This window comes from Neorhizobium sp. LMR1-1-1.1 (assembly GCF_040675795.1).
Lineage (GTDB): Bacteria > Pseudomonadota > Alphaproteobacteria > Rhizobiales > Rhizobiaceae > Neorhizobium > Neorhizobium cellulosilyticum.
The window spans coordinates 679,552-734,549 of record NZ_JBEGHE010000025.1; the positions used below are offsets into that span (position 1 = coordinate 679,552).

General features: G+C 59.7%; 54 protein-coding genes (1 of these 54 running past the window's edge). 36 read left to right on the top strand and 18 right to left on the bottom strand.

What is annotated here, in order from left to right:
• Positions 1–960, bottom strand: partial view of a monovalent cation:proton antiporter-2 (CPA2) family protein gene (locus tag MRBLMR1_RS16380; protein WP_148142908.1) — the 5' portion only. 858 nt of this gene lie to the left of the window's left edge; 960 of the gene's 1,818 nt are visible here — the first part of the coding sequence; its start codon is at positions 958–960; its stop codon lies beyond the left edge, outside the window.
• Positions 961–1,096: 136 nt separating this feature from the next.
• Here MRBLMR1_RS16380 and MRBLMR1_RS16385 point away from each other — a divergent pair, with 136 nt between their 5' ends.
• From MRBLMR1_RS16385 to lpxK, 6 genes are all read left to right on the top strand, one after another.
• Positions 1,097–2,443, top strand: a complete 1,347-nt coding sequence (locus MRBLMR1_RS16385) for a TldD/PmbA family protein (protein ID WP_148142907.1) — start codon at positions 1,097–1,099, stop codon at positions 2,441–2,443.
• Between the two features lie 4 nt (positions 2,444–2,447).
• On the top strand, positions 2,448–3,248 hold the full coding sequence (locus MRBLMR1_RS16390; RefSeq protein WP_148142906.1) for a 3'(2'),5'-bisphosphate nucleotidase CysQ: 801 nt from the start codon (positions 2,448–2,450) through the stop codon (positions 3,246–3,248).
• A 162-nt stretch (positions 3,249–3,410) separates the two neighbouring features.
• Positions 3,411–3,647 carry a DUF4170 domain-containing protein gene (locus tag MRBLMR1_RS16395; RefSeq protein WP_148142905.1) on the top strand — a complete coding sequence of 79 codons (237 nt, stop codon included), beginning with the start codon at positions 3,411–3,413 and terminating at the stop codon, positions 3,645–3,647.
• A gap of 162 nt (positions 3,648–3,809) precedes the next feature.
• Positions 3,810–5,138 carry a lipid IV(A) 3-deoxy-D-manno-octulosonic acid transferase gene (waaA, locus tag MRBLMR1_RS16400; RefSeq protein ID WP_148142904.1) on the top strand — a complete coding sequence of 443 codons (1,329 nt, stop codon included), beginning with the start codon at positions 3,810–3,812 and terminating at the stop codon, positions 5,136–5,138.
• Positions 5,135–5,878: an HAD family hydrolase gene (locus MRBLMR1_RS16405; protein WP_148142903.1), complete on the top strand. Its 744-nt coding sequence runs from the start codon at positions 5,135–5,137 to the stop codon at positions 5,876–5,878. Before waaA ends, MRBLMR1_RS16405 begins: the two co-directional genes overlap by 4 nt.
• Before the next feature lie 5 nt (positions 5,879–5,883).
• On the top strand, positions 5,884–6,927 hold the full coding sequence (gene lpxK, locus MRBLMR1_RS16410; protein ID WP_148142902.1) for a tetraacyldisaccharide 4'-kinase: 1,044 nt from the start codon (positions 5,884–5,886) through the stop codon (positions 6,925–6,927).
• Between the two features lie 4 nt (positions 6,928–6,931).
• Here lpxK and MRBLMR1_RS16415 read toward each other — a convergent pair whose 3' ends face one another.
• Both MRBLMR1_RS16415 and mutL read right to left on the bottom strand, forming a co-directional pair.
• Positions 6,932–7,165 (bottom strand): DUF2093 domain-containing protein, encoded by a 234-nt coding sequence (locus MRBLMR1_RS16415; protein ID WP_183684976.1) that lies wholly within the window; start codon positions 7,163–7,165, stop codon positions 6,932–6,934.
• Positions 7,166–7,233: 68 nt separating this feature from the next.
• Positions 7,234–9,111 (bottom strand): DNA mismatch repair endonuclease MutL, encoded by a 1,878-nt coding sequence (mutL, locus tag MRBLMR1_RS16420; protein ID WP_148142931.1) that lies wholly within the window; start codon positions 9,109–9,111, stop codon positions 7,234–7,236.
• A gap of 337 nt (positions 9,112–9,448) precedes the next feature.
• On the opposite strand from mutL, the gene MRBLMR1_RS16425 reads away from it, so the two are divergent.
• Complete coding sequence (locus MRBLMR1_RS16425; protein ID WP_148142900.1) at positions 9,449–11,128, top strand: response regulator; 1,680 nt, start codon at positions 9,449–9,451, stop codon at positions 11,126–11,128.
• 85 nt (positions 11,129–11,213) lie between these two features.
• Entirely contained in the window at positions 11,214–12,569 is a 1,356-nt protein-coding gene (locus MRBLMR1_RS16430; RefSeq protein WP_500065292.1) for a putative bifunctional diguanylate cyclase/phosphodiesterase, read from the top strand.
• Between the two features lie 62 nt (positions 12,570–12,631).
• Here the strand turns inward: MRBLMR1_RS16430 and MRBLMR1_RS16435 are convergent, their stop codons facing one another.
• A complete protein-coding gene (locus MRBLMR1_RS16435; protein WP_148142898.1) occupies positions 12,632–13,084 on the bottom strand; it encodes a protein kinase family protein in 453 nt (150 codons plus the stop codon).
• Between the two features lie 156 nt (positions 13,085–13,240).
• Between MRBLMR1_RS16435 and MRBLMR1_RS16440 the strand changes: the two genes are divergently transcribed.
• Positions 13,241–15,277 carry an oxidoreductase gene (locus MRBLMR1_RS16440; protein WP_500065294.1) on the top strand — a complete coding sequence of 679 codons (2,037 nt, stop codon included), beginning with the start codon at positions 13,241–13,243 and terminating at the stop codon, positions 15,275–15,277.
• A gap of 87 nt (positions 15,278–15,364) precedes the next feature.
• Here the strand turns inward: MRBLMR1_RS16440 and MRBLMR1_RS16445 are convergent, their stop codons facing one another.
• Positions 15,365–15,961 (bottom strand): PRC-barrel domain-containing protein, encoded by a 597-nt coding sequence (locus MRBLMR1_RS16445; protein WP_148142896.1) that lies wholly within the window; start codon positions 15,959–15,961, stop codon positions 15,365–15,367.
• A gap of 165 nt (positions 15,962–16,126) precedes the next feature.
• Positions 16,127–17,008, bottom strand: a complete 882-nt coding sequence (locus MRBLMR1_RS16450) for an SMP-30/gluconolactonase/LRE family protein (RefSeq protein ID WP_500065296.1) — start codon at positions 17,006–17,008, stop codon at positions 16,127–16,129.
• Between the two features lie 370 nt (positions 17,009–17,378).
• On the opposite strand from MRBLMR1_RS16450, the gene MRBLMR1_RS16455 reads away from it, so the two are divergent.
• The 9 genes from MRBLMR1_RS16455 to MRBLMR1_RS16495 all read left to right on the top strand — a co-directional run bounded on the left by MRBLMR1_RS16455 (position 17,379) and on the right by MRBLMR1_RS16495 (position 26,154).
• Complete coding sequence (locus MRBLMR1_RS16455; protein WP_148142894.1) at positions 17,379–18,101, top strand: helix-turn-helix transcriptional regulator; 723 nt, start codon at positions 17,379–17,381, stop codon at positions 18,099–18,101.
• Between the two features lie 350 nt (positions 18,102–18,451).
• Positions 18,452–19,606: an Mrp/NBP35 family ATP-binding protein gene (locus MRBLMR1_RS16460; protein ID WP_148142930.1), complete on the top strand. Its 1,155-nt coding sequence runs from the start codon at positions 18,452–18,454 to the stop codon at positions 19,604–19,606.
• Between the two features lie 378 nt (positions 19,607–19,984).
• Positions 19,985–21,886 (top strand): potassium transporter Kup, encoded by a 1,902-nt coding sequence (locus tag MRBLMR1_RS16465; RefSeq protein WP_148142893.1) that lies wholly within the window; start codon positions 19,985–19,987, stop codon positions 21,884–21,886.
• 204 nt (positions 21,887–22,090) lie between these two features.
• Positions 22,091–23,269 carry a cell wall hydrolase gene (locus tag MRBLMR1_RS16470; RefSeq protein WP_148142892.1) on the top strand — a complete coding sequence of 393 codons (1,179 nt, stop codon included), beginning with the start codon at positions 22,091–22,093 and terminating at the stop codon, positions 23,267–23,269.
• A 228-nt stretch (positions 23,270–23,497) separates the two neighbouring features.
• A complete protein-coding gene (locus MRBLMR1_RS16475) occupies positions 23,498–23,857 on the top strand; it encodes an AtpZ/AtpI family protein (RefSeq protein WP_500065299.1) in 360 nt (119 codons plus the stop codon).
• Between the two features lie 61 nt (positions 23,858–23,918).
• Positions 23,919–24,671 carry a F0F1 ATP synthase subunit A gene (locus MRBLMR1_RS16480; RefSeq protein ID WP_148142891.1) on the top strand — a complete coding sequence of 251 codons (753 nt, stop codon included), beginning with the start codon at positions 23,919–23,921 and terminating at the stop codon, positions 24,669–24,671.
• Positions 24,672–24,739: 68 nt separating this feature from the next.
• Entirely contained in the window at positions 24,740–24,967 is a 228-nt protein-coding gene (locus MRBLMR1_RS16485; protein ID WP_112455014.1) for a F0F1 ATP synthase subunit C, read from the top strand.
• Between the two features lie 92 nt (positions 24,968–25,059).
• Positions 25,060–25,671: a F0F1 ATP synthase subunit B gene (locus MRBLMR1_RS16490; protein WP_148142890.1), complete on the top strand. Its 612-nt coding sequence runs from the start codon at positions 25,060–25,062 to the stop codon at positions 25,669–25,671.
• A gap of 3 nt (positions 25,672–25,674) precedes the next feature.
• The gene (locus MRBLMR1_RS16495; RefSeq protein ID WP_148142889.1) at positions 25,675–26,154 is read left to right on the top strand and encodes a F0F1 ATP synthase subunit B; all 480 of its coding nucleotides are present in this window, start codon (positions 25,675–25,677) and stop codon (positions 26,152–26,154) included.
• A 122-nt stretch (positions 26,155–26,276) separates the two neighbouring features.
• Here the strand turns inward: MRBLMR1_RS16495 and MRBLMR1_RS16500 are convergent, their stop codons facing one another.
• The 3 genes from MRBLMR1_RS16500 to MRBLMR1_RS16510 all read right to left on the bottom strand — a co-directional run bounded on the left by MRBLMR1_RS16500 (position 26,277) and on the right by MRBLMR1_RS16510 (position 29,130).
• Positions 26,277–26,813 (bottom strand): DUF6984 family protein, encoded by a 537-nt coding sequence (locus MRBLMR1_RS16500; protein ID WP_500065302.1) that lies wholly within the window; start codon positions 26,811–26,813, stop codon positions 26,277–26,279.
• A gap of 214 nt (positions 26,814–27,027) precedes the next feature.
• Entirely contained in the window at positions 27,028–27,690 is a 663-nt protein-coding gene (gene rnhB / locus MRBLMR1_RS16505; protein WP_148142888.1) for a ribonuclease HII, read from the bottom strand.
• A 282-nt stretch (positions 27,691–27,972) separates the two neighbouring features.
• Positions 27,973–29,130 (bottom strand): PA0069 family radical SAM protein, encoded by a 1,158-nt coding sequence (locus MRBLMR1_RS16510; protein ID WP_148142887.1) that lies wholly within the window; start codon positions 29,128–29,130, stop codon positions 27,973–27,975.
• Positions 29,131–29,257: 127 nt separating this feature from the next.
• Between MRBLMR1_RS16510 and MRBLMR1_RS16515 the strand changes: the two genes are divergently transcribed.
• A complete protein-coding gene (locus MRBLMR1_RS16515) occupies positions 29,258–29,773 on the top strand; it encodes a glycosyl transferase (RefSeq protein ID WP_148142886.1) in 516 nt (171 codons plus the stop codon).
• 2 nt (positions 29,774–29,775) lie between these two features.
• Here the strand turns inward: MRBLMR1_RS16515 and moaB are convergent, their stop codons facing one another.
• The 4 genes from moaB to MRBLMR1_RS16535 all read right to left on the bottom strand — a co-directional run bounded on the left by moaB (position 29,776) and on the right by MRBLMR1_RS16535 (position 34,315).
• Positions 29,776–30,324: a molybdenum cofactor biosynthesis protein B gene (gene moaB / locus MRBLMR1_RS16520; RefSeq protein ID WP_183684977.1), complete on the bottom strand. Its 549-nt coding sequence runs from the start codon at positions 30,322–30,324 to the stop codon at positions 29,776–29,778.
• Complete coding sequence (locus tag MRBLMR1_RS16525) at positions 30,324–31,301, bottom strand: 4-(cytidine 5'-diphospho)-2-C-methyl-D-erythritol kinase (protein WP_148142927.1); 978 nt, start codon at positions 31,299–31,301, stop codon at positions 30,324–30,326. Before MRBLMR1_RS16525 ends, moaB begins: the two co-directional genes overlap by 1 nt.
• Positions 31,302–31,309: 8 nt before the next feature.
• Positions 31,310–33,145: a tetratricopeptide repeat protein gene (locus tag MRBLMR1_RS16530; RefSeq protein WP_148142884.1), complete on the bottom strand. Its 1,836-nt coding sequence runs from the start codon at positions 33,143–33,145 to the stop codon at positions 31,310–31,312.
• 153 nt (positions 33,146–33,298) lie between these two features.
• Positions 33,299–34,315, bottom strand: a complete 1,017-nt coding sequence (locus MRBLMR1_RS16535; RefSeq protein WP_148142883.1) for a polyprenyl synthetase family protein — start codon at positions 34,313–34,315, stop codon at positions 33,299–33,301.
• A 97-nt stretch (positions 34,316–34,412) separates the two neighbouring features.
• Between MRBLMR1_RS16535 and MRBLMR1_RS16540 the strand changes: the two genes are divergently transcribed.
• Positions 34,413–34,634: a putative signal transducing protein gene (locus tag MRBLMR1_RS16540; protein ID WP_148142882.1), complete on the top strand. Its 222-nt coding sequence runs from the start codon at positions 34,413–34,415 to the stop codon at positions 34,632–34,634.
• Positions 34,631–35,464, top strand: coding sequence for a tRNA1(Val) (adenine(37)-N6)-methyltransferase (locus MRBLMR1_RS16545; RefSeq protein ID WP_148142881.1), 834 nt, complete (start codon positions 34,631–34,633; stop codon positions 35,462–35,464). Before MRBLMR1_RS16540 ends, MRBLMR1_RS16545 begins: the two co-directional genes overlap by 4 nt.
• On the opposite strand, the gene MRBLMR1_RS16550 is transcribed toward MRBLMR1_RS16545, so the two are convergent.
• Entirely contained in the window at positions 35,433–36,773 is a 1,341-nt protein-coding gene (locus MRBLMR1_RS16550; RefSeq protein ID WP_183684978.1) for an Nramp family divalent metal transporter, read from the bottom strand. The genes MRBLMR1_RS16545 and MRBLMR1_RS16550 overlap by 32 nt on opposite strands.
• A 157-nt stretch (positions 36,774–36,930) precedes the next feature.
• On the opposite strand from MRBLMR1_RS16550, the gene MRBLMR1_RS16555 reads away from it, so the two are divergent.
• From MRBLMR1_RS16555 to MRBLMR1_RS16615, 13 genes are all read left to right on the top strand, one after another.
• The gene (locus tag MRBLMR1_RS16555; protein WP_148142879.1) at positions 36,931–37,797 is read left to right on the top strand and encodes a S49 family peptidase; all 867 of its coding nucleotides are present in this window, start codon (positions 36,931–36,933) and stop codon (positions 37,795–37,797) included.
• A 57-nt stretch (positions 37,798–37,854) separates the two neighbouring features.
• Positions 37,855–38,046 carry a hypothetical protein gene (locus MRBLMR1_RS16560; RefSeq protein ID WP_148142878.1) on the top strand — a complete coding sequence of 64 codons (192 nt, stop codon included), beginning with the start codon at positions 37,855–37,857 and terminating at the stop codon, positions 38,044–38,046.
• A 54-nt stretch (positions 38,047–38,100) separates the two neighbouring features.
• Positions 38,101–38,331 (top strand): AbrB/MazE/SpoVT family DNA-binding domain-containing protein, encoded by a 231-nt coding sequence (locus MRBLMR1_RS16565; protein WP_148142877.1) that lies wholly within the window; start codon positions 38,101–38,103, stop codon positions 38,329–38,331.
• Positions 38,331–38,735 (top strand): PIN domain-containing protein, encoded by a 405-nt coding sequence (locus MRBLMR1_RS16570; protein WP_148142876.1) that lies wholly within the window; start codon positions 38,331–38,333, stop codon positions 38,733–38,735. The genes MRBLMR1_RS16565 and MRBLMR1_RS16570 overlap by 1 nt, the downstream gene beginning before the upstream one ends.
• An 83-nt stretch (positions 38,736–38,818) precedes the next feature.
• Positions 38,819–39,775 (top strand): glycine--tRNA ligase subunit alpha, encoded by a 957-nt coding sequence (locus MRBLMR1_RS16575; protein ID WP_148142875.1) that lies wholly within the window; start codon positions 38,819–38,821, stop codon positions 39,773–39,775.
• Between the two features lie 85 nt (positions 39,776–39,860).
• A complete protein-coding gene (locus MRBLMR1_RS16580) occupies positions 39,861–40,412 on the top strand; it encodes a LemA family protein (protein WP_148142874.1) in 552 nt (183 codons plus the stop codon).
• 14 nt (positions 40,413–40,426) lie between these two features.
• Positions 40,427–42,346, top strand: a complete 1,920-nt coding sequence (locus MRBLMR1_RS16585) for a DUF2207 domain-containing protein (RefSeq protein ID WP_148142873.1) — start codon at positions 40,427–40,429, stop codon at positions 42,344–42,346.
• Positions 42,347–42,410: 64 nt separating this feature from the next.
• Positions 42,411–42,629 (top strand): antitoxin MazE family protein, encoded by a 219-nt coding sequence (locus tag MRBLMR1_RS16590; RefSeq protein WP_148142872.1) that lies wholly within the window; start codon positions 42,411–42,413, stop codon positions 42,627–42,629.
• Between the two features lie 2 nt (positions 42,630–42,631).
• Positions 42,632–42,955 (top strand): type II toxin-antitoxin system PemK/MazF family toxin, encoded by a 324-nt coding sequence (locus MRBLMR1_RS16595; protein WP_148142871.1) that lies wholly within the window; start codon positions 42,632–42,634, stop codon positions 42,953–42,955.
• A gap of 110 nt (positions 42,956–43,065) precedes the next feature.
• Positions 43,066–45,219, top strand: a complete 2,154-nt coding sequence (gene glyS / locus MRBLMR1_RS16600) for a glycine--tRNA ligase subunit beta (protein WP_148142870.1) — start codon at positions 43,066–43,068, stop codon at positions 45,217–45,219.
• A 121-nt stretch (positions 45,220–45,340) separates the two neighbouring features.
• Positions 45,341–45,586 (top strand): type II toxin-antitoxin system ParD family antitoxin, encoded by a 246-nt coding sequence (locus MRBLMR1_RS16605; RefSeq protein ID WP_148142869.1) that lies wholly within the window; start codon positions 45,341–45,343, stop codon positions 45,584–45,586.
• Positions 45,583–45,888 carry a type II toxin-antitoxin system RelE/ParE family toxin gene (locus MRBLMR1_RS16610; protein ID WP_148142868.1) on the top strand — a complete coding sequence of 102 codons (306 nt, stop codon included), beginning with the start codon at positions 45,583–45,585 and terminating at the stop codon, positions 45,886–45,888. Before MRBLMR1_RS16605 ends, MRBLMR1_RS16610 begins: the two co-directional genes overlap by 4 nt.
• A complete protein-coding gene (locus MRBLMR1_RS16615) occupies positions 45,885–46,379 on the top strand; it encodes a 2-thiouracil desulfurase family protein (protein ID WP_148142867.1) in 495 nt (164 codons plus the stop codon). Before MRBLMR1_RS16610 ends, MRBLMR1_RS16615 begins: the two co-directional genes overlap by 4 nt.
• A 154-nt stretch (positions 46,380–46,533) precedes the next feature.
• Here the strand turns inward: MRBLMR1_RS16615 and MRBLMR1_RS16620 are convergent, their stop codons facing one another.
• The 4 genes from MRBLMR1_RS16620 to MRBLMR1_RS16635 form a co-directional block, all read right to left on the bottom strand.
• A complete protein-coding gene (locus MRBLMR1_RS16620; RefSeq protein ID WP_148142866.1) occupies positions 46,534–48,366 on the bottom strand; it encodes a methyl-accepting chemotaxis protein in 1,833 nt (610 codons plus the stop codon).
• A 279-nt stretch (positions 48,367–48,645) separates the two neighbouring features.
• Positions 48,646–49,122: a plant virulence effector HPE1-like domain-containing protein gene (locus MRBLMR1_RS16625; RefSeq protein ID WP_148142865.1), complete on the bottom strand. Its 477-nt coding sequence runs from the start codon at positions 49,120–49,122 to the stop codon at positions 48,646–48,648.
• A 126-nt stretch (positions 49,123–49,248) separates the two neighbouring features.
• Positions 49,249–50,520, bottom strand: a complete 1,272-nt coding sequence (purD, locus tag MRBLMR1_RS16630; protein WP_148142864.1) for a phosphoribosylamine--glycine ligase — start codon at positions 50,518–50,520, stop codon at positions 49,249–49,251.
• Positions 50,521–50,675: 155 nt separating this feature from the next.
• Positions 50,676–50,858, bottom strand: coding sequence for a hypothetical protein (locus MRBLMR1_RS16635; RefSeq protein ID WP_148142863.1), 183 nt, complete (start codon positions 50,856–50,858; stop codon positions 50,676–50,678).
• A gap of 227 nt (positions 50,859–51,085) precedes the next feature.
• On the opposite strand from MRBLMR1_RS16635, the gene MRBLMR1_RS16640 reads away from it, so the two are divergent.
• Both MRBLMR1_RS16640 and MRBLMR1_RS16645 read left to right on the top strand, forming a co-directional pair.
• A complete protein-coding gene (locus tag MRBLMR1_RS16640) occupies positions 51,086–53,386 on the top strand; it encodes a Tex family protein (RefSeq protein ID WP_148142862.1) in 2,301 nt (766 codons plus the stop codon).
• A gap of 172 nt (positions 53,387–53,558) precedes the next feature.
• Positions 53,559–54,815, top strand: a complete 1,257-nt coding sequence (locus tag MRBLMR1_RS16645) for a cyclopropane fatty acid synthase (RefSeq protein ID WP_148142861.1) — start codon at positions 53,559–53,561, stop codon at positions 54,813–54,815.
• The last annotated feature ends 183 nt before the right edge of the window (positions 54,816–54,998 follow it).

Sequence of the window (54,998 nt, forward strand, 5' to 3'; positions counted from 1 at the left end):
GCCCCAGAGCCGGCAGAGCCCGTAGACGATAAACGCCTTCACCGCCATGAACACGATGACGGCCGGTATGATGAACAGGATGTTGTCGACGATCACTTCGAGTTCCAGCGACAGGCCGACCGCAACGAAGAACAGTGCCAGAAGCAGGCCGCGGAACGGCTCGATATCAGCCTCCAGCTCGTGCCGATAGGAGGATTCCGCCAGCATCACACCGGCCAGAAACGCCCCCATCGCCATCGACAGGCCGACCATCTGCATTGCCGCGGCCGATCCGAGCACGACGAGCAGGGCGGCCGCGATCATCACCTCGCGCGCGCCGGTGCGGGCAATGATCTGGAACATCGGATTGAGCAGATATTTTCCGGCGATGATCATCGCGCCGATGGCCGCGATCGCAACGGCGAAATCGACAAACGGCGTGGCGGCCTGTTCCTCCGTTCCCGGCGCAAGCACGGTGATCAGCGCCAGAAGCGGCACGATCGCCAGATCCTGGAACAGCAGAACTGAAAACGAGCGTTGCCCGTAGCGGCTGTTGATATCGCCGGCGTCGTTGAGCAACTGCAATGCAAAGGCGGTGGAGGATAGCGCAAGGCCGAAGCCGACGATCAGGCTTCCCTGCCACGTCGCCATGCCGGTCTCGAAGGCGAGCGCCGCAAGCGCAAGCCCGGTCAAAAGAACCTGAACCGGACCAAGACCGAACACGTCGCCGCGCATCTGCCATAAGCGCGAGGGTTTGAGCTCCAGCCCTATGACGAAGAGCAGGAAGACGACGCCGTATTCCGCCACATGCAGCACCTCTTCCGTATCGGTGATACGCTGGAAGACCGGGCCGATGATGACGCCGACAGCCAGATAGCCGAGAACCGTTCCAAGCCCCAGCCTCTTGAAGATTGGTGCGGCGATGACCGCTCCGGCCAGCAGAAGCAACATTTCGGTGAATAGCGAGCCCGGTGCGGTCATGCAGAAACTTTCGAATAGGCGGAATGAATCAGTCGGGCTGTTCGCAGACGCGACAACCCGGTCAAGAAAAGGTGTGGCACACTTGATGCTTCGAAGCGCTCACAATAAATGGGACAGGAACGAAAGGCTTGCAAATATGAGCTCTGAAATTGATTCCGCCCAGCTTTTATCCCGTGCTTCTGAACTAATCGACCTGGCGAAGGCGGCAGGCGCCGATGCGGCCGATGCAGTCGTGGTCCGCTCGCGCTCGCGCTCCGTATCGGTGCGCCTCGGCAAGGTCGAGGGAACTGAATCATCGGAAAGCGACGATTTTTCGCTGCGCGTGTTTGTCGGCCAGAAGGTTGCCAGCGTGTCGGCCAATCCGGGCTTCGACATGAAGACGCTTGCGGAACGCGCCGTCGCCATGGCGAAGGTTTCTCCCGAAGACCCCTTCGTCTGCATGGCGGATGCGGACCGACTGGCGAAATCCTATCCGGATCTCGACCTTTTTGACCCGACCGATGTGCCGACCGATGCATTGCGTGAGGCAGCCCTTGCTGCCGAAGCTGCTGCATTGGCCGTTAATGGCGTCACCAATTCTTCCGGCGCCGGCGCCTCTGCGGGCATGGGCGGCATGGTTCTCGTCACCTCGCATGGCTTTTCCGGCAGCTACATGGCCACGCGTTTCGGCCGATCCGTCAGCGCAATTGCAGGCGAAGGCACGAAGATGGAGCGCGACTACGATTTCGACAGTCGCCTTTATGACGCCGATCTCGATGCGCCGGATCTGATCGGTCGGCGCGCCGGCGAGCGTGCGGTTGCCCGTATCAATCCGCGCCAGGTGCCGACAGCAAGCAATGTCACCGTCGTTTTTGATCCGCGCATGGCGCGTGGTTTCGTAGGCACGATCGCCGGCGCCATCAATGGTTCATCCGTGGCGCGCAAGACGAGCTTCCTGCGTGACAGGATGGGCCAGCAGGTTTTGAAGGCCGGTCTCAACATCACCGACGACCCGCTGATCGTCCGCGGTTCATCCTCGCGTCCCTTCGATGGCGAAGGTGTTTCCGGCGAGCGGATGACGATGATCGAGGACGGCGTGCTGAAGCACTGGTTCCTGTCGACCTCCACCGGCCGCGAACTCGGCCTGCCGACCAATGGTCGTGGCGTGCGCGGCGGTAACTCCGTCACCCCGGCCTCTACCAACCTAGCGCTTGAACCGGGCGATATCTCGCCGGAGGAACTGATCGCGTCGGTGGGGACCGGCCTTTATGTGACCGAACTGATCGGCCAGGGCGTAAACATGCTCACCGGCGAATATTCGCGCGGCGCCAGCGGTTTCTGGATCGAAAACGGCAAGCTTGCCTTCCCCGTCTCCGAGGTGACGATCGCGTCCAACCTCAGGGACATGTTCATGCGTCTCACGCTGGCAAACGATATCGACCGCAAATACGGTGTCGCTTCGCCGACCATCGCGATCGAGGGCATGACGCTGGCGGGAAGCTGACGCCATGGTTTCCTCCGACAAAAACTGGAGCGCCGATCTCGACCTCATCCTCGATGCCGCCCGGCAGGCAGGTGAGATCGCCAACGGCTATTTCCGGCAATCGCCGGAAGTCTGGTGGAAGAACGAGGGCCGCTCGCCGGTCAGCGCCGCCGACTTTGCCGCCAATGATCGTCTCCAGTCGCTTCTTCTGAAGGCGCGCCCGAACTATGGCTGGCTTTCGGAAGAGACCGACGACGACAGCGCCCGGCTGGCCTGTGAGACGCTGTTCGTGGTCGATCCGATCGACGGCACCCGCGCCTTCATCGCCGGAGAACCGATCTGGTGTGTATCCGTCGCGGTTGTCCACGAGGGCCGCCCGGTGGCGGGCGTCCTCGTCGCGCCGGCGCTGCAGCAGGAATACCAGGCCGTGGCAGAAGGTCCGGCTTTGAGGAACGGCGCACCGATCGCTGTCCGATCCGAGGGGGAGGTTGACGAACTGGTGCTGGCCGCGGACGAGAAGATCGTCAAGAAGCTGCAGCCCGAGCTTGCAATCCATCGCGTCAGCCACGTTCCCTCGCTCGCTTATCGGCTGGCCATGGTGGCCGATGCACGCATCGATGGGACGATCGTGAAGAAGGACAGCCATGACTGGGATCTGGCCGCTGCCGACCTGATACTGGAGCGTGCAGGCGGGGCACTGACCGGGCTTGATGACCAACCCCTGATCTACAATCGCGAAACTGTCCGTCACGGCGTTCTGGTGGCTGGAACCCGCCATGCGCGCCATGTGCTTCTGCCCCATCTTGTGACCGGTGCAGCGGGTTGACCTTTGTGACGGAATGCCGCAGAGGAAGGGCTTCTAGAGCAATTCCAGCAAAAGTGGGAACCGGTTTTGCGCCCGGAATTGCGGTGAACCAGAGAGATGGAGTAGTTTCGCGTTTCGAAGAAAGGCGGATGTGCTCTGACCAAGAAATGGACGGATTTGGAAATGACGCAATCGAGCGAAAAGAAGCAGCTCCTGCACCTGGTTTTTGGCGGTGAACTTGCGAGCCTGGACGGCGTGCAGTTCAAGGATTTGTCTGCCCTCGACATTGTTGGCATCTATCCCGACTACGCAACAGCGCTGACCGCCTGGCGCTCAAAGGCGCAGTCGACTGTCGACAATGCCGAGATGCGCTATTTCATCGTCCACATGCACCGCCTTCTGGATCCTGAAATCAAGTAGGCCTGACACAAGGCGCCAGAAATATGATAGGCCTTCAGGTTGAGGCGCACTTGACCTGAAGCTCGCTTTTTTGACGCATTTATGAAGCAGGTAAGACGAGCTAAATTATCGCTCCAGGGGTGAGGTATTGATGGCGCTAGGCAGGGATATGGAGCGAGGGCTATGAGCGGTGCTGTGGCTCGCATGGCTCTTGCCGGTTATCGCCTTGCAGGCGTGGCGCTTTATCCTTTGGCCGGCCCCTATCTCGCCTGCCGGGCGATGAAAGGCAAGGAAGACCGCTCAAGACGACTTGAGAGACTGGGTTATGCGAGCCAGCCGCGTCCTCGTGGGCCGCTGGTCTGGGTTCATTCGGCAAGCGTCGGGGAAACCCTTTCCATCCTGCCGTTGATCCGTGAACTGCGCCGCCGCGAAATCCATGTCGTGCTGACTACCGGCACTGTCACCTCCGCTGCCCTTGTCGCCGCTCGACTGGGCGACGAGGTCATCCATCAGTATGTGCCGATCGATCTTAAATTCCCGATCAAGCGTTTCATCGCCTATTGGCGGCCGGATGCCTGCATTACGGCGGAATCTGAAATCTGGCCGACAACCGTCGCTGAACTCGCGCGCCGCCGCATCCCGCAGATCCGGGTCAATGCCCGCATTTCGGATCGCTCCTTCACGCGCTGGAGCAACCACGCCAAGGTGGCTGAGGCGCTGTTCGACAAGATGGCGCTCGTCGTCGCCCAGTCCGATCTCGATGCAGAACGCTTCCGTGACCTCGGTGCATGGCCGGTCATCGTCTCCGGCAACCTGAAGAGTGACACGGATCCGCCGCCCTGCGACGAGCTGCTGCTGGCGAAATACAAGGCAGAGATAGGCGACCGCAAGACCTGGGCGGCAATCTCCACCTTCGATGGCGAGGAAATGGCTGCAGCAACCGTTCACCGGGCGCTGAAACCGAAGAATGGCCAGTTGACCATCATCGTGCCGCGCCATCCCGACCGGGCTGATGCGATCGAAACCATGCTCAAGGAAGAGGGCCTCGTTGTTGCCCGTCGTTCGCGCAATGACGAACTTACGCCTGAGACCGATATTTTCCTTGGCGATTCCATCGGCGAAATGGGGCTTTACCTGCGCCTGACCGAAATCGCCTTTGTGGGCCGGTCGCTGACCAATGAAGGCGGCCAGAACCCGCTGGAACCGGCCATGATCGGCTGCGCCGTACTGACCGGACCGAACATCCAGAATTTCCGGGATGCCTATCAGCATCTCGTTCGCAAGGGCGGCGCGCGGGTGGTCAAGGATGTCGAGATGCTGGCCAAGGCCGTGCATTACCTGCTGATCACCGATCCCGCCCGCGCCAAGATGGTCGAGGCCGGGAGCGATGCGATGGAAGACCTGCGCGGTGCGCTGGCCAAGACCATCAAGGCGCTCGAACCCTATCTCAACCCGCTGACCGTGACTGCCCGCCTGCAGCCTAAGGTCGCCGCTGCCGGGAACGGCCGGTGAGCCCGCCCCCCGCGATCGCGGGCATCCTGTTCGACAAGGACGGCACGCTCATTCGTTATGACGAAAGCTGGGGACCGGTAAACCGCGAGGCGGCCCGCATCGCCGCAGCCGGCAATGCAGCACTTGAACCTGTTCTTCTGATCGCAGGCGGCATGGACCCGGACACCGGCAAGACCAGAGCCGACAGCCTGCTCGCCGCCGGTAATTCCGCCGAGATCGCTGAAGGTTTCGTCGCGGCCGGATCGCCGCTCGACGTGGACGACCTGACCCGTGAGCTGGATGCGCTGTTCCTGCGCGCCGCCGAGTTTTCGGTGCCGGTCGCCGATCTGCCTTCCGTGTTTTCGGACTTGAAGGCACGCGGTTTGAAGCTCGGCATCGCCTCCAGCGACAACGAAAAGGCAATCCGCCGCATGGCCGAAAGCTTCGGCATTTCCGGACATGTGGATTTCATCGCCGGTTACGACAGCGGTTTCGGCACCAAGCCGCAGCCGGGCATGATGCTCGCCTTCTGCAAGGCCGTCGGCCTTCAGCCGGCGGAAGTCGCGATGGTGGGTGACAACAATCACGACATGCATATGGGCCGTGCCGCAGGTGCCGGGCTCAACCTCGCCGTCCTGACCGGCACGGGGACGCGCCAGACGCTTTCCGCCCTTGCCGACCATTGTCTCGACGATATTACCGCACTTCCCGACGTCATCTTTGCCCCCGCATCGCCCGGCGCGGTTTCCGTAGGGGATTAGCCGCGATGGTTTCCGAAGCGCCGCCTTTCTGGTGGGAAAAGGCCGATTGGCGCGCTTATGCGCTGTCACCTTTTTCGGCCATCTATGGCGCGGTTGCGGGTAAAAGGATGCGCACGGCCAAGCGCGCGTCTGCCCCGATACCTGTGATCTGTGTAGGCAATTTTACAGTTGGGGGCGCCGGCAAGACCCCGACCTCGATCGCGCTCGCAAGGGCTGCCAAGGCAATGGGCCACACACCCGGTTTCCTTAGCCGCGGTTATGGCGGCTCGCTGGATGTGACCACGCTGGTCGATCGCGATCGCCACCGGGCCGATGCGGTGGGCGACGAGGCGCTGCTTCTCGCGGCAGAGGCCATGACGGTGATTTCGCGCAAGCGGGTCGATGGCGCAAGAAAGCTGGCAGCGGAAGGCGCCAACCTGATCATCATGGACGACGGGTTCCAAAGTGCCCGCCTGCATCTGGATTTCGCTCTTGTGGTGATCGATAGCATAAGAGGCATCGGCAATGGCCATCTCGTGCCGGGTGGCCCGGTTCGCGCTCCGATAAAGGAACAGATGCACCAGCTCTCTGCCATCCTCAAAGTTGGTAATGGCGAAGCTGCGGATGCGCTTGTCCGCAAGGCAGCTCGTGCCGGCAAAGCGATCCATTTCGCCACGATCGAGCCGCGTCCGGATGCCAGCCTGTCGGGCAAGAATGTGCTGGCCTATGCCGGAATAGCAGATCCGGAAAAATTCTACCGCACCGTCCGCGCCATCGGCGGGCTGATCTCGACGACCCGCTCCTTTCCCGATCATCATTATTTCACCGAGGACGAGATCCAGTCGCTGCTCGACGATGCCGAGCGCGAGGATCTGGTACTGGCGACTACGGCCAAGGATGCCGCCCGCCTTGCCGGCCATTCCGGCCTGGCCCGCACGCTGCTGGAGAGATCTAAGATCGTCGAGATCGACATGGTCTTCGACGATCCCAGTGGTCCTTCGACCATGATCGAGGCGGCATTCAGGAATTTCCGCGAAAGACGGCTGCGCGAGGGCGCGGCCAAGGGCTGATCGTTCAGCCCACCTGCTGGTTCGGCAGCGTGCCGGCGCGTTTTTCGGCTTCGAGCGAGGTTGCGCAGTCGATATAGGCTTCCTGCCTTGCAACGCTCCAATAACGCAGTTCGTCGACCGGGATATGCGCGCCGGTCAAGGCGCAGGTGACGTAGGAGCCGGCGCTCAGGATTTGGTAGTCGCCGTCGAGATAGCGGATCTTGGCCTCGCGAAAGCCGCTTCCCTCAAACCGGTTCATCACTCGTCTCCTGCGAAAAAACATCGGTCCCCTCTACCCCGAACCAATTACGATTACCAGAGCGCTTCTCAACTCCGCCCGAACAGCCGTTCTATATCAGAAAGCTTGAGTTCTATATAGGTCGGCCGCCCATGGTTGCAGGTTCCCGAGCCGGGTGTCGCCTCCATCTGGCGCAAAAGCGCATTCATCTCGTCCGGTTTCAGCCGCCGACCGGACCTGACTGATCCGTGGCAGGCCATCGTTGCGGCAATATATTCGAGCTTATTCCTGAGGCCGCTCGCCGTATTCCATTCCGCGATCTCGTCGGCGAGATCGCGGACAAGCGCGCTCGCATCCACTTCGCCGAGCATGGCCGGCGTTTCGCGCACGGCAACTGCGCCCGGACCGAAACGCTCGATCGCAAGCCCCAGCCTGTCGAGTTCCGTTGCATGCACCATCAGCCGGTCGCAATCCTCTTCCGGGAGGTCGATGATCTCGGGTATCAGCAGCACCTGTGAGGCAAGGCGGTCATTTTCCAGCGCCTTGCGCAGGCTCTCGTAGACCAGGCGTTCATGTGCCGCATGCTGGTCGACGATCACGAGACCTTTCTCGGTTTGGGCGACGATATAGTTCTCATGGACCTGCGCGCGGGCAGCACCCAGCCGGTAACCGGCGGCGGTTGTCTCAGGCGTATAGGTTGTTTCCGCACTCGTGTCGGCGCGAGCCGTCGGCGCGGCAAAGGCGTCGAAACCGGACTGGACCGGGCGGGCTGCATAGGCGGTTGCGATATCGAGATCGAGCGGTCTTGAAGGCGAAGAAGACGCGGACCAGCTTGCCTGCGCAGAAGCCGAATGCGAATAGGAACGCTGCGGGAAAGCTGAACCCGAGCCCTCGGAAAAGCCCGGTTGAGCGGAAGGCTGCTGGAAAGAGCCGGGCTGGAAGGCGCGCAGCATGGCAGCGGCCCCGGTGGTCGAGGCACGGTCACCTTCGCGATGCAGCGCCTGACGGATGGCCCCGACGATAAGCCCGCGCACCAGTTGCGGATCGCGGAAACGCACATCGGCCTTGGCCGGATGCACGTTGACGTCGACGAAGGCGGGATCGAGATCGATCGACAGAACCGCGACCGGATAACGCCCCGCCGGCATCTGTTCGGCATAGGCACCACGGATCGCCGACAGGATCAGCTTGTCCTGCACCGGCCGGCCGTTGACGAAGGCGAACTGATGCGCCGAGTTGCCGCGGTGAAAGGTCGGCACGCCGACGAAACCGGACAGCGATACATCCTCGCGCCCGGCATCGATCTCGATCGCATTCTCCTTGAATTCCGGGCCGAGGATCTGTGCCATGCGGGCAAGATGGTCGTCACCGGTGGCGGCAAATTCCAGCGTCGAGCGGTCGGAACCGGAGAGCACGAAACGTATATGCGGGAAGGCGATGGCCATGCGCTTGACCACTTCGGTGATCGCTGCCGCCTCCGCCCGCTCGGTCTTCATGAATTTCAGCCGGGCAGGGGTGGCAAAGAACAGGTCGCGCACCTCGACCACCGTGCCGGGATTGGCCGGCGCCGGCTTGACCGGGATCGCAGCACCGCCATGGACGGAGACCTGCGAGCCGGATGGATCGCCGTGGCGGCGGCTGGTGATCGTCAGCCGCGCGACGGAACCGATCGACGGCAGCGCTTCGCCGCGAAAACCAAGCGTGCTGATATCCTCGAGCGTCGTCGAGATCTTCGAGGTGCAATGGCGGCGTACGGCCAGTTCCAGATCTGCCGCGTCCATGCCCGATCCGTTATCGGTGACGCGGACAAGGCTCTTGCCCCCGCCGGCCGTGGCGATTTCGATACGCGTCGCACCGGCGTCGATCGCATTCTCGATCAATTCCTTTGTCGCGCTGGCGGGCCGTTCAATGACTTCGCCGGCGGCGATCTGGTTGATCAGGGTTTCAGGCAGGAGCTTTACAGACATATCGCCATTTTCGGGGATTCTGCGGCCGGAGGAAAGTGCTGCAATAGGATTATCCTCGGCAATCGTCTCAATGGGAAACGCCATTAATCCGGCCTTAAGGTAAACGGGCTAGGGTTCATGTGAGAAATTGGATGAATCCGGGAGAGCATCTCTGCTCTTCGCGAATGACCGGAGTGGCGGCCAGCTGGGCACCGCCACAACGATCTGGTCATTCGTTGATGACTTGCAGCCAGCATGTTCCCATTGACGAGCGTGAAGGAAGTTTTGCCGATCGTACGTTGAATCGGCTGACCGGGAGTGGCCGAAAGCCGTCCCGAAAGCATACGGAGTTTCATCCATGAATGATTTGGACGCGGCGGATCCGAACATTCAGACTGCCATTCTGGAAGCACTGGCCGAAGGCTTGTCCGCGGCTGTATTGCTTTACGACAGGAACGATCTTGTCGTATTTGCCAGCCAGCAGATTGCGAGCATCACACGGGTACAGCCCCGTCTGCTGGTGCCGGGAACCCGTATTCGCGATCTTCTCGCTGCCATGTATGATGCCGGTATCCGCCTTGTCGCCGACACCCACAATTATCGCCGTGCGCTCAATCGCGAGGATTGGGTCGCCGAACAGATTGCCGGTCTATGGAAGGAGCGTTCGGAAAGTCTGGAGCGCCCCGGTCCCGATCGCTGGCTGAGTGTCGTCAAGCGCCGTCTTCCATCCGGCTACGGCGTCTGCGTCATCAAGGATGTTTCCGAACAGAAGAAGCGCGAGGAGCAGTGGCGCCTCGACACCGAACGCGTTCAGGTGACCGAAGAAGTTCTCGACAACCTGCCTTTCCCGATCAGCGTCAAGGACCGCAACGCCACCTTCGTCGCGGTCAACAAGGCCAATTGCGATTTCCTCGATCTGCCCGCCGATGCGATCCTTGGTCACAAGGGTTCCGACATCAATTCCAGGGCCTTCGAAGACCGTCTTGCGCCGATCAACCAGCATGTCTATGAGACCGGCGACCCGATCCAGCTCCCCGAGCACATCACCCGCCCTGATGGTTCGACCGCACTGACGATCGTCCACAAGTATCGGATCGGCAAGCCCGGCCGTTATTATCTTGTAACCGTCAAGCAGGATGTGTCGTCGGTTGTCGCCGGCGTCCGTACCGATCTGTCGCAGCAATCGAGCGAATGGGTCTCCGGCTTTGTTCCGATCGACATGACCCGGAGCGCCGTTTCGAGCTCGGCCGTCGACCCGCTCTCCGCCGTCGCTGGCGCAAAGATACTCGTTGTAAGCCGTTTCGCAGACACGGTGGCGGAGGCAATCGATGTCCTTTCCCGCCAGGCCGCCGATGTTTCAGCCGCAGCCGACGCCGAGGAACTCACCCTGTTTCTTCAACTCGCGGCCGAAGCCGATGTCCGCATCGACATCGTCGTCATCGATGCCCGTATGCCGGCCGAGTTGAAGCAGATCGCCGAAGCCTATGGCGTAACGGCACTGCGTGTCGAAGAAGGGACTTTCGGGCCCGGCCTGCCGGTTCGGATCGCTACCGAACTGCGCAAACCCGTTGATGAAATCATATTGCCGCCAATCGACGAGCCGTCGTTCGCGCCGGTCTCGAAGGACGATAGTATCGATGTCCTCGTTGCCGAGGACAATGAAGTCAATCAGATCGTCTTTTCACAGATCATCGAAGGACTTGGCTATAGCTACGTTCTGGCGACCGATGGCGAAGAGGCAGTCCGCCTTTGGCGCGAGCATTCGCCGCGCCTTGTTCTCATGGATGTAACGCTACCGAAACTGACCGGTTTCGAAGCGTCTGCGGCGATCCGTGCACTTGAGGACGGAGTTCAGGCGGTGCCGATCATCGCTGTCCTGCCGCAAGCGTTCGATCGTGATCGCGAGGCCTGCATCGAGGCCGGCATGAACGATGTGATCCTGAAGCCGATCAGCCCGGAAGCACTGGATGCGGTATTCCAGAGGTATTTGCTTTCGGACGAAGACGAGATAGCAGCTGAAGCCTGGCCCGTTTCGTGACCATATTGGCATAAGCTGATACATCAGCAGAGTTTCTTAATCTTTGTCCCTCATCCTTCGCTCGTTTCGATGAGCAGGATTTTTTATGAAGCTAGCGGGCAACCCATTGCCGCACGTCAGCCAGAACGAGTTGCAGGCCATGGCCTACAGCGATCCGTTGACGGGCCTGGGCAACCGCTACCGGTTGCGCGACAAGGTGCGCCTGCTTGCAGCCGAACGCGCCGACGACCCGGCCCCCTTTGCCATCTGCATCGCCAATCTCGACGGCTTCAAGCCCATCAACGATCTTTTCGGCTCGGAGGCGGGTGACGAAATTCTCTGCCAGGTTGCCCATCGTCTGAAGGCCTGCATGCCCGATGGCGCGACGGTAACACGCCACGATGGCGACGAATTCGCCTTTGTCCTTCCTCTTGTCTTCGAGCGGGTAGGGGCGGAGCGCATCGGTCAGATGATGAAGGATGTGCTGTCCGCTCCGTATGATTTGGGCGACCGCAATGTTCGCCTTTCGGCATCCTTCGGTTTTGCCATCTATCCTTTCGCAGGTGAGGAATTCGAAAACCTGCTGAAGAGCGCCGAAACGGCCCTCTACCGATCCAAGCGCCGAGGCCGCGCCCAGATCACTGTTTATTCCACTGAAATTGCCCAGGAAATGAAGCGTGCCACGCAGATCGAGCAGGCACTGCGCAACGCAATCATCACAGATGCGGTCGATGTGCATTTCCAGCCGATCGTGCGCATCCGCGACGGCGTGGTGGTGGGTTTCGAAGCTTTGGCGCGTTGGCGCGATGCCGATCTCGGTTTCGTCTCGCCTGCCGTCTTTGTGCCGCTGGCCGAAGAGCGCGGCTTTATCGATGCATTGTCGGATACGCTGCTGCGCAAAGCGGCAGAGGCTGCACTTTCATGGCCGCGCGAGCTTTTCCTGTCGTTCAACCTGTCCTCCGCCCAGCTCATGGATCCGGGCACATCGCGCAACATCCTCTCGACGCTGTCGCGCGTCGGGCTTGATCCGCGGCGCGTGGAACTGGAAATCACCGAAACAGCCGTGATGACATCGGCCGATACCGCCCAGCGGATCATTTCGGAATTGCGAGCAAGCGGCGTGCGCATTTCGCTCGACGATTTCGGCACCGGCCAGTCCAGCCTTGGCCGGCTGCGCGACTTCACATTCGACAAGGTCAAGATCGACCGCGCCTTCATCTCACGCATCACCTCAGACCGCGCGTCGGAACATATCGTGCGCGCCATCATCGCCATGTGCCAGGGGCTGGATCTCGCAGTCGTTGCCGAAGGCATCGAGGAACAGGCCGATGTCGACATGCTGCGCACACTCGGCTGCGGCATGGGGCAAGGCTACCACTACGGCCGCCCGGTCGATGGCGCCGCGACCCTGCGCTACCTGCAGGACCACTACCACGACTTCATGGCGATCGAGCGGATCTGAGGCGCGCGTAGCTCGCTTGAGAGCTGGACTTTGCCGCAAAGGCAGGGTTCGATCCGGTGTGGTTATATAGACGCATCCCATCGCATCCGAATTTCTCGCTCCAAAGTATCCACCGCATCACAGTCGAGGTTTTCATTTCCCGCATATGCGAGGTGAGATATCACCGTTAAAGCCGCGTATTGTCCTTGGATTGCCGCTGCTTCGCGCATCAAGTTTAGCGCCTGTTTTGTGGACACTTCTCTACCATCAATCACGTGACTGGCCATGTTTGAGATGGGAACAGCAAGGGGAAAACTCGCAAGCTCACTCCAGGTGGCCAGCAATTCCCGCTGTCTTTGTTTTGGCACCTTTTCCGAATGTGGCGGGGCGAGGATTTCGTACAGCACACAAAATGCGGCATTTGGGGAAATGGACAATGCTTCCGCGACGAGTGCCGTAGCCTTGGAAGTATCTAGGTATGGAAATTTGCAGTCGATCTTATCAGAAAATGCTCGCTCTTGATCGATAGAGTTCATAATTGGGCTCGCACAAATAATCACGAATTTTCTAACAACCGTAGCTCATGACGGCAATTGCCGTTTTACAGACATCCCGCGGCGCTTCTGATTGTCGCGGGAAGCCCGCTCCTCGGCGATGATCCCCTCTCGACCGAACGAGAGTGCGCCATTTCGATGTCCAACGATCCGCTGCTACAGCCGTTTCAGCTCAGGCATCTGACGCTGAAAAACCGCATTATGTCGACAGCCCATGAACCGGCCTATTCGGAAGACGGGATGCCTAAGGATCGCTATCGGCTCTATCATCTGGAAAAGGCCAAGGGCGGTATCGCCATGACGATGACGGCGGGGTCGGCCAGCGTTTCGGTCGACAGCCCGCCCGCCTTCGGCAATCTGCTCGCCTACAAGGACGAGATCGTTCCGTGGCTGAAGCGGTTGACCGACGACTGTCATGAGCTTGGCACGGCGGTGATGATCCAGCTTACCCATCTCGGCCGGCGCACCAACTGGAACAAGGGCAACTGGCTTCCGGTCCTCGCACCCTCTCCGATCCGCGAACCTGCCCACCGCGCTTTCCCGAAGGAAATGGAGGACTGGGATATCGAGCGGATCGTCGCCGACTATGCCGATGCCGCTGCTCGCATGAAGGAAGGCGGTCTCGATGGGATCGAGATCGAGGCCTACGGCCATCTGATCGACCAGTTCTGGTCGCCCGCCACAAACAAGCGGGAGGATGAGTTTGGCGGTTCGCTGGAAAACCGCATGCGCTTTTCCGACATGGTGCTGAAGGCTGTCCGAAAGTCGGTGGGACCGGATTTCATCGTCGGCATTAGGCTGGTGACGGACGAGGACTGGGAGAAGGGCCTTTCACGCGAAGAGGGGATCGAGATCGCAAGGCGGCTGGTCGCCTCCGGTAATGTCGATTTCCTCAATGTCATAAGAGGCCATATCGATCACGATGCCGATCTCAACAATGTCATCCCGATCCAGGGCATGCGCGCGTCGCCGCATCTGGATTTTGCCGGCGAGGTGAGGGCGGCGACGAAATTCCCGGTCTTTCACGCGGCCCGCATCGCCGACGTTGCAACCGCCCGCCACGCGATCGCGGACGGCAAGCTCGATATGGTCGGCATGACCCGCGCCCATATCGCCGATCCGCATATCGTCCAGAAGATCATGCGCGGAGAGGAGGCGCGTATCCGCCCCTGTGTCGGTGCGACCTACTGTTTGGACAGGATTTACGAAGGCGGCGAGGCGCTCTGTATCCACAATGCGGCGACCGGCCGCGAGGCGCTGATATCTCATGATATCGTTCCTGCACATGAGGTAAGGCGCGCCGTTGTCGTCGGCGCCGGTCCGGCAGGGCTGGAGGCGGCGCGGGTTCTGGCAGAACGGGGGCATTCGGTGACAGTGCTCGAAGCCACGGGAGAGGCCGGCGGCCAGATCAATCTTCTCATCCGCAATCCCCGCCGGCGCGAAATGATCGGCATTATCGATTGGCGCCTGTCGGAACTCGAACGTCTCGGTGTGGAAATCCGTTACGACATCTACGCCGAGGCGGATGACGTCATGTCGCTCTATCCCGACCTTGTTGTTGTCGCGACAGGAGGTTTCGCGCAATTGCCCGAGCTGGAGGAGGGTGAGGATCTGGTTACCTCGAGCTGGGATATCCTCGCGGGTACCGCAAAGCCTCAAGCTTCGGTTCTTCTTTTCGACGACAATGGCGGCCATCCGGGCATGAGCGCGGCCGAAGTTATCGCATCAAGCGGCGCGGAGCTGGAACTGGTCTCCCCCGAGCGTTTTTTCGCCCCGGAAATGGGCGGCATGAACCATGTGCCCTATGCAAAGAACTTCGCGGACAAGAACGTAAAGGTCACGATCAACACACGGCTTAAATCCGTGCGGCGCAATGGCAATGGCCTGACGGCCGTTCTCGGTTCGGATTACTCGCCCGCGACTGTTGAGCGTCAGGTCGGTCAGGTGGTGGTGGAACACGGCACCGCGGCCAATGCCGACTTGTTTCTTGCATTGAAGCCATTGTCGAAAAATCTTGGAGCGGTGGATTACCGCGCCCTGATCGACCGCCGCGTCCCGCTGCCTCTCAAGCTTGAAGATGCCACTTTCGACCTCGTCAGGATCGGCGATGCCGTATCGAGCCGCAACATCCATGCGGCCATCTATGACGCATTACGGCTCTGTTCCCTTCTCTAGATCGACGAAAGGGCGGCGCCGCGGCACCGCCCTCTGTCATTCTCATCGCATCACACGTGGCGGATGGCTCGTTCCGGGCTTCAAGCTTTAAGGCTTCGTCGCCGTCGACGAGTTTGTATCGCCACCCGTTGCGGGGGCTGCCGGCGTGGCCGGCGTCGTAGTCGTGGACGATGTCGTGGTTGCGTCCGTCGCAGCCTGCTTGTCGTCCAGAGTCTTGAATTCCGGGGCGGACTGAAGCGCTTCGGCCGTTTCAGTCGTCGTCAGGCGTACGTCGTTTTTCTCGGCGTCGCGGGTCATGCTGATCTTGCTCATCGGCAGTGCGACATCCTTGGTACCGATGCCGAGGAAGCCGCCGACACCGACAACCGCCGCGACGATGCCGCCGTTTTCTTCGAGGATCAGGTCGTTGACCTTGCCGATGCTCTCGTCGCCGGCGTTATAGATCTGCTTGCCGATGTAATCATTGGCGCTGACCTGGGTTTCCGACTGCTGGGTCAGATAGGCTGCATCAGCCGCAGCGGAGGTCGCAGAGCCGGCTGCCGGTGCCATCGTATTGGTCTCGGCCGGCGCCGTCGGTGCTGCAGGGGTAGCCGGCGTAGCATTGTTTGTCTGGGCGAATGCCGGCGCAAGGGCGGTGGACGTCATGAGGGCGGCCGCAATAAGTGCTCCAAAGGTCTTCTTCATGGTGTTCCTGCCTTTTCCATTTGTTATTGTTACATAAAACCACTGCCTTGACCGGGAAGTCGTCACGGCCGCGGCTCGATAGGGAAACAAGCAGGGACAGCATTGGTTCCCCGAATGCTGTTTTTTTACGCTGAGAACGTCTTGATTTGAGACGCGCCTCGGTCGTCAGAGGCGATAGGAGGGATCGTATTTGGCCTCTGCGCCGGTATCGACCGCAAATGTTGCTCCGGCCATCGCATCAGCCGCGCGGCCGGCAGCGTCCAACCCTTCCCAGGCGGAAGTGACAGCGATGCGGCCGTTACCGATAAAGGCGGGGCAAGTCGTTCTACTGGCCGGCAGCTGATATCGCTGAATGAAGGTTCCGGCGGCATTGTAATGGTCGAGCGCCGCTTCGCCCCAGCGTGCATTCCACAGATGGCCGTTGGCATCGCAGATAGACCCGTCGATACCGCCTGCATCCGCGCTGCCGTCGATGAAGACGGATGGCTGGCCCGCTGGAAGACCGGTTGAGGGATCGATCGCAACTTTCATCAACCGGTTGCCGCGGGTATCGACGAAGTAGGCTGTTGCGGCATCGGGGGAAAAGCAGATGGAGTTCGGTATGCTGATTGCATCGTAAATCCTCCTCACCACGCCTCGGGAGACATGATAGATCGCGCCGGCACCATCGGCAGCGGTGCGTCCCATCGTACCGATCCAGAGGCTGCCGGAGGGGTGTACGCGCCCGTCATTCGAACGATTGCCGTCATTGCCCGGTTCAAGTTCACAATGCGGCGCGAGTTCGCCGGTTGCCCGGTTGCGGACGAACAGCCCCTTGTCGCTGCCGATCAGTTGTGTGTCGGCATCGATCCGCGCAACGACGCTCGCCATCACTGGAAGCGGATGGATGCTCTCGATGCCGGTTGCCATATCGAGGGCATGCAGTGCCTTGCCGAGAATATTGCACCACCACAGCGTATTGGTCTCGGCTTCGAAGCTGATCCCTTCACCCAGTTCGCACAAGCTGGAAGACAATACCGTGCCTTTGAACGAATGAACGGATGCCATCTTTTTCCTCCCGGATACCGTGATGTTCTCGCGGCTGCCTATTCGCCATATTGCGGCGTCCCTGTCCACACCGGCCGCGCAATATGCGTCATCCCCAGCTAATAACCTGCACCCTCGTGTCGCCTGCGCGAGAACTCTGTTAAGACGAGTACCTGTCAGTATTGATAAAACGGTTGATGGCGGAAAAAATTAACATCTCTTTTAAGTCTGCAGTGGAAGCTCCTATATTGTAAGACACGCGATGCGGGAAGAAATGCAAGGAAATTGCAACTTTTGCCTTTTCTCCCAATGAGCGATCTCCGAAAATCACCTGAATGATTCGTGTGCTTGCGCCGCCAATCCTGCGCATTCGGAACAGAGAAGTTAGAAAATGTCCAAAACGGAAACGGCCGCCAACCTGATTACCTTCGACGTCGATGTCGAAGAGATTGCAGGTTTGAAGACCCAGTTCGATGTCTTCCGTTTCACCAAGAAGCTTGCGGAGTTTTACGGCTTTCGCAATTTCATGGTTCTCAACCTTCCGCCTGCAACCGCGTTGGGCCTGTCCGGCAGTGCTATCATCAATAACTGGCCGTCCGAACTCGTTTCGCTTTTCGATCGCGAAGGCATGATCCGCTCAAGCTTTGTCGTGCGTCAGCTGCGTCGTTCCGCAGTGCCATTCGCTTTCGACCTTGAGCGCGATGCGGAAACGCCGGAAATGGCTGCCGTGTTTGGCAGATTTGGTATCGTGCGCGGCGCTTGCATTCCGGTCCACGATCCGGCTGGAGCCAGGGGGGCGGTCGTGATCGGCGGTTTGGGCAGCGAGCCGAATCGCCAGCAGTTGATGGAAATGACTTTTGCGGCGATCCATATCTTCGACCGGCTTGCCGAAATCCGAAACATGGACGTTCGTGCGACCGATCTTTTGACGGATCGCGAGATCGATTGCCTGACCTGGACTGCAGCGGGCAAGACAAGCGCCGAGATCGCCGATATCCTCGGCCTGTCGGAACATACCGTTAATCATTACTTGAATCGTGCCGCCAAAAAGCTGGATACCGTCAATCGTACTCAAGCTGTGGCCAAGGCTTTGCGCATAGGGCTGATTAAATAGGCTTTCGCTAATCTGCACAAATGATGTGCGAACCCTATTTGCTGCAGTGCGGAATGCCGTCTTATACGTCGTTTGTTCTGAAAATTACTGCAAAAAAGTGCTAAAATACCCTCTTTCAGACTGGCACGTTTCATGCTTGCTTAGAAATAGGTCCAGAGGGGACTTCAAAAGCGTACCAAGAGACGCGACCAAGAAAAAAGCCGCTGTCCGGATCGAGCGCCCATTGGCTGCCATCCAGACAGCGGCTTTATTCATCTTGCCGGTATGTGGCAGCAACTCCTATATAGCAGCAAGGAATGTGCGCCGTGGCGAAAAGCCGGGATGCGCTTGAGGACAAGCAGGAGCTAGACATGCCGGATGTAACGAAAACCCAGGTGCTCGAAGCACTCGGCAAGGTTCGCAGTCCGGATCTGGAAAGCGACCTTGTGAGCCGCGGCATGGTGTCGGACGTCTTCATCTCGGATAACAAAGTCTATTTTTCGATCACCGTGCCTGCAGATAAGGCTCAGGAACTGGAGCCTTTGCGGCTGGCCGCCGAAAAGGCGGTCACGTCCGTGCCGGGCGTCAAGGGTGCGCTGGTCACATTGACGGCGGACCGAAAGGCGTCCGCCGCACCGCAGCAGGCTGCGGCCCCGTCGGCTCACGGTCATTCGCACGCCCATGCTCCCGCCGGCGGTCCATCCCGTGGTCCGGGCAACGTGAAGGCCGGCGTTCCCGGTGTTGGCGCGATCGTCGCGGTCGCATCCGGCAAGGGCGGCGTCGGCAAATCCACCACTGCCGTCAATTTTGCGCTTGGGCTGCAGGCGAACGGCCTGCGTGTCGGCATTCTCGATGCGGATATCTACGGACCGTCCGTACCACGGCTCCTGAAGATTTCCGGCAGGCCCGAACAGATCGACGGCCGGCTGATCAAGCCGATGGAAAACTATGGCCTCAAGGCCATGTCGATGGGTTTCCTCGTCGATGAGGAAACGGCGATGATCTGGCGCGGCCCCATGGTCCAGTCGGCGCTTCTGCAGATGCTGCGTGAAGTCGCCTGGGGCGATCTCGATGTTCTCGTCGTCGACATGCCGCCCGGCACCGGCGACGCGCAACTGACCATGGCCCAGCAGGTGCCGCTCGCTGGTGCGGTGATCGTGTCCACGCCGCAGGACCTGGCATTGATCGATGCCCGCAAGGCCGTGACGATGTTCCGCAAGGTGGAAATCCCGCTTCTCGGCATCGTCGAGAACATGAGCTATTTCCTCGCCCCCGATACCGGCAAGCGCTATGACATCTTTGGTCATGGCGGCGCCCGCGCGGAAGCCGACCGCATCGGCGTTCCCTTCCTCGGCGAAGTGCCGTTGACGATGGATATTCGCGAACGTTCCGATCTCGGCACGCCGATCGTGCATGCCGAACCGGACAGTCAGATTGCAGGTATCTACAAGGATATCGCCGCCAAAGTCTGGGCGCAGCTTTCGCAAGGCAAGCGCCGCCAGGCACCGTCAATCGTTTTCGAATAGGACGACCGCAGCTCTGGCGCTTTCTTTTGCGGTGTCACCGCCTAATGCAGCGAGGGCTTGTGGCCGATCGCCGCAAGGCCCTTGCGCAGAAGGCGTCCAAGCGCCATTTTCCGTCTACTGTCTGGGGCACCCCGCCTCCTATATTTTGGCAATTGCCGCTTTCATCGTCGCCTCGCTTGCTGGCCGGCGACGGTTCGCTGGCCGGTTCCGGGCAAAAAATTGAGAGTGATCAAGGCCCGACCTGCCAAAAAATAGTCTGCCTATTTTAACCTTAGTCCGGAAGTTCGTTCGCTCTGTTCCGTCCATTCTGTTGCGCATGCCGTTATCCGTTTCATTGTCCGTCGTCTTCTGGAAAGGCTGACTGAAGTCAGGCACTCTATGGGTCACCCCGCTGAACATCACGCTGCCGAAAAGACGCGTACTCACAGCCTGTTTGCACTCACCCTCGGCTCCGTCGGCGTCGTTTACGGTGATATCGGCACCAGCCCGCTTTATGCATTCCGCGAGGCGCTGAAACCCGTTGCCAGCGACGGCCTCACTCATATGGAAATCATCGGCCTGATCTCGCTGATGATCTGGACCCTGACGATCATCGTTACGCTGAAATACGTGATCTTTCTGCTTAGAGCCGATAACGACGGTGAAGGCGGCACGCTCTCGCTTCTGGCGCTTCTGACCAAGTCGGCCAATGGACAGCGCGCCATGCTGATGCTGCTCGGCCTGATTGGCGCAGCTCTCTTCCTTGGCGATGCGATGATAACGCCGGCGCTTTCCGTCATGTCCGCGGTCGAGGGCTTGAAACTGGTCACGCCGAAGCTGGATAGCGCGGTTCTGCCCATTTCCGTGGTCATTCTGATTGCGCTTTTCGCCATACAGTCGAAGGGCACCGCCCTGGTGTCACGTTTCTTCGGGCCGATTACCGCGCTCTGGTTCATCGTCATGGGTGCGATAGGGCTCGTCCATATCGCCGATGATCTGAGTATTCTGAAGGCCTTCAACCCCTGGTACGCGATGGAATTCATGCTGCGCGAAGGCTTTGCCGGCATTGTCGTGCTTGGCGCTGTCTTTCTGACGGTGACCGGGGCTGAAGCGCTTTATGCCGATCTCGGTCATTTCGGTCGCAAGCCGATCCAGTTGGCCTGGTTCCTTCTGGTTTACCCTGCGCTGACGTTGAATTATCTAGGCCAGGGCGCCATGGTGCTGCAGCATCCGGAAGCGATGAGCGACCCCTTCTATCTGATGTTTCCCGAATGGGCGCTGATCCCGGTCATCCTTCTGGCGACAGCCGCGACGATCATTGCCAGCCAGGCGGTGATTACCGGTGCTTTCTCGCTCGTGCGCCAGGCGATCCATCTCGGTTACCTGCCGCGCATGCAGATCCTCTTCACCTCGGAGACCAATACGGGGCAGATCTTCCTGCCCGGCGTCAACACGCTGCTGCTTGTCGGCGTGATTGCGCTCGTTCTCGGCTTCGAAAGCTCCGAAGCACTCGCTACCGCCTATGGCATCTCGGTGACCGGCGCGATGGTGGTCACGACGCTCATGGCTTTCGAATTCGTCCGCCTTCGCTGGAACTGGCCGCAGACGGTGGCGATTATGGTTTTGGCGCCATTGCTCGCCTTCGAGCTGGTTTTCCTTGGAGCCAATCTCCTGAAGATCCATGATGGCGGCTGGGTGCCGGCGATGATGGCCGCGTTTTTCACCATCATCATGTGGACCTGGAAACGTGGCACCGCGATCCTTTTCGAAAAGACCCGTCGCATCGATGTGCCGCTTAATACCTTCGTGCCGATGGTGGAGAAGAAGTCGGATCATGCCCCGGTTTCGGTGCCCGGCATTGCCATCTTCCTGACCAGCGATCCGGAAACCGCACCTGCCGCATTGCTGCACAACATCAAGCACAACCATGTCCTGCACGAAAAGAACGTCATCCTGACCATTCGTACAGTCAATAAGCCGCGTGTTTCGATCGAGGAGCGATATCGCTTGGAAAAAATCTCCGAGCGCTTCACCGTGATCGAACTGCGCTTCGGCTTCATGCAGTCGCACAATGTCTCGCAGGCGCTCGCCTATCTGCGCAAGACCGGCTTCAAGTTCGACATCATGTCGACCTCGTTTTATCTTGGTCGGAGGAAGCTGGTGCCGGATGCCGAATCGGGCATGCCCATGTGGCAGGACCGGCTCTACATCGCCATGGCCAATGCTGCGACCGACCCATCAGACTATTTCCATCTGCCGGCTAACCGTGTGGTCGAACTCGGTGCGCACGTCATCATCTGAGCGGAATGGACCACCTCTACCGCGTGTCCTTGGGGCTATATTCACGTCTTTGTTAAATGCGCGTGTGCTGAAGGAGGCTGTGGCGCAAGGCTTTCCGTTCGCGCGTTAACCGCTCATCAAGGTTAATGATTCACTCTTCAAGCATAGTCGCTGTCCCGCACGTTCTCTTGCGGGCTTCTATGGTTACCTTGTGGAGTTGCCGTTTTGCGTTCGAAAAGAGTTCTGCGTAAGAGGTCCCTGCCGCGTTGGGACAGATTGGCCTCTCCGGTTCTGTTCGGTTTTGCCGCCTGGCTAGCCTTTCCTTCCGTACCCTCTCAGGGTGACCTCACTGACATGCTTTCCGGTGTTAACGGGCCGTCGGAAAGCTGGCGGATGGTGATCACCCAGTCACCGGCGGGCTCGCTCCACACCGCCTCGCTTGCCTTTCCGGGCGGCTCGCACGTTCTCGGCGGTGATGCCGGGATCGCGTTGCCGGACGGGCGCAGGGTGGCGTTGGCCGACAAGGACAAGACGGGCGAGGGAACGCCCGACGAAGATCGCATCAACCGCTCTGAAAAGAAGGGCCGCATCGTTGCCGTCATGCCGATGCTGCCGCCGAAGGCATTCTCTGCCGGCTCCATCCTCGATCGTTCGAGTTCGTTGACAAAGCCCGTCGATGACGAGGACGAGATGACCGCCTTCGTCAAGGTCGCCCGGGGCGAGCAGGCCAGTCAGCAACCGGTCGAAGTGGCCGAATTCTATTTCCGCAAGGATGAGGTGAAGGAAAAGAGTCTTCCGCCGATGATTGCCAGCCTCGTGACTAACGATCATGCGGATATACTGGCAACCGCCTATGCTTCATCCGCCCCTGATTTCTCCCGCCAGTCACCCTTCGATGCAATCCTGAAGAAGCCCGAGGCGGGAAGGTTTATCCCGCCGATCGGTCCCGAGGACCATGCCTGGGCGGCGAACCCGCTGCCCGCCGATTCTTTTTCGCCCAAGCAGCAGCAGTGCCTGGCATCCGGCATCTATTTCGAGGCGCGAGGCGAATCGGTGCGCGGCCAGGCCGCGGTTGCCCAGGTCATCCTAAATCGGGTGCGCAATCCAGCATATCCGGATACCATCTGCGATGTCGTCTATCAGAACGAGGATTGGCGAAACCGCTGCCAGTTTTCCTTCGCCTGCGACAATATCAAGGACCGGATACGTTCGCAGGATCATTGGAAGACGGCGCGTGAGGTGGCCATGGCCGTCACCGCCGGCAAGATCTGGATGCCGGAGGTTGGCTCTGCGACACATTATCACGCCACCTATGTCCGGCCGAACTGGGCGAAGACGATGAAAAAGGTGGGACGCATCGGTTTGCACGTCTTCTATAGAACCTATGGTGGTGGTTGGAGCTGATACAAGCGCCCCAGTGCCCGCCGATTCCCGCAACAGTTTTATCCACTATCCCGTCACTTATGCTATAAGGCGATGAATTCATTAGCTTTAAAACGCTTGTGGCAAGCTTGTTCAGCGCCTTGACTAGCAAGGCGGTGAAAACTATGTTGCGCGCACTTGAAAGAGGGCCGGAAGGCGCGAAATCCCTCGCTAACCGTTGCACGGCTTTGCCGTGCGGGAGAGCCGGTGATGGAGGATGCGATGGACGACCCTAATGATGGTCTGGATGAGCGCCGGAAGCGCCTTTCTGCAGCCTTGGCTGAAAGAAAGGCCGAAGACGCGGCAGAGGATCGGAAGAACGGACAATCGGAAGCCAGCCGCAAGGGTATGGCGCTCGGATTGAAGATTTCCTCCGAATTCATCTCTGCCATCGCGGTTGGCGGGGTCATAGGCTATCTGATCGATTGGGCCATCGGCTCAAAACCCTGGGGGATGATACTTTTTGTCCTCCTCGGTTTTTGTGCCGGTGTGCTAAGTGTGCTCCGCGCCGTAGGTATGGTGGCTCAACCGCCGCACCTTGAAAGCCGGAGCAGTGAAGACAAGAAGTGAGGCGACCTCGGGTCGTCTTGGTGAACAGGCCGCGCGGGCGGTCATCGAAAGAGGGTAAACGGTGGCAAACGATCCGATCCATCAGTTCCACATCAACACGATCGTGCCGATTGAAATCGGTGGCATCGACTTCTCTTTCACCAATGCTTCCCTGTTCATGGTTGCGACGGTCGCTATTGCAGCCGGCTTTCTCTATTTCTCGACCTCGCAGCGCTCGCTGATCCCGGGCCGCGCGCAGTCTGTTGCCGAAATGTCCTATGAATTCGTCGCAAATATGTTGCGAGAAGGGGCGGGCAGCCACGGCATGAAATTCTTCCCGCTGGTCTTTTCGCTGTTCATGTTCATCCTGACTGCGAACCTGATCGGCATGTTCCCTTACTTCTTCACCGTCACCAGCCAGATCATCGTCACCTTCGCTCTGTCGATCCTGGTCGTCGGTCTCGTCGTGGTCTACGGTTTTGCCAAGCATGGCCTTCGCTTCCTGAAGCTTTTCGTGCCGTCGGGCGTTCCTGGTGCGCTTCTGCCGCTGGTTGTTCTGATCGAGGTCATCTCCTTCATCGCCCGCCCGATCAGCCTCTCGGTTCGTCTGTTCGCCAACATGCTGGCTGGCCACATCACGCTCAAGGTTTTCGCAGGCTTCGTGACCTCGCTCGGTGCACTCGGTGCGCTCGGCATTGGCACGGCCATCCTGCCCCTCATCATGACCGTCGCTCTGACCGGTCTGGAATTTCTCGTTGCATTCCTTCAGGCCTACGTCTTCGCAGTCCTGACATGCATGTACCTGAACGATGCCCTGCATCCGGACGGTCACTGAGAAATAAAGTCGTTGGTGCTTGAGGGCACCAGTCCAAAGCCGCAACAAACCATTCGAAGGAGTTCATCATGGACGCGGAAGCAGCAAAGTACATCGGCGCAGGTATCGCTTGCCTCGGCATGGGTGGCGCAGGCATCGGCCTCGGCACGATTTTCGGCAACTACCTGTCGGGCGCTCTGCGTAACCCGTCGGCTGCTGATGGCCAGTTCGGCCGCCTGATTTTCGGCTTCGCCGTTACGGAAGCTCTGGGCATCTTCTCGCTGCTCGTAGCTCTCCTTCTCCTGTTCGCTGTCTAAGACTTATCGTCTAGCGGCATAGGATAGGATCACGGCCGGCCGGCAACGGTGAGCCGTGATCCACTTTATATGGAATTCACCTGGAGGTGATGATGTTCGTGACCTCGGCATACGCGCAGACCGCGCCGGCCGCATCTGAAACGCCTGCTGCGCCCGCAGGCGAGGTTCATACCGAAACCGGCGTCGCTCACGGCGGAGAGCACGAGTCTGCGGGTTTCCCGCCATTCGACTCGTCGCATTTCGCGTCGCAGCTGCTCTGGCTCGCCATCACCTTTGGCCTTTTCTATCTCGTCATTCAGAAGGTCATCATGCCGCGCGTTGGCGGCATCATCGAAGATCGCAAGGGCCGTATCGCCGGCGATCTCGAAGAGGCAGGCCGCCTGAAGGCCGAAGCTGACGCTGCCGTCGAGACCTATGAAAAGGAACTGGCTCAAGCCCGTTCCAAGGCAAACGGAATTGCTGACGCTGCCCGCAACGACGCCAAGGCCAAGGCCGCTGCCGATCGCACCGCGATCGAGGCGGAACTTGCTGCCAAGCTCGCCGCAGCCGAAACCCGCATCGGCGAAATCAAGTCCAAGGCTTTTGCCGAAGTGGGCGCGATTGCCGAAGAAACCGCGACCGCGATCGTCGATCAGCTGATCGGCGGCAAGGCCACCGGCGACGACATCAAGGCTGCTGTCGCAGCTGCCAAGACGGGAGCCTGATCCATGGACGCAACATTTTGGGCCCTTATCGGTCTCGTCCTCTTTCTCGGCCTGATGATCTACATCAAGGTTCCGGGTATGGTCGGCCGTTCGCTGGACAAGCGCGCCGATAACATTCGCGGCGAACTCGACGAGGCAAAGCGCCTGCGTGAGGAAGCCCAGGCTCTGCTCGCCGAATACCAGAAGAAGCGCAAGGAAGCCGAGGCCGAAGCGGCAGCCCTGTTGGCCGCCGCCGAACGCGAAGCCGCTCTTCTGACCGAGGAAGCCCGCCAGAAGACCGAGGAATTTGTTGCTCGCCGCAACGCACTTTCGGAACAGAAAATCAAGCAGGCCGAAGCCGACGCCATCACCGCCGTCAAGTCCGCTGCCATCGACATCGCTGTCGAAGCCGCAGGCAAGGTGATCGCCGCAAAGGCCGATAAGACCACCCAGACCGCCCTCTTCAAGGACGCCGTCGCTAAGGTCCAGTCGCGCCTCAACTGACTTCGCTCAGAATTCGAATTTGAAAAGCCGGGTGAAAACACCCGGCTTTTTTGTTTCGAGATGTCGGACGTTGATTATGGCCTGTAGGCAAGTCTCTAATTCAAGATAGAGCTTCCCGGCTCCTAGTAGAAATAGATTCTATCGAGTTCGATCTCATAAGGATCTATAAGGATCGGGCTGCCGTCCTCTTTATAGATTTCAAGCTCATCTATTTTCCCGTCGATGACATGAAGCAGCAAGTGGACCAATGCGCCGCTTTCATCGACGTCATCCATATAGAAGCCTTCAACCGGAATGCGCCCACTAACCCTATCCGATGGATAGTCATTGTCGCGAACATCCGCCCAGGGGCCGTTGCTGCGCAATTTCAAGCTTCCTTCCGGATCAATGCGCATGACTTCTACAGACTGCATCTGATCGAGAATTTGACGCCGTCCGGGGAAGTCGCCACGAAGGAGATGCATCAGCAGATTGTGCTCCACTGTTCCGATGGGTCTCCAATTGTCAACGATGCGCTCTTTGGACGGATCCTGACCTCGTTCTTCAGAAAGCCTGAGCCAGCCTACAGCTTGCCGGGCTTCGATGACTGCTTCGGCGGTGCTATAAAAAATTCCGGAGACTAGCTCTTCGACCCAGGCCGGCGGGCAGTCGTCCCACATCGATACCTGTTCCTCAACATAGAAAAACAGTCCATCGGTGCGCCTATATATACTTATGCGCTTTAGCTGATCGGCGCGCATAATTCGCTTTACGAGTTTCCTAGTCATCCTACTTGCTTGACCCTTGGACGATTGCTGTTGCCCGGAGAAGCGCAGCATCGGCCAATGAGGGCAAACAGGCAATGCGTCGAGACCGCCCGGCGTTCTGTTCGCTCTATTCTAAAAAGTCGTCCTTCTTCAACGGCCGAAAACTCATCCTGTGCAGCGGGCAGGGGCCGTCGGCGATGATCGCGTCGCGGTGCTGCTTGGTGCCGTATCCGGCGTGCTTGGCAAAGCCATAGGCCGGGTAGACCAAACCGGCGCGGTTCATCATCCGGTCGCGCGTCACCTTGGCGACGATCGAGGCGGCGGCGATGGAGACGGAGCGACTGTCGCCCTTGATGACGGCCGTGCCCGAGCAGGAAAGCCCCTTGGGCACATCGCGGCCATCGACCAGCACATGGGCGGGCACGACCGAAAGGAAGGCGACGGCACGGCGCATGGCGTCGAGACTGGCGCGCAAGATGTTGATCTCGTCGATCAGCTTCGGCCCGGAGGAGGCGATCGACACATGGGCGGTCGCCATGATCGCTTCGAACAGGGCTTCGCGCTGCTTCAGGCTCAACTTCTTGGAATCGTTGAGGCCGGCCGGGATATTACCGGGGTCGAGGATCACCGCTGCGGCGACCACAGGACCTGCGAGCGGCCCGCGGCCTGCCTCGTCGGTTCCTGCAACCGGCCAGTGTCCGGCATCGCGGGCGGCAAGCTCTAGGCTGAAATCACAGGTGAGGGGAGTATCGAAAAGCATCGGAGAATCGGGCGGCGTGTGAACCAACATGGCGGCAGGCTCGCACGCCGTCCCGATCTCCTGCAAGCCCCGAAAGCGAGTGCGGCTTCGCTTTCCACCGCGCTCATGGCGGTGGGCTCGGGGCAATGTTCTCGGCGGGGCAAGGGGGCGGAAACCTTACCGAGAACGAAGTTGAATATGTCGTGCCTCACGGGAGGCGCATGAATGATACGAAACTCGACATGCGGAGGACTGAAGAAAATCTGGCTTAGAATGTGCAGGCATTCGTGGATGATTCCCTTCTTGCGTGTCCTCATGCCGGCGATCTTTCCTCTAAAGAAGCGAGAGCTGGATGCCGCCGCTGTTGGGGCGGATGAACAGGTCGTCGCGCAGATGCATGCCGCGCCGGCCGAGCCCAAGCCGCTTGGTCGCCATTTCGAAACGGCGGCCGATCTGCCAGGCATAGGGACCGGCACCCTTCATCCGCTTGCCGAACTCGGCATCGTAATCCTTGCCGCCCCGCATCGAGCGGATCAGCGACATCACATGCCGGTAGCGATCCGGATAATTGCGCAGCAACCAGTCGCGAAACAGTGGGCTTACTTCCAGCGGCAGGCGAAGCAGGACGTAGCTTGCTTCCGTCGCACCCGCCGCATGGCCGGCATCCAGAATTCGTTCTATCTCATGGTCGTTCAGCGCCGGAATGATCGGCGAAGCCATGATCGCAGTCGGTATGCCGGCATCCGACAGCGCCTTGATCGCTTCCAGCCGCTTGGCCGGTGTCGAGGCACGGGGTTCCATCGTTCGGGCGAGCTTGCGATCCAGTGTCGTCACCGAAATCCCGACTTTGGCGAGGCCTTTCGAGGCCATGTCGGAAAGGATGTCGATATCGCGCATGACCAGCGCCGACTTCGTCACGATCACCACCGGATGATTGGCCTTCTGCAGCACTTCGAGGATCTGGCGCATGATCCGCCATTCCCGCTCAATCGGCTGATAGGGATCGGTATTGGTGCCGATCGCAATTGCCCGCACCTTGTAATCCGGCCTGCTCAGCTCCCGTTCCAGAAGCCGCGGCACGTCCGGCTTGGCAAATAGTTTAGCCTCGAAATCGAGCCCCGGTGAAAGGCCCATGAAACTGTGGCTCGGCCTCGCAAAACAATAGATGCAACCATGCTCGCAGCCGCGATAGGGATTGATCGACCGGTCGAAACCGATATCGGGGCTGTCGTTGCGGGTAATCGCCGTTTTCGGCTTCTCGATCTGCACTTCCGTGCGGAACGGCTCGAGCTCCTCGAGTGTCTGCCAGCCATCGTCGAACGCCTCGCGGCGTTCATCCTCGAAGCGTCCGCTCGGGTTCAGGCCGGCGCCTCTGCCGCGCCGCCGATCGATCTCGATCCTGAGCCCGGATGATTGGACCAGTGCATCGGCAATGTCAGCCGTATGGGCGGGCGCAAACGCACCCTGCCGCAGTTGGGACAGCTCGGTCATTGAAGGCTCCTGACGGGATCACTTCCCGTTCTCGATGACTAAATTCCTATCGCCAAAATGAGAACATTGCAAGAACAAACTTTGTTCGTTGCTGGCTTTTGCCCAAGCTATGGGTTAAGGGTCAGAAATGCTGACTGTTTTGATGGAATGCAGGGACCAGGAAGCCGAGCTTGCTCAGACGCTTTCGATCCTCGTTACTGCCGCTGTGGAAGGACTTGTAAGTGACGTGATCGTGCTCGATCACGCGTCGCATGATGGTTCGTCCCGTGTGGCGGATGCTGCCGGCTGCCGGTTTCACAGTCACTGGGACATCAAGGATGTCTTGCGCAGCGCGCGTGGCGAATGGCTGCTTTTCATAGAGGCAGGCGCGCGTCCGCAAAGCGGCTGGATCGAGGAAGTTATCGAGCATCTGGCGATCCACAAGCAGCCGGCGCGCTTTTCGCCGTCGCGCAACTACCGCCGGCCATTCTTCCAGCGTATCGGGCGTTCGGTCCCTCCGCTGGAATACGGGCTGATCCTGCCGAAGAAGAGCGCGATTGCGATCGCCAAATCGGGCATGAGCCTGGAAGCGCTGGCAAAGGGCCACAAGGCGACGAAGCTGATGAGTCAGCTCATTCCGGCCTGGGTTGTCCGCAGCCGATAATTTCATCCTTTCGTGCGCTTCAGATGTTCATCCAGCCGCGGCAGGATTTCGACGAAATTGCAGGGCATGTGGCGATAGTCGAGCTGCGCCTTCAATATCCCGTCCCAGGCATCCTTGCAGGCGCCGGGCGAGCCGGGAATGACGAAGATATAGGTGGCATTGAGCACGCCGCCCGTGGCGCGCGACTGGATCGTCGATGTGCCGATCTTGTCATAGGAAATCCGGTGAAAAAGCGCCGAAAATCCGTCCATCCGCTTTTCGAACAGCGGTTCCAGCGCTTCCGGCGTCACGTCGCGGCCGGTAAAGCCGGTGCCTCCGGTGGTGATGACGACATCGATCTCGGGGTCGAGCGTCCAGGCCGTCACCTGTCCGGCGATCTTTTCGCAGTCGTCGGTCACGATGGCGCGGGCTTTCAGCAGATGCCCCGCCGCCTCGATGCGGTCGACAAGCGTCTGGCCCGACTTGTCGTCTTCGAGTGTGCGCGTATCGGAGACGGTCAGAACCGCGATGCCGAGCGGAATGAAGCTGCGCATTTCGTCTATCCCGATCATTATTTCGCTCCGATGGTCCGTGCGGCTGTGAAATACCAGTCTGGCCGCTTGCTCTGAAGACTGTTCGCAGCGTTTACCGCTTTGGCTGATGTTTCAAACAGTCCGAAATATGTCGCACCGGAACCGGACATGCGGGCAAGCCACGCGCCTTCCGCCGCAATCAGTTCGGAAAGCTCGCCGATCTCGCTGACAAGCGAGCGGGCCGGCGGCTCCAGATCGTTGCGCAGGGCGCTGAGATCGGCTTGCCAGTCTCCGGTAAGGGCTGGAATGGCGGGATTGTTCTTCTCCGTCAGCCGCCGAAAGATATCGGGTGTCGAGACGCCGCGAAGCGGGTTGCCAAGCACGATGGCGAAAGACGGCATGGTATCGAGCATGGTGATGTCCTCACCTATGCCTCTTGCGGCAAGCGGCCGGCTTTTCAGGCACATGGGCACATCGGCGCCGAGTGAAAGCGCAAGCGCCGAAAGTTCCGGCTCGCTGATCTGTGCATCCCACAGGCGTAAAAGACCGCGTAGGGTTGCTGCCGCATCGGCCGATCCGCCGCCGATGCCAGAGGCGATCGGCAGGTTCTTTTGCAGATGGATGGCAACCGGCGGCGCGGCAATGCCTTTTGCGTCAAGCGCAATGCGCAGGATATCGCGAGCCTTGAGCACGAGGTTCTGCTGGGCCGCATCCGGATCAGGCGAAAGCCCTTCGCCGAACCGGCCGGAAATCGAAAATGCATCCTTTTTGGAAAGCGTAAAACCCAGCCTGTCTCCGGCGGGCGCACCTGCCGTCGCATCGTCTGCATCAGCGGTAAAGCTCACGATACTGTCGAGCAGGTGATACCCGTCGGCGCGCTGGCCGACCGCATGCAGCGCCAGATTGATTTTCGCCGGTGCGAATTCGGTCACTGCGAAGTTTGTGAATGCTAAGTCGAAAAGGCCCGCGTCTGTGGCGGGCCTTTTGATATCTGACGATGTGATGCCCAGAGACATATCGTGCATCAGGACTTCTTATCGGGCGTGGCAGGTGCCGGAGCGGCCTGAGCCGGGGTTTCCGTCTGGTTGCGCACCGTATTGGTGGCATTCGGATCGAGCGCCGGCAGACCGTTTTCGATCTTCTGCTTTACATGCTCGCGGTTGACGTCTTCGCCTTCGGAAATAAGCGTGCGGTTCCACTGGTAGACGGCTTCGAGCTTGCGCCCGACCCGCCAATAGGCGTCACCCAGATGGTCGTTGATCGTGGCATCGCCGGCGCGCAGCTGGATCGCTTTCTCAAGCTCCGTCACCGCATCGTCGAACCGGCCGAGGCGATAGTAAGCCCAGCCGAGCGAATCGACGATATAGCCGTCATCGGGGCGCGCATCGACAGCCGCCTGGATCATCTTCAGGCCTTCGTCCAGATTGAGGTTCATGTCGACCAGCGAATAGCCGAGATAGTTCAGAACCTGTGCCTGTTCAGGGTTCAGTTCCAGTGCCTTGCGGAAATTGGGTTCGGCTTTCGGCCATTCCTTCAGGCGCTCATAGGCAATGCCGCGCTGGAAGAACACCGACCAGTCGCTCTGCCGCGGCACCGAGCCGATGACTTCGACGGCCTTGTCGTAATTCGCGGCCATCTCCTTGTAGTCCTTGGCCTCGGAAAGAACGCTACCATAGGCAATGTAACTGCGGATATCGGCCGGGTCGGACTGGATCAGTTCCTTCAGGTGGCTCTTGGCCTCATCGATCTTGCCGGTATCGGAAAGCGTGATGCCGAGCTGCAGTTCGGAAATCCGCCGCATCGGCGAATCCTCGGGAACCTGCTGGTAGAATGCGATGGCGCGCTGCGGCTGTTCCAGCTTTTCGGCAATGCCGCCGAGCATGATCAGCGTATCGGCACTCTTCTCGTCGAGCGCATGCGAGATCTGCAGGTAGAGCGCCACCATGTCTTCCGCACCCTGACGGTTCAGCGCCCCGCCTATGGAGAAGAGCACGCCGGCTGCACCTTCGGCAGCGGTCGTGACCTGCTGGGCCGGCTTTTCACCCTTTTCGATGCTCTGGCGCAGCGCCTTGAGCGGAGCGTAATTGGAGATCATGCCGTCGCCGACAGAGATCGCATCGAGCGCCTTCTGCTTGTTGCCCGCCGAGGCTTCCAATCGCGCCAGCGCCATGACAGCGCGCATGAACGTATCCGGGGCGGTAGCGACCGCGTCATTATTGGTCACGGCCCGGTTGAGATATTGGCGGGCGGTCGAGGTGTCGCCGGCGACGATCGCCATTGCACCGAGATGGTAATCGGTAAAGACCTTGAACCAGGCCGGACCTTTCAGTCCGTTGATCGTCGCGATCGCCTTTTTACCCTTGCCGGCGCCGACATCGGCCCAGCCGGACAGAAGAAGATGCGTCAGGCGGTCGAGATCGTTCGGTCCCTCATAGGCAAGGATCTTCCTGGCGCTGTCGTATTTACCGCTGCGCAGCGCATCCAGCCCGCGCACGATCTTCGTCACACGCTCGACGGCGGTGTCGCTCTTCAGCGCTTCGGCTTCCTTCAACCCGTCGGCAAAATCGCCGTTGAGAAGAAGCGAGATCATAAGCCGTTCGCGGATTTCGAGATTGGCCGGCTCGAAATCGAGTGCCTTGCGATAAAGCGCGATTGCGGTCGGGTAGTCGTGATCGACATCGGCCGTGCGGGCAGCGAGAAACGCGCCGGCAAACGACTTCACGTCACGCGCCCCGAACGTCGCCGCCTTCTCTTCGGCCGGCTTGGCGTCCGGTGTGGCGGCGCCCGCCACAGAACCGAACACCAGGCATGCCGCGAGCGCGACGCTGGAAAGCAGGAGATGACGGTTTGTCTGCCGCATAAACGGGCCTTTCATGAAAGCTGGCGTGTCGGCGACGCGTCGCCGCAGGAATGCGCCGAATGATTCATAACAGAATGGCTTTTTTGAAGCAGGTCCGCAAGGAAATCTGCCGTGAGCTCAGCTATCCCCAGAAGGGTTGTCACGGCAGATTGATCAGTTCACCCGCTGGATGGTGAAGTCGATGACTTCCATCATCGCATCCTTCAGCGGACCGGCCGGAAGCGGAGCCAGCGCATCGCGGGCGATCTTGCCGTAATGCAGGGCGCGCGCGATCGTATCCTTCAGCGCGTCGTGCCTGGTAATCAGACCTAGCGCCTTTTCGAGGTTCTGGTCGCTGCTTTCACCCTTTTCGATGGCGCTGCGCCAGAAGGCTTGTTCTTCCTGCGTGCCGCGACGGAAGGCGAGGATGACGGGAAGTGTGATCTTGCCCTCGCGGAAATCGTCGCCGACATTCTTGCCGAGATCAGCAGCATTGCCGCCATAATCCAGCGCATCGTCGACCATCTGGAAGGCATAACCGAGGTTCATGCCGTAGGAGCGCAGGGCCGAACGGCTTGCCTTGTCTGCATTGGCGATGATCGGGCCGACTTCGGCAGCCGCGGCAAACAGTGCCGCTGTCTTGGCGCGGATGACGGAGAGATAATCGTCTTCGGTCGTTTCGAGATTCTTGGCGACGGAAAGCTGCAGAACTTCACCTTCGGCGATCACGGCGGCTGCTGTCGCAAGCACGTCGAGCGCTTCGAGCGAACCGACATCGACCATCATCTTGAACGCCTGGCCGAGCAGAAAATCGCCGACGAGAACGCTTGCCTGATTGCCCCAGATCATCCGTGCTGTGGACTTGCCGCGGCGCAGATCGCTTTCGTCGACCACGTCGTCATGCAGAAGCGTCGCCGTATGCATGAACTCGACCGAGGTCGCGAGCCTCACATGGCCTTCGCCCTGGTAACCGAACATCGAGGCCGATGCGAGCGTCAGCATCGGGCGCAGCCGCTTGCCGCCGGAAGAGATCAGGTGGTTGGCCACTTCCGGGATCATCTGTACATCCGAGCCGGCCTTAGACAGGATCAGCTGGTTGACGCGATCCATGTCCGCCTTGGTGAGATCCACCAGCGGCTTTACGGATGCAGATTTGTTTTTGCCTTCTTCAAGCGGTATGACGACGCCCAAGTTCAGGCCTCCCTGGAAATGTATGAGACGAGACTAGTAACGTCGTCATAGGGCGGTAGGGCAAAAACATAAAGGGCTTTTCACGAAAGGGTGCCTGATGATCGAGCTTATCCGCACCAATGATGTCGTCACGCTGTCACTTGCGGAAAGCCTGATGAAAGATGCCGGCATACATTGCCTCGTCGCCGATCAGTCGATGAGCGTGCTGGAAGGTTCGCTTGGCCTCCTGCAGCGCCGTCTTCTGGTGGAAGAGTCGCGTTCGCAAGAGGCCCGCACAATCCTTACTGATGCCGGCCTGGAGACCGAACTGCGGTCATGAGCACATCCGATCTGATCAAGTCCAAGCCGCAGGTAGACTTCACCATCGATGCCTTCCATCGTGGCCGCTTCCACGTTGTACAGCCGAAAAATGAAGGGCATCGCTCTGGTGTGGACGCCATGCTGCTTGCCTCGCTGGTATCGGGCGACGGGCCAGCAAGCGTTGCCGATCTAGGCTCCGGGGCAGGAGCGGCGGGTCTCGCGGTCGCCTCGCGGCTTGGTGGGGCACACGTCCTCCTGGTCGAAAAATTTCCGGTCATGGCGGATTATGCCAGACGAAGCATCGCTCTGCCCGAAAACGCCTTCCTGGCGGACCGCGTGGATGTGCTCGAGGCGGACGTGAGCCTGACCGGCAAGGCCCGGGTCGCAGCAGGTCTTGAAGACGAGGTTCACGATCACGTCATCATGAACCCGCCCTTCAATCATGCCGGGGATCGCAGGACCCCCGACAACCTGAAGGCAGAGGCGCATGCGATGACGGATGGCCTGTTCGAGGCCTGGCTGAAGACTGCGGGCGCTATCATGAAATCCGGCGGGCAGCTGTCGCTGATCGCACGGCCTGAATCCATTGCCGATATTCTGGCAGCTTGCGGAAAGCGTTTTGGCGGCGTCGAAATCACCCCCGTCCATCCGCGCCCCGGCGAGGATGCGACCCGCATTCTCGTGACGGCGATCAAGGGATCGAAGGCAAGGCTGATATTCCGCGCACCGCTTGTCGTGCATGGTCCAGACGGCCATTCGTTCAGCGCCGATGTCGACGACCTGAACAATGGCCGTTCGGCCTATCTGCGTCGCACTGTCAGCCGCTCACCACGTCGATCAGCAGTTTGACATTGAGCGCGGCAATGGCGAGGGCGATCAGGTAGGCAAGTGCCGCCAGCCAGCGTGGCGCGACCAGCGCACCCATCTTCGCCTTGCTGGTGGTGAACATCACCAGCGGAAAGACGGCGAAGGAAAGCTGCAGGCTGAGCACGACCTGGGTGAGGATCAGAAGTTCGGACGTTCCAGCATCGCCATACCAGATGGTGACGATACCGGCCGGCACGATCGCAATTGCCCGCGTCACCACGCGCCGGACCCACGGCTTCAGCTTGATATGCAGAAAACCTTCCATGACGATCTGCCCGGCAAGCGTTGCCGTCACCGTCGAGTTGAGGCCGCAGCAGAGCAGGGCGATGCCGAAGAAGACCGGCGCCAGAGCGAGGCCAAGGATGGGCGACAGGAGCGCATTTGCCTGGCCGAGTTCAACCACATTGGTGTGCCCGTTGGCATTGAAGGCTGCTGCCGCAAGGATGAGAATGGCGGCATTGATCATCAGCGCGAAGGTGAGCGCAACCGTGGAATCGATCGTCGCGAATTTGAGCGCCTCGCGCTTTTCCGGCACCGTCTTGCCGAAATCACGCGTCTGCACGATGCCGGAATGCAGGTAGAGATTATGCGGCATGACGGTCGCGCCTAAAATGCCGAGCGCCAGATAGAGCATTTCGGGGTTTTTGACGATCTCCGTCGTCGGCACGAAGCCGAACGCGACCTCAGACCAGACCGGATCTGCAAAGAAGATCTGCACGCCGAAACAGACGGCGATGACCCCGAGCAGGGTAATGATGAAGGCCTCGACCCAGCGAAAACCGAGCCTCTGCAGATAGAGGATGAGAAACACGTCGAGCGAGGTGACGAGAACGCCGACTTCCAGCGAGATGCCAAAAATCAGGTTGAGCCCGATCGCGGTGCCTATCACCTCGGCAATGTCCGTGGCGATGATGGCGATCTCCGCCAAAGCCCAGAGAACGACCGAGACCGACCGCGGAAAGGCATCACGGCAAGCTTGCGCCAAATCGCGGCCCGAGGCGATCGCCAGTCGGGCGCAGAGCGATTGCAGCACGATCGCCATCAGGTTGGAAAGCAGCGCGACAGAAAGCAGCGCGTAACCGAATTTCGACCCGCCGGCGAGCGAGGTGGCCCAGTTGCCGGGATCCATGTAACCGACTGCGACCAGATAACCCGGACCCGCGAAGGCAAGGACACGTCTCAGTTTCGAGCCGTGGCGGGTGACATTGACCGATTGATAGACATCCGACAGCGACGCCTCGCGGGCATCTTGCCGCCAGCCACTCTCGGTCTTTATGCGGGAGAAATCCATGTAATCCTCGGATGGGCAATAACGGCATCTTGCTTGTTTGGAATGAAATTGCAAGTCATTCGCAATAAGCCGTAAACCTTCGTTGGAACACAGCGATTGCACTTGCCGTTCCAATGCCTACATGCATTGCTGAACCGATATTCTGGAAGGATCTTAAATGGCTGGCTTGTTCAATCGTCTGCTCCCGAAGCGTTTTCGCAAGAAGGGATTGGCGATACCCGTCGTTCGCCTGCATGGCGCGATCATGACGGGCGGAAACCAGTTCAAGCCGACATTGAGCCTGGCGACGGCAGCCCCGATGCTGGAAAAGGCCTTCGCCAACAAGGAGGCTCCGGTTGTTGCCATCTCGGTGAATTCCCCGGGCGGCTCGCCCGTGCAGTCGCGGCTGATCTTCCAGCGCATCCGGGCGCTTGCCGAGGAAAAGCAGAAGAAGGTGCTGATCTTCGTCGAGGATGTTGCGGCCTCCGGGGGCTATATGATCGCGCTTGCGGGCGACGAGATCTTTGCCGACCCGACCTCGATCGTCGGTTCGATCGGTGTCGTCTCCGGCGGCTTCGGTTTTCCTGAAATGCTGAAGAAGATCGGCATCGAGCGCCGCGTCTATACCGCCGGTGAAAACAAGGTCATCCTCGATCCGTTTCAGCCGGAAAAGGATAGCGATATCGAATATCTGAAGACGCTGCAGGTCGAGATCCACAAGGTCTTCATCGACATGGTCAAGATGCGCCGCGGGGAGCGTCTGTCCGATGACGGGGAAATATTCTCCGGCCTGTTCTGGACGGGCTCGAAAAGTCTGGAACTCGGCCTGATTGACGGGCTGGGCGACATGCGCGAAGTCTTGAAACGCCGCTTCGGCAAGGATGTCCGCCTCGAACTGATCGGCAGCGCCCGCACCCTGTTCGGCAAGCGTCTGCCCGGCGTGGAAATGACCACACCCGCCTTTGGTGAAATCGCCGCGCAGGCGGGGGCGGGACTTGCCGCCAGTATCGAAGAAAGGGCATTGTGGAGCCGATACGGGCTCTGACGCCCGACACGTCTCGTTTGAGAGCGGGGCGCATTTGCATAAGGACTTCGAGGGGAAATGGCCCAGCTCATATTCATGGCCGTGCTGATCTGCGGCGGATGGATGCTTTACAAGCGCTTCATCAAGGACGCGGAGAAACTGACGGCACGCCGCAAGCAGCAGGAAAAGGAACGCCAGACCGGCGCCGTCGGCACGCTGGAGAAGGATCCGGTGACGGGCGAGTATCGGGTGAAGAAGGAAGAGGAATAGCTGAAAAGCCTGCGGTTTTCTGTTATGGTGCGCAGATCCCGACTGGAGATGACCATGCGCGTGACAAAGTGGAATGACGCTCTGGCAGTGCAGATACCCGACGACGTGGCAAAATCGCTCGGCCTCAAGGAGGGCGATGAGATAACAGTCCGTGTCGCCGAGGGGCCTGTCTTGGAAATCGGACGCGACGAAGAGCGTCTGCAGGCGCTGGAACGCATCAAGGCCTCAAAATTCAAGCTGCCGCCGAACTGGAAATTTGATCGCGATGAGGCCAATGAACGTTGATGCCGGCGATCGCCAATTTCCTGGACACGAATATTCTCGTCTATGCTCTGGCTGACGACGAGAAGTCGTCCGTAGCACAGGGTTTGATGAAGAGGCCGTTTGTTTTAAGCGTGCAGGCCTTGAACGAATTCGCAAATGTTGGCCGCCGTAAGCTGGACTTGTCGTGGGAGCGGGTGTCCGGCCATGTGGAAGATATCGTGATTGCGGCGCGTTTGATTTTGCCCGTCGAGCCGGAATTCACCAGAGCTGCTTTGCGGTTGGCTCCGCGTTACAAGCTGGCCTTCTATGATGCGCTGATGGTCGCGGCCGCGCGGAGCGCAGGTTGCAGCGCTTATTATTCGGAAGACCTGCACCATGGCCTCATCATCGATGGCCAGCTGACGGTCATAAATCCATTCCGCTGAGCGGCTTCGGCTATAAATCCTTGACCCGTTCTCCCTCGCGTGGCACTCGTCCGCATCCTCAATCAAACGATGCCGATATGCCCATGACCGATCTGCCAGAACATATGGACCCCAAGCGCTCCTTCCAGGCGCTTATCCTGACGCTCCATAATTATTGGGCGGACAAGGGCTGCGCCGTTCTGCAGCCTTACGACATGGAGGTCGGTGCCGGTACCTTCCATCCCGCGACCACTTTGCGTGCGCTTGGTCCCAAGCCGTGGAAGGCAGCTTACGTTCAGCCGTCGCGCCGCCCGTCCGACGGTCGTTACGGCGAAAATCCGAACCGCCTGCAGCATTATTACCAGTATCAGGTCATCCTGAAGCCGAACCCTTCCAACCTGCAGGAGCTTTATCTCGGCTCGCTGAAGGCGATCGGCCTCGATCCGCTTCTGCATGACGTGCGTTTCGTCGAGGATGACTGGGAAAGCCCGACGCTCGGCGCCTGGGGTCTCGGCTGGGAATGCTGGTGCGACGGCATGGAAGTCTCGCAGTTCACTTACTTCCAGCAGGTCTGCGGCATCGAATGCTCGCCGGTTGCCGGCGAGTTGACCTATGGTCTTGAACGCCTCGCCATGTATGTCCAAGGCGTCGACAACGTCTATGACCTGAATTTCAACGGCCGCGAAGGCGAAGAGAAGATTTCCTATGGCGACGTCTTCCTGCAGGCAGAGCAGGAATATTCCCGCCATAACTTCGAATACGCCAATACCGAAATGCTGCATCGCCACTTCATCGACGCGGAAAAGGAATGCCAGGCGCTTCTCGCTGCCGGTGCACCGGGCGACAATGCCAACCAGATGCTGCACAAATGCGTCTTCCCGGCTTACGACCAATGCATCAAGGCATCCCACGTCTTCAACCTGCTTGATGCCCGCGGCGTCATCTCGGTCACCGAGCGCCAGAGCTACATCCTGCGCGTCCGCACGCTGGCAAAGGCCTGCGGCGAGGCTTTCCTGCTGACGGATGCCGGTGGTGCGAATTTCGGCGAAAAGGCCGCCTGATCCTGCCGATCATCAATTTCCGGTGACAACCCGGCTTTAGCGACATAGTCTCCCCCGCGGTTTAGGTACCTCGGGGGATTTTTTTATGTACATCGCGCTAGGCCTTATCGCGCTCGTCGCTCTCTACATCATCGTCATTTATAACGGCCTCGTCCGCGCGCGGCAGATGGCGGAAGAGGCCTGGTCCGGCATCGACGTACAGCTTAAGCGTCGCGCCGATCTCATCCCCAACCTGATCGAGACGGTGAAGGGTTATGCGGCTCACGAGAAGGGCACGCTTGAAGAGGTGGTGAAGCTGCGCAATCAGGCTCAGGCGGTGCCCACCGGCGATGTCGTCGGTCGTGCGCAGGCGGAAGGCCTGCTTTCCCAGGCGCTCGGCAAATTGTTCGCGCTCGCAGAAGCCTATCCGGACCTCAAGGCCAACCAGAATTTCGCCGAGCTGCAGACTTCGCTGGAGACGATCGAAAGCGAGATCCAGATGGCGCGACGTTATTACAACGGCTCGGCGCGTGACCTGAACATCAAGGTCGAGAGCTTTCCCGCCAATCTTGTCGCCGGCCCCTTCGGCTTTTCTAAGCGCGAGTATTTCGAGATCGAAAACGAGGCCGATCGCGCCGTTCCCAGCGTGAAATTCTAAAGCGGAGGTCGCTGATGTTTCGGCGCCTTGTTCTCGCCCTTGCCTTGGCTCTGGCAGGTTACCTTCCGGCTGCTGCGGAGGAATATATCCGCAGCTACAATTCGGATATCCGGATCGCTGCCGATGGCGAATTGACTGTGACCGAGACGATCACCGTCAACGCCGAGGGAAACCGCATCCGCCGCGGCATATTTCGCGATTTCCCGATGACCATGGAGGATGCGAAAGGCCGCACGATCAGAGTCGGTTTCGAGCCCGTCTCCGTCACCCGCGATGGCCGCCCGGAAGCCTTTCACACGGAAACCATCTCCCGTGGCATCCGCATCTATACCGGTGGCGAAAACACCTTTCTGTCTCCCGGCGTGCACACCTATGCCATCACCTACAGAACCAACCGGCAGATCCGTTATTTCGACAATCATGACGAGCTGTACTGGAACGCGACCGGCAATGGCTGGCAGTTCCGCATCGCACAGGCTTCGGCGCGGGTGACGCTGCCGGGTGGCAGGGTCACGGATACCACTGCCTTTACCGGTGCCTACGGTTCCACCGCCCGCGACGTCCGCGCAAGCACTTCTGGCAGCCAGGCGACATTCACCACGACCCGCCCGCTGGGCAGTGAGGAAGGCCTCACGATTGTCGTCGGCTTCCCCAAGGGCATCGTTACAGCACCTTCCGCGGATCAGGAGAGTGCGTGGTGGTGGCGTGACAACCTTAACCTGTTCCTTGCCCTCGGTGGCCTCGCCGTCGTTGCGTTTTATTACTTCATGGTTTGGCGGAGAGTTGGCCGTGACCCGCAAGGCGGCGTCATCGTGCCGCGCTGGGATACACCGGCCGGCATCTCGCCGGCGCTGGTCAACTATATCGACAACAAGGGATTTTCCGGCGGCGGCTGGACGGCATTTTCAGCCAGCCTGCTCGATCTCGCGGTCAAAGGCTATCTGACGCTCGAAGACCTCAAATCGCGGGTTGTCGTCAGGATCAGCGACAGAAAGCCGCTGAAGGATCTTCCCTCCGGACAAAAGAGCATGCTGTTCCAAATGGGGGCGGCCGGCGATACGTTCGCGATCGAGAAGTCGAATGGTGAGCGGGTGCAGGAGATCGGCAAAGCCTTTCGCCAGGCGATCGAAAAGGAGCATCGAGGCAAGTATTACCGGCATAACACCGCCTATATCGTGCTTGGCGTGCTCCTGAGCCTGATGGCCGCCGCCGCGCTGCTGATCTTTGGCGATATCGATCCGGATGATCTCGGCCTGCTGCTTCCCGCCGTCCTCTTTGGAGGCTTCTGGTCCTTCTTTGCGGTCACTGCCGGCAAGTCGCTACTGCGGAAGAAAACCATTGCCGCCCGTATCGTCGCGATCATCTCGCTTGCCATGTTCGGCCTTGTCGCCTTTTCCATCGGCGGGACTTTCATCGTCGGCATGATCGACAGCATCGGGGATGGCCAGTGGCCGGTCTTCGCCGGCATCGGCGGCCTTGTTCTTGTCAATGTGCTGTTCTTCTTCCTGATGGGCGCGCCGACCCCGCTCGGCCGCAAGCTGATGGATGAGATCGAAGGCCTGCGAACCTATCTGACGGTTGCCGAAAAGGACCGGATGAACATGGCCGGCGCCCCTTCCATGTCACCGCAGCATTTCGAAAAGCTGTTGCCCTATGCTGTTGCGCTCGGTGTGGAGAAGCCGTGGAGCGAGGCATTCGAGGCATGGCTGGCAACGGCGGTTGCCGCCGGTGCCGCAGCCTATAGCTCGACCTGGTATCACGGTGACGGTTTCGGCAGTTTTGGCGATCGCATCGGCGGCTTCTCGTCATCCATGTCGCAGACCATCCAGTCCACCATCCCGACCCCGAAATCCTCGTCGTCTTCCTCCGGCTTCTCGACAGGTGGCGGTTTTTCCGGCGGCGGGGGCGGCGGTGGAGGCGGTGGAGGATGGTAGCTGCTGCTTGAATTTTGCAAGCTGATCGACTACGTTACATGTAACGTGACCCTTGGAGGTGAAAATGCCCGCTTCCGTTGGCAGAAGAGTACAGAAGCATCGGGATGCCCTGAGAGCATCCGGTCTGCGTCCGGTGCAGATTTGGGTACCCGATACGCGTCAGCCGGGGTTTGCGGCGGAATGCCGCCGTCAGGCCAAAATTGCCGCCGCCGCGGATGCCGCCGATCGTGATCTCGATGCAATTCTGGATGCGACGCTTGCCGACCTTGATGACGAAGGCTGACAATGCGGCGTGGCGATCTCGTTACCGTTGCGGTCTCTGGTGATTTCGGTAAACCACGCCCGGCGTTAGTTATCCAATCGGACCTATTTGACGACACCGCCACGGTGACAGTGCTGCTTATTTCTTCCGCTCTTGTCGAGGCGCCGTTGATACGGGTGAGGGTTGAGCCTTCTTCTTTAAACGGCCTGCAGAAGACCTCCCAGATCATGATCGACAAGGCCATGTCGGTAAAGCGTGACAAGCTCGGCCTCGTTATCGGCCGCCTCGAAGACGAAACGCTGCTTGCCGTCACCAGATCGCTTGCGGTGTTTCTCGGCCTGGTCTGAGCTTTACCGGCGGCCTAGCCGCCACTTTCCCAATCAGACCTGATGACTTTTGCGGATGGGCTTGCTAAGCCCGCCACGTCATTATTTTTAAGCGCAAAGACTTGAGCCCCATGCCCGACCTGCTTCTAGAACTTCGCTCCGAGGAAATTCCCGCCCGCATGCAGCGCAAGGCGGCGGGTGACCTGAAAAAGCTCGTGACCGACGCGCTGGTGGATGCAGGCCTGACCTATGAGGGTGCGCGCGAATACTGGACGCCGCGTCGCCTGACGCTCGATATTCGCGGCCTGACCGCACGCTCCGCCGATCTGCGCGAGGAGATCAAGGGGCCGTCCACCAAGGCGCCGGAACAGGCGATCGCCGGGTTCCTGCGCAAGGCCGGTCTTTCCGATATCTCTGAAGCCCAGGTCGCGACCGATCCGAAGAAAGGCGATTTCTATGTCGCCATCGTCTCCAAGGCCGGCCGAGCGGCGGAAGAGATCATTGCAGACGTGATGCCCGGCATCATCCGTTCCTTCCCCTGGCCGAAATCGATGCGCTCCGGTTTCGCCTCCATGCCAAAGGGTTCGAGCTATGGCGGCGTCGAGGGCAAGGGTTCGGAAAGTCTGCGCTGGGTGCGTCCGCTGCAGTCGATCATCTGCACATTCGGCTCCGAGCATGACGAGACGAAAATCATCCCGTTCGAGATCGACGGTATCGTGGCCGGCAATGTGACCTATGGCCACCGTTTCCACGCGCCGGAAGCGATTACCGTTCGCCGCTTCGATGATTATGTCGCAAGTCTGGAAAAGGCGAAGGTCATGCTCGATGCCGACCGCCGCAAGGACATGATCCTGCACGATGCGCGTGATCTGGCTTTCGCAAGCGGTCTGGATCTGGTCGAGGACGAAGGCCTGCTTGAAGAGGTTTCCGGTCTGGTCGAATGGCCGCATGTGCTGATGGGCACGTTCGAGAAGGACTACCTCGAAATCCCGGCGGAAATCATTCGCCTGACGATCAAGACCAACCAGAAATGCTTCGTCACCCGGCCGCAGGGCGCGGAAGAGGGTCTTTCGAACCATTTCATCCTGATCTCGAATATTGATGCCAAGGACGGCGGCAAGGAAATCATTCACGGCAACGGCAAGGTCGTGCGCGCACGTCTCTCCGACGCCAAGCATTTCTGGACCCGCGACCAGAGCGACATTCCCGATCTAGGCACACTGGTGGAGTCTGCGAAGAAATTCGATCTCGACCTGAAGAAGCCTCTCGACCAGCGCATGGCCAAGCTCGATGCGCTGAACGTGACGTTCCATGCCAAGCTCGGCACGCAGGGTGAACGCGTTGCCCGCATCCGCGCGCTTGCCAAGGAATTGGCCCCTATCGTCGGCGCCGACCCGATCCTCGTCGATCGTGCAGCTGTGCTCGCCAAGGCTGACCTTCGCACAGAGGCCGTCGGCGAATTCCCCGAACTGCAGGGCCTGATGGGCCGCCGTTATGCCGGTCTGCAGGGCGAAAACGAATCCGTCGCGATTGCCATCGAGGATCACTACAAGCCGCAAGGCCCGTCCGACCGCGTGCCTAAGGACAAGGTTGCGATCACTGTGGCGCTCGCCGACAAGCTCGATACGCTTACCGGCTTCTGGGCCATCGACGAAAAGCCGACCGGCTCGAAGGACCCGTATGCGCTGCGCCGTGCGGCTCTGGGTGTTGTGCGCATTCTCTTGGAGCGGAGTGTCGAGCTGCCGCTGCTGGCGACCACGAAGGATGCCGACCTTCTGTCCTTCTTCCACGACCGCTTGAAAGTCTATCTGCGCGATATGGGCGCCCGTCACGACATCATCGATTCCGTGCTGACGCCTGAGACCGATGATCTCCTGCTCGCAGCCCGTCGGGCCGAAGCGCTGACCTCCTTCATCTCCTCCGAAGACGGCCAGAACCTGCTGGCTGGCACCAAGCGCGCCACGCAGCTGCTTGCCGCCGAAGAGAAGAAGGGCACCGTTATTGCCGAGGGCGTTTCCGACGAACTCCTGAAGCTCGATGCCGAAAAGGCGCTTTGGGCTGCGGTCCAGGTGGCCTCGAAGGAAGCCTCCGAAGCGGTATCGAAGAAAGAATACCGCTCCGCCATGGAAGCCCTGTCGCAGCTGCGCGCACCGGTCGACAAATTCTTCGAGGATGTTCTGGTCAACGACGAGGACACCGCCATCCGCGCCAACCGCCTTGCTCTTCTGAAGGCCATCCGCGAGGCGACCGGCACGGTTGCGGATTTCTCCAAGATCAGCGGGTAAGGCGCGGCTCTGCGGAAGCAGAGGCGATCGATCCGAACTTTCAAAAGCCCCGCTAATCCGGGGCTTTTTTCTGCGCTGCGCTCCGTGTTAAACTGAGTGTGGATTTCTCCAGGAGCCTTCGATGAACAAGCCCGTGCAAGTGACCGTCAGCGATCAGGCCGCAAGCTTCGTCTCGCGCGAGTTGGAAAGCGGACGCTTCGATACCGTTGACGAGGTTATCGAGGCGGGGCTTCGCATGCTCGAGGAAGAGCAGATGAAGATCGAAAGGCTGCGCGAGCTGCTGATCGAGAGCGAGAATAGCCGCCCTGCGCATTACGTCGATCGGGATGAGTTCCTGTCCCGGATGCGTGAAAAGCATGGGCAATGAAAGTCTATCGTCTACGCCCGACTGCCGAGGCAGATCTTGACGATATCTGGTTATATACTGCCAATACCTTGTCCACTGAGCAGGCTGAGACCTATGTCTCCCGCTTGTTCGATATGTTCGTTTTGCTTGGGACCAATCAAGGTCTCGGGCAACAGGTAGATACGATCATGCCCGGCTATCGCCGCTTTCTATGCGACCACCATCTCATTTTTTATGTATGCGCTGATGACGGGCAGGTCGAAATCGCCCGTATCCTCCACGAAAAGGTCGATATCCGCCGCCATCTCGACGAACAGCAATGACAGTCTCCAAAATCCTCATCAGCGCCTGCCTTCTCGGCCATGCCGTCCGTTATGATGGCAAGGGAAAGCCGCTCTTCCATCCGGCGATCGATCGCTGGCGGGAGGACGGGAGGCTGGTGACGATCTGCCCGGAGCTTGCCGGCGGCATGAGCGTGCCGCGGCCGCCTGCCGAGATCGAGAAGGGCATGACCGGGGCCGATGTGCTTGAGGGGCGGGCGCGGGTCATGGAAATCACCGGAGGCGATGTGACCGAGGCCTTTGTCGCGGGGGCCCATCACGCGCTGGCATTTGCTCAGGCGCATGGCTGCACCCACGCGCTTCTGATCGACGGCAGTCCATCCTGCGGCTCGGGCTTTATCTATGACGGATCGTTCGGCGGGCAGAGGCACGCAGGCAACGGCGTGACGGCGGCGCTTCTGGAGCAGGCGGGTATTATCGTGCGTTCCGATCGTCAGGTGGAGGAACTGGTCGAGCTGCTGGCAAAAGCCTGATCTCGCCCATTCGCAGCTATCGCACTGACCCCGAAAAGGTCCTGAAAAAGAGAAAGCCGCCGGACCATATTGTCCTGACGGCTTTCATCCCCGCGTCCCCCGCGTAACTTGGTGAGGACTCCGCCCGACTAGGGCGGAACCTCGATAGTGTAAATTAGCTTGCCATGCGCATCTGGCCGGCCATGTCGCGCAGGCTGTCGGCGTGCTTCGAACCGCTGACGCGGAAGCCTCGGATCAGGTTCAGGAGGTCCTCGGTATCGACTGCGAGCGCTTCCGCAGAGGCCGTGGTCTCTTCCGCCATGGCGGCGTTCTGCTGGGTTGCCTGGTCGAGATGGTTGAGCGACGAGGAGATCGAACGCAGTGTCGAATCCTGCTCTGCGGCGGAATCGGCGATCTTGCTGACGATGTCGCTTGCCGCCTTTACCTGGCTCGAAATTCGCTTGAGCGCTTCGCCGGCCTCGCCCACCAGGCGAACGCCATTTTCCACCTGATGCGAGGAATGCGAGATCTGGTCCTTGATCTCCTTGGCGGCGGCTGCCGAACGCTGGGCGAGTTCACGCACTTCCTGGGCGACAACGGCAAAGCCTTTGCCGCTTTCGCCGGCACGCGCAGCCTCGACGCCGGCATTGAGCGCGAGCAGGTTGGTCTGGAAGGCGATCTCGTCGATGACGCCGATGATCTTGGAAATCTCGCCGGAGGATTGCTCGATACCGCTCATCGCCTCGATCGCTTCGGCGACCACGGCATCGCTGCGGTTCGCTTCGCCGCTGACCGTGACGACCCGCTGGGCCGCCTCGCGAGCGCCGTCAGCGGTCTGCTTGACGGCAACCGTCAGTTCGTCGAGAGCCGCCGAAGTTTCTTCCAGACTTGCCGCCTGGCGCTCGGTGCGCTGCGACAGCTCGTTGGAAGCGCGACGGATTTCCTCCTTCGAGCCGCCGATATCGATGCCCTTGGCATTGACCTTGGACATGGCCGCTTCGAGATGGCCGAGCGCCTCGTTGAAGTTGTCGCGCAGGCCGGCATAGCGACTGCCGAGATCGCCGCAGCGAACCGTGAGGTCGCCCTTGGCGAGGTTTTCGAGAGCGGAGCCGATCGTGGAGACGACGCGGGCCTGCAATTTGGCCTCGTCGCGCTGCATGTCGAGGTTCTGCTGGCGCTCGCCGTCGAGTTCCTCCTGTTGGCGCTGCTGGCGTTCTTCCATCGCATGGCGCTCGCGCACCTTCTGCTGCAGGGCTTCGGTGGCGCGGGCCATCAGGCCCACTTCGTTCGTCATGCCCGTGTGCGGGATCTTGAGATTGACATCCTCGTCGGCAACGGCGTTCAGCGCGTTGCGGATATCGCTGAGCGGTCCGGAAATGTTGCGGATGACAATCAGTGCAAGGATGGCGGCAAGCACAAGGATGCCGGCTCCGATGCCGACGGCCTTCATGATGTCCGAGCGGACCTGTGCTTCGAGGTCATCGACATAGACGCCGGTAACGAGAACCAACTGCCAGGGTTCGAAAGCGAGCGCATAGGAGCTCTTGCGGAAATCCTCGCCCTGTTCGCCGGGCTTGGGCCCAAGGAAGTCTGCAGTGCCGCCCCCGGCACGGGCGAGCTTGACCAACTCGTCGCGATACATGAAGCCCTGGCTGTCGGGCTTGCCCTTGAAATTCTGGCCGAGACGCTTGGGGTCCGGATGCAGGCGCATCGTCACGTCATAGTCATAGGCATAGAGATAACCGTCCGGCTTGAAGGTCATGGCGGAGACAGCTGCGAAGGCCTGTTTCTGGGCGTCCTCGCGCGTCAGCTCGCCGGCCGCTTCACGCTCCTGGAATTTCTTCAGAATGCCGATGCCGGATTCCACTTGGCTGCGCAGCATTCCGTAACGCTCTGCATAGATCGCGCTGGTGGATGCGCGTAGTTCGAAATAGGTACCGACCGCGAAGGCGACCATTAATGTCAGCACGAGCAGGACGAGCTGATGGGAGATCTTCAGGTTCTTCATGGAATCCTCGCGACCATACCGACCGCCGTTGTCCGGCAGCCGAATAAACTTCAAGTGTTGGGAAGGAGCGCATCCTGCGCAAAATTCGTGCTGCATCGCACAAGGCTAAAAATGCCCTGTATCTTTGAATAAAAATTTAAGTTTTTGGCGGATGGCCGATGATAACGGATATATTATCGAACGTTATCGCGAATTTTCAGCCCGATAGGGAATTTAACAAGTCAGGGTAGAAGTATTAGGAATAATGTATCTTGCGGATGGCGAAATAAGCAGCTCTCGTTATTCACTCAACCTAAGTGGAGTGTCTTTTATCTTCTGCTCGCTGAAGGTGCTTTTCTCCACGGCGCCTGTCTTTGACTCAAGGTCGATCGGGTCAGCTTGATGGCTCGCGGTCTGGACCTCTGTCTGGACATATCTGCCGCTCGTGGTCGCAATCACAGCCTGCATCTGATCGATGTTCATCCAGTCCGGTACCTTGCTGATATGGACGACCGGCGAGCCGCCCATCCAAGCATCGGTACGTACGATCTTCTTCTGGCCGTCGATCTCCATAAGCGAGACCGATTGGATGCTGCCTTTCAGCTCGGGAACCTTGTAGTTACTGTCTTCGGCCTTCTTGAGAGGAGGGCAGGTTTCGCAAGTCAAGCTCAGCATGCTTGGGGTCGTTCCCTGCGTATTGCCCGGAAATGGCATGACAGACTGCGCCTGGGCAGTACCGGCGAAAAGCACGAAGGCTGTGAGGGCCAGATGGCGCATTATGCAAATCCTCTCTTTGCATCATGCTTAGTCCATCAGTGGTTTCGATCCCGTCAGGAGAACCGGTAAATAACGGCTTAAACTGTAACGATCGGCCGCATCACCAGAAGGCATGCGGCCAAGCTGTCAGGAATTCTCGCGCGCGGCCGCACGCCAGCCGATATCGCGGCGGCAGAAACCGTTTTCCCAGGTGATGCCTTCTACGAGCGAATAGGCCCCGGCCTGTGCCTCGCGGACATTATGGCCGATCGCCGTAACGTTGAGCACCCGGCCGCCGGTCGCTACCAGCTGTCCGTCCTTGATCGCCGTGCCGGCATGGAAGATCTTCTCGCCCCTTGCTGTTGCCGGCAATTTGGCGATCGGCGTGTTCTTGTCATAGGCAGCGGGATAACCCTTGGATGCCATGACGACGCTCAGCGCCACATCGTCGCTCCACAGCGCCTCGACTTGATTGAGAGTGCCGGTTGCGGCGGCATAGAGCAGTTCGAGAAGATCGCTCTTCAGCCGCATCATCAGCACCTGGCATTCCGGGTCGCCGAAGCGGACATTGTATTCGATCAGTTCCGGACCCTTCTGGGTGATCATCAGGCCGGCAAAGAACACGCCGGTAAACGGATGGCCGCTTTCCGCCATGCCGCGGATGGTCGGCTCGATAATTTCCTTCATCGTCCGCTCGACCATTTCGGGCGTCATCACCGGGGCAGGGGAGTAAGCGCCCATGCCGCCTGTATTCGGCCCGGTATCGCCGTCGCCGACGCGCTTGTGGTCCTGCGCGGTTGCCAGCGCCAGCGCGGTCTTGCCGTCGGAAAGGCAGAAGAAGCTCGCCTCCTCGCCATCGAGATAGGCCTCGACCACGACTTCCGCACCGGCTGCCCCGAAGGCGCCGTCGAAGCAGTCGTCGATTGCGGCAAGTGCTTCTTCGACCGTCATCGCAACGGTGACACCCTTGCCGGCGGCAAGCCCGTCCGCCTTGACGACGATCGGCGCGCCTTGCTCGGTCACATAAGCCTTGGCTTCCTCACCATTGGTGAAGCGGCGGTAGGCGCCGGTCGGGATATTGTAGCGGGCGCAGATATCCTTGGTGAAACCCTTGGAGCCTTCGAGCTGGGCTGCCGCGGCCGATGGTCCAAATACGACGATGTTCTTGGAACGCAAGACGTCGGCGATACCGGCCACCAGCGGGCCTTCCGGACCGACCACGACGAAGTCGATACCGTTGGTCAGGCAGAATTCGGCAACTGCGCCGTGATCATCGACGTCAAGGGAAGCAATCTGGGCATGTTCCGCGATACCGGGATTGCCCGGAGCGGCATAAAGGGCAGTCAGTTTGGGAGACTGTGCAAGCTTCCACGCCAGTGCATGTTCGCGGCCGCCTGAGCCGATCAGCAGAACCTTCATAAACCGCCCTCATGGTTGTTTCACTGGGGCGGTTAAGGCCCGTTGCCGCAAAGGTCAAGGGTCTGCGGCCGATATGCACCCGGTTGGCGGCCGGCCCCACAGGGATAACAGGGTCGGCACCGCCTTGATGATATGTTTCTAGAGCGTGCATGCTCCTACCGGCGCAACGCCAGTGTCGTTTCGAAAATCAGTCGGTTTCTATAGGCGAGGAAGGGAACCGGTTCGTCTCTTTTGGCCGCATCTTTTATCTTTTCGCTCAGGTAGATGATGGCGGCCTCAAGCTCTTCGGAGCCCACCGCCTCATCACGGGCGAGTTGGGTGGCGATTCTTCTGGGCATTCATACCTCCATGCGTACCGCATCATGCGGCGTCGCTAACTATAGGTGGCGCGACGAATGCGAGAAGATGTCACGTCTTTATCCACCGGGTGACGGTTATCGATTTGTGAATGCCGGTCCGTTTTGGCACAGGCTGCTTCATCATCCTGTGAGCGCAGGGAAAGGCGGTGTTGTCTTGCCGCAAAGTTTGACTATGGTCGCGCCTCCCGATCTAGACGAGGACTTCCATGGCCGCCGACATCCAGAAACTCAGCCTTGCGATTGCCGCAGAAATCAACGCGCGCCCGGATCAGGCCAAGGCGGCGATCGGTTTGCTGGATGAAGGCGCGACGGTTCCCTTCATCGCGCGCTATCGTAAGGAAGTGACCGGTGGCCTCGACGATACGCAGCTTCGCAATCTTGCCGAGCGCCTCGTCTATCTACGCGAACTGGAAGCGCGCCGCGTCTCGATCGTCGACAGCATCAATACCCAGGGCAAGATGACCGACGAACTGGCGGCCAAGCTGGCCGGTGCCGTCACCAAGGCCGAACTCGAAGACCTTTATCTTCCCTACAAGCCGAAGCGCCGCACCCGCGCCGAGATCGCCCGCGAACGTGGCCTTGGCCCGCTCGCCGAAGCCATCTGGGCCGATCGCAACGCCGACCCGGCAAAGCTTGCGCAAGACTATGTTCAGGGTGAAGTCGCCGACCTGAAGACGGCGCTCGATGGCGCGCGCGATATCGTTGCCGAAACCATCTCCGAAAATGCCGATCTTCTCGGCCGCCTGCGCCAGCATATGCGCGATGGCGCCGTTCTCCGCGCCAAGGTGGTCGATGGCAAGCAGGAGGCGGGCGCAAAGTTCGCCGACTATTTCGATCACACGGAGCGCTGGGCAACCGTTCCCGGCCACCGTGCACTCGCCATGCTGCGCGGCTGGAATGAGGAAATGCTAACGCTGACGATAGATGTCGATGCCGACGACACATCCCCGGTCAAGCCGGCACAGCGCATCATTGCCGCTGCGTTTGAAATCCGCGGCTCTGGCAAGGGCGACCTGTGGCTGATGGAGGCTGCCGGCTGGACCTGGCGCGTCAAGCTCTCTGTCTCCCTGTCGCTCGATCTGATGCGGGAAATGCGCGAGCGCTCCGAAGAGGATGCAATTCACGTCTTCGCGCGTAATCTCAAGGACCTGCTTCTGGCCGCTCCTGCCGGTTCCCGCTCGACCATGGGCCTCGATCCGGGCATCCGCACTGGCGTCAAGGTCGCGATCGTCGATGCCACCGGCAAGCTGATCGACACCTCGACCGTCTATCCTTTCCCGCCGAAGAACGACCTGCGCGGTACCCAGGCTGAACTTGCCTCGCTGATCCGCAAGCATGATGTCGAACTGATCGCCATCGGCAACGGTACCGGCAGCCGCGAGACGGAAAAGCTGGTGGCCGATATGCTGTCATCCCTTCCGGGGGCCAGGCCGACCAAGGTTATCGTGTCGGAAGCCGGCGCCTCGGTCTATTCCGCCTCGGAAACGGCAGCCGCCGAATTCCCGGGGCTCGACGTGTCGCTGCGCGGCGCGGTCTCCATCGCCCGCCGCCTGCAGGACCCGCTGGCCGAACTCGTCAAGATCGAACCCAAGGCGATCGGCGTCGGCCAGTACCAGCACGACGTCGATCAGGGCAAACTCGCCCGCTCGCTCGATGCCGTCGTCGAAGATGCGGTGAATGCCGTTGGCGTCGATCTCAACATGGCGTCTGCGCCGCTGCTTGCCCGCGTTTCGGGCTTGAGTAAATCCATTGCTGAAGCGATTGTTGCCCATCGCGATTTGAACGGCGCTTTCGAAAGCCGCAAGGATCTTCTGAAGGTTGCACGCCTGGGTAACCGTACCTTCGAACAGGCGGCAGGCTTCCTGCGTATTCCGAATGGCAAGGAACCGCTCGATGCCTCTTCCGTCCACCCGGAAGCCTATGGCGTGGCGAAGAAGATCGTTGCCGCCTGCGGTCGCGACCTGCGTGCGCTGATGGGCGACAGTGCGGCGCTGAAGGCTGTCGATCCGCGCCAGTTCATCGACGAGCAGTTCGGTCTGCCGACCGTGAAGGACATCATCGCCGAACTGGAAAAGCCCGGGCGTGACCCGCGCCCGAGCTTCAAGACCGCCACCTTTGCAGACGGTATCGACGAGATCACCGATCTCAAGCCCGGCATGCTGCTGGAAGGTACCGTGACGAACGTTGCGGCCTTCGGCGCTTTCGTCGATATCGGCGTGCATCAGGACGGTCTCGTACACGTCTCGCAACTGGCCGACAAGTTCGTCAAGGACCCGCATGAAGTCGTCAAGGCGGGTGATGTGGTGAAGGTCAAGGTGGTCGAGGTGGACGTCAAGCGCAAGCGAATCGGCTTGACAATGCGCAAGGATGGAGGCGAAAGCGCCCCGCCGCCGCGTGGTCCGGGCAAAAATGAACGCCCCGCCAATCAAAAATTCATGAAGACCGAAAAGCCTTCTTCACAAGGCGCTTTCGGCGCAGCGCTCGCAGAAGCTTTAAAAAAGCGCTGAATTTTACAAGCTTCGATGTCATTGCTACCATTAGGTGTGCGCCGTCAAACAACCCGTTTGACGGCGTGCTGTTTCGTGTCATTTTCATGACCGGAATGTGCTTGCAGTCCGAGGAATAGACGCTAGATTTCGAAAAATAGTAAGGTTCCCTTAGTATTCAGGAGGTGGGTCCGTGAACTCGTCCCTTCACGATCTTCTTAGCAAAATCATCAAGATAGGCACTCTCACCGTCCGTGGGACGGGAGGCGAACAGCGATATGGAGGAGGGGGAGGTCGGTCGGTGGCCATCCGCTTCACCGACGAGGCATCGGAATTGGCGCTTCTGCGTGATCCGCAGTTGCAACTCGGCCAGCTCTACATGGATGGCCGTCTCCTTGTGGAAGAAGGCGACATCTATGAGTTCCTGGCCCTGATCAAGGACAACACCCTGTCCGAAGGCCTGACATTCGGCATGATCGTCCGCGGCATCGGCCGCATGATCGAGGCGCAGTTCCGTAATCGCGTTCCGATCAACCACAATCGCAAGAACGTCTCGCATCACTACGATCTCGACGAAAAGCTGTTCTCGCTGTTTCTCGACGAGGACTGGCAATATTCCTGCGCCTACTTCAACCCGCCCGGCATTTCACTGGACGAGGCGCAGATCGCCAAGAAACGCCATATCGTGGCAAAGCTTCTGGCAGAGCCCGGCCAGAAGGCGCTGGAAATCGGCTCCGGCTGGGGCGGCATGGCGATGTATCTGTCGGAAAGCTCCGGCATCGACGTGACCGGCATCACGCTGTCGACCGAGCAACTGAAGATTTCCCGCGAACGAGCCGCCAGGCGGGGTCTCGCCAACAGCGTCCGTTTCGAGTTGCAGGACTATTATTACCTGCCGCCGACCAAGAGCTACGATCGCATCGTCTCCGTCGGAATGTTCGAACATGTCGGCCGCCTGAACTACAAAAAGTTCTTCAACAAGGTGAACGATGTGCTCGCCGATGACGGCGTGATGGTGTTGCATTCGATCGGCCAGCCCTATCCGGCGATCTACAACAATCCGTGGATCGAAAAGTACATCTTCCCGGGCGGTTATATCCCGTCTCTGGCGGAAGTGCTTCCGGCGATCGAAAAGGCGGGACTGCTGGTCTCCGACGTTGAAATCCTGCCAATGCATTACGCCTATACGCTGCGCCACTGGCGCGAGCGCTTCATGGCCAACAGGGAAAAGGCCGCAGCGCTTTATGACGACCGTTTCGTCAGGATGTGGGAATTCTATCTCGCAGCGTCCGAAATGGCCTTCACCCACGAAGCCTTCCACATCTTCCAGATCCAGATCGTCAAGAAGCGCCAGGCCGTGCCTGATACGCGCGACTACATCTATGAGCGGGAAGCCGAGTTGCGGGCGTTTGAACAGAGCCGGTTGCCGCTGGACAAGATTGCGGTGTGATGGTGGCCCAGCTGGGGGCAGAAGACCCCTGCCAACCCTCCCCACAAGGGGGAGGGCTTAACCCGGCCGATCCTTCCGGTGAGAAATTGGCAAGAGGCCGCCACGGGTCTTCTCCCCCTTGTGGGGGAGATGGCCGGCAGGCCAGAGGGGACTTGAAGGTGATGATTCTTCCATCTCCTTGAC

What these genes read in the sequence shown, in the direction of transcription:
- MRBLMR1_RS16560 (WP_148142878.1), top strand. Translation starts at nt 37,855, where the DNA reads ATGGCCCAGCTCATATTCATGGCCGTGCTGATCTGCGGCGGATGGATG.
- moaB (WP_183684977.1), bottom strand. Translation starts at nt 30,324, where the DNA reads ATGATCGGGATAGACGAAATGCGCAGCTTCATTCCGCTCGGCATCGCG.
- MRBLMR1_RS16500 (WP_500065302.1), bottom strand. Translation starts at nt 26,813, where the DNA reads ATGTGGGACGACTGCCCGCCGGCCTGGGTCGAAGAGCTAGTCTCCGGA.
- MRBLMR1_RS16550 (WP_183684978.1), bottom strand. Translation starts at nt 36,773, where the DNA reads ATGGATTTCTCCCGCATAAAGACCGAGAGTGGCTGGCGGCAAGATGCC.
- MRBLMR1_RS16490 (WP_148142890.1), top strand. Translation starts at nt 25,060, where the DNA reads ATGTTCGTGACCTCGGCATACGCGCAGACCGCGCCGGCCGCATCTGAA.
- MRBLMR1_RS16475 (WP_500065299.1), top strand. Translation starts at nt 23,498, where the DNA reads ATGGAGGATGCGATGGACGACCCTAATGATGGTCTGGATGAGCGCCGG.
- MRBLMR1_RS16450 (WP_500065296.1), bottom strand. Translation starts at nt 17,008, where the DNA reads ATGGCATCCGTTCATTCGTTCAAAGGCACGGTATTGTCTTCCAGCTTG.
- MRBLMR1_RS16565 (WP_148142877.1), top strand. Translation starts at nt 38,101, where the DNA reads ATGCGCGTGACAAAGTGGAATGACGCTCTGGCAGTGCAGATACCCGAC.
- mutL (WP_148142931.1), bottom strand. Translation starts at nt 9,111, where the DNA reads ATGTCTGTAAAGCTCCTGCCTGAAACCCTGATCAACCAGATCGCCGCC.
- MRBLMR1_RS16445 (WP_148142896.1), bottom strand. Translation starts at nt 15,961, where the DNA reads ATGAAGAAGACCTTTGGAGCACTTATTGCGGCCGCCCTCATGACGTCC.
- MRBLMR1_RS16575 (WP_148142875.1), top strand. Translation starts at nt 38,819, where the DNA reads ATGACCGATCTGCCAGAACATATGGACCCCAAGCGCTCCTTCCAGGCG.
- MRBLMR1_RS16495 (WP_148142889.1), top strand. Translation starts at nt 25,675, where the DNA reads ATGGACGCAACATTTTGGGCCCTTATCGGTCTCGTCCTCTTTCTCGGC.
- MRBLMR1_RS16545 (WP_148142881.1), top strand. Translation starts at nt 34,631, where the DNA reads ATGAGCACATCCGATCTGATCAAGTCCAAGCCGCAGGTAGACTTCACC.
- MRBLMR1_RS16530 (WP_148142884.1), bottom strand. Translation starts at nt 33,145, where the DNA reads ATGCGGCAGACAAACCGTCATCTCCTGCTTTCCAGCGTCGCGCTCGCG.
- MRBLMR1_RS16515 (WP_148142886.1), top strand. Translation starts at nt 29,258, where the DNA reads ATGCTGACTGTTTTGATGGAATGCAGGGACCAGGAAGCCGAGCTTGCT.
- MRBLMR1_RS16385 (WP_148142907.1), top strand. Translation starts at nt 1,097, where the DNA reads ATGAGCTCTGAAATTGATTCCGCCCAGCTTTTATCCCGTGCTTCTGAA.
- MRBLMR1_RS16435 (WP_148142898.1), bottom strand. Translation starts at nt 13,084, where the DNA reads ATGAACTCTATCGATCAAGAGCGAGCATTTTCTGATAAGATCGACTGC.
- MRBLMR1_RS16455 (WP_148142894.1), top strand. Translation starts at nt 17,379, where the DNA reads ATGTCCAAAACGGAAACGGCCGCCAACCTGATTACCTTCGACGTCGAT.
- MRBLMR1_RS16635 (WP_148142863.1), bottom strand. Translation starts at nt 50,858, where the DNA reads ATGCCCAGAAGAATCGCCACCCAACTCGCCCGTGATGAGGCGGTGGGC.
- MRBLMR1_RS16395 (WP_148142905.1), top strand. Translation starts at nt 3,411, where the DNA reads ATGACGCAATCGAGCGAAAAGAAGCAGCTCCTGCACCTGGTTTTTGGC.
- glyS (WP_148142870.1), top strand. Translation starts at nt 43,066, where the DNA reads ATGCCCGACCTGCTTCTAGAACTTCGCTCCGAGGAAATTCCCGCCCGC.
- MRBLMR1_RS16585 (WP_148142873.1), top strand. Translation starts at nt 40,427, where the DNA reads ATGTTTCGGCGCCTTGTTCTCGCCCTTGCCTTGGCTCTGGCAGGTTAC.
- MRBLMR1_RS16590 (WP_148142872.1), top strand. Translation starts at nt 42,411, where the DNA reads ATGCCCGCTTCCGTTGGCAGAAGAGTACAGAAGCATCGGGATGCCCTG.
- MRBLMR1_RS16610 (WP_148142868.1), top strand. Translation starts at nt 45,583, where the DNA reads ATGAAAGTCTATCGTCTACGCCCGACTGCCGAGGCAGATCTTGACGAT.
- MRBLMR1_RS16440 (WP_500065294.1), top strand. Translation starts at nt 13,241, where the DNA reads ATGTCCAACGATCCGCTGCTACAGCCGTTTCAGCTCAGGCATCTGACG.
- MRBLMR1_RS16625 (WP_148142865.1), bottom strand. Translation starts at nt 49,122, where the DNA reads ATGCGCCATCTGGCCCTCACAGCCTTCGTGCTTTTCGCCGGTACTGCC.
- MRBLMR1_RS16605 (WP_148142869.1), top strand. Translation starts at nt 45,341, where the DNA reads ATGAACAAGCCCGTGCAAGTGACCGTCAGCGATCAGGCCGCAAGCTTC.
- purD (WP_148142864.1), bottom strand. Translation starts at nt 50,520, where the DNA reads ATGAAGGTTCTGCTGATCGGCTCAGGCGGCCGCGAACATGCACTGGCG.
- MRBLMR1_RS16510 (WP_148142887.1), bottom strand. Translation starts at nt 29,130, where the DNA reads ATGACCGAGCTGTCCCAACTGCGGCAGGGTGCGTTTGCGCCCGCCCAT.
- MRBLMR1_RS16390 (WP_148142906.1), top strand. Translation starts at nt 2,448, where the DNA reads ATGGTTTCCTCCGACAAAAACTGGAGCGCCGATCTCGACCTCATCCTC.
- MRBLMR1_RS16540 (WP_148142882.1), top strand. Translation starts at nt 34,413, where the DNA reads ATGATCGAGCTTATCCGCACCAATGATGTCGTCACGCTGTCACTTGCG.
- MRBLMR1_RS16580 (WP_148142874.1), top strand. Translation starts at nt 39,861, where the DNA reads ATGTACATCGCGCTAGGCCTTATCGCGCTCGTCGCTCTCTACATCATC.
- MRBLMR1_RS16460 (WP_148142930.1), top strand. Translation starts at nt 18,452, where the DNA reads ATGCCGGATGTAACGAAAACCCAGGTGCTCGAAGCACTCGGCAAGGTT.
- MRBLMR1_RS16425 (WP_148142900.1), top strand. Translation starts at nt 9,449, where the DNA reads ATGAATGATTTGGACGCGGCGGATCCGAACATTCAGACTGCCATTCTG.
- MRBLMR1_RS16430 (WP_500065292.1), top strand. Translation starts at nt 11,214, where the DNA reads ATGAAGCTAGCGGGCAACCCATTGCCGCACGTCAGCCAGAACGAGTTG.
- MRBLMR1_RS16595 (WP_148142871.1), top strand. Translation starts at nt 42,632, where the DNA reads ATGCGGCGTGGCGATCTCGTTACCGTTGCGGTCTCTGGTGATTTCGGT.
- MRBLMR1_RS16465 (WP_148142893.1), top strand. Translation starts at nt 19,985, where the DNA reads ATGGGTCACCCCGCTGAACATCACGCTGCCGAAAAGACGCGTACTCAC.
- MRBLMR1_RS16485 (WP_112455014.1), top strand. Translation starts at nt 24,740, where the DNA reads ATGGACGCGGAAGCAGCAAAGTACATCGGCGCAGGTATCGCTTGCCTC.
- rnhB (WP_148142888.1), bottom strand. Translation starts at nt 27,690, where the DNA reads ATGTTGGTTCACACGCCGCCCGATTCTCCGATGCTTTTCGATACTCCC.
- MRBLMR1_RS16525 (WP_148142927.1), bottom strand. Translation starts at nt 31,301, where the DNA reads ATGTCTCTGGGCATCACATCGTCAGATATCAAAAGGCCCGCCACAGAC.
- MRBLMR1_RS16640 (WP_148142862.1), top strand. Translation starts at nt 51,086, where the DNA reads ATGGCCGCCGACATCCAGAAACTCAGCCTTGCGATTGCCGCAGAAATC.
- MRBLMR1_RS16555 (WP_148142879.1), top strand. Translation starts at nt 36,931, where the DNA reads ATGGCTGGCTTGTTCAATCGTCTGCTCCCGAAGCGTTTTCGCAAGAAG.
- MRBLMR1_RS16620 (WP_148142866.1), bottom strand. Translation starts at nt 48,366, where the DNA reads ATGAAGAACCTGAAGATCTCCCATCAGCTCGTCCTGCTCGTGCTGACA.
- MRBLMR1_RS16615 (WP_148142867.1), top strand. Translation starts at nt 45,885, where the DNA reads ATGACAGTCTCCAAAATCCTCATCAGCGCCTGCCTTCTCGGCCATGCC.
- MRBLMR1_RS16415 (WP_183684976.1), bottom strand. Translation starts at nt 7,165, where the DNA reads ATGAACCGGTTTGAGGGAAGCGGCTTTCGCGAGGCCAAGATCCGCTAT.
- lpxK (WP_148142902.1), top strand. Translation starts at nt 5,884, where the DNA reads ATGGTTTCCGAAGCGCCGCCTTTCTGGTGGGAAAAGGCCGATTGGCGC.
- MRBLMR1_RS16570 (WP_148142876.1), top strand. Translation starts at nt 38,331, where the DNA reads ATGCCGGCGATCGCCAATTTCCTGGACACGAATATTCTCGTCTATGCT.
- waaA (WP_148142904.1), top strand. Translation starts at nt 3,810, where the DNA reads ATGAGCGGTGCTGTGGCTCGCATGGCTCTTGCCGGTTATCGCCTTGCA.